This is a genomic window from Azotosporobacter soli (assembly GCF_030542965.1).
In the GTDB taxonomy this organism is placed as follows: domain Bacteria; phylum Bacillota; class Negativicutes; order SG130; family SG130; genus Azotosporobacter; species Azotosporobacter soli.
The window spans coordinates 1-57,671 of record NZ_JAUAOA010000002.1; the positions used below are offsets into that span (position 1 = coordinate 1).

The 57,671-nt window shown below is 51.8% G+C and carries 56 protein-coding genes and 1 riboswitch (1 of these 57 running past the window's edge); of the genes, 9 read left to right on the forward strand and 47 right to left on the reverse strand.

Annotated elements, in window-relative coordinates:
• From QTL79_RS02005 to QTL79_RS02020, 4 genes are all read right to left on the reverse strand, one after another.
• Positions 1-1,364: amino acid permease (locus QTL79_RS02005; RefSeq protein ID WP_346353263.1), on the reverse strand; the 1,364-nt coding region annotated here is incomplete at its 3' end.
• Positions 1,365-1,381: 17 nt separating this feature from the next.
• On the reverse strand, positions 1,382-2,590 hold the full coding sequence (ilvA, locus tag QTL79_RS02010; RefSeq protein ID WP_346353264.1) for a threonine ammonia-lyase: 1,209 nt from the start codon (positions 2,588-2,590) through the stop codon (positions 1,382-1,384).
• A 120-nt stretch (positions 2,591-2,710) separates the two neighbouring features.
• Positions 2,711-3,364 (reverse strand): helix-turn-helix transcriptional regulator, encoded by a 654-nt coding sequence (locus QTL79_RS02015; protein WP_346353265.1) that lies wholly within the window; start codon positions 3,362-3,364, stop codon positions 2,711-2,713.
• Positions 3,365-3,744: 380 nt separating this feature from the next.
• Complete coding sequence (locus tag QTL79_RS02020; RefSeq protein WP_346353266.1) at positions 3,745-4,890, reverse strand: efflux RND transporter periplasmic adaptor subunit; 1,146 nt, start codon at positions 4,888-4,890, stop codon at positions 3,745-3,747.
• A gap of 146 nt (positions 4,891-5,036) precedes the next feature.
• Here QTL79_RS02020 and QTL79_RS02025 point away from each other — a divergent pair, with 146 nt between their 5' ends.
• A complete protein-coding gene (locus QTL79_RS02025) occupies positions 5,037-5,879 on the forward strand; it encodes a hypothetical protein (protein ID WP_346353267.1) in 843 nt (280 codons plus the stop codon).
• A 60-nt stretch (positions 5,880-5,939) separates the two neighbouring features.
• Here QTL79_RS02025 and QTL79_RS02030 read toward each other — a convergent pair whose 3' ends face one another.
• Positions 5,940-7,205, reverse strand: coding sequence for a cation:dicarboxylate symporter family transporter (locus QTL79_RS02030; RefSeq protein ID WP_346353268.1), 1,266 nt, complete (start codon positions 7,203-7,205; stop codon positions 5,940-5,942).
• Between the two features lie 224 nt (positions 7,206-7,429).
• On the opposite strand from QTL79_RS02030, the gene QTL79_RS02035 reads away from it, so the two are divergent.
• Positions 7,430-8,722 (forward strand): sensor histidine kinase, encoded by a 1,293-nt coding sequence (locus QTL79_RS02035; RefSeq protein ID WP_346353269.1) that lies wholly within the window; start codon positions 7,430-7,432, stop codon positions 8,720-8,722.
• Positions 8,723-8,726: 4 nt separating this feature from the next.
• Positions 8,727-9,650 (forward strand): DNA-binding domain-containing protein, encoded by a 924-nt coding sequence (locus tag QTL79_RS02040; RefSeq protein WP_346353270.1) that lies wholly within the window; start codon positions 8,727-8,729, stop codon positions 9,648-9,650.
• 88 nt (positions 9,651-9,738) lie between these two features.
• Here QTL79_RS02040 and QTL79_RS02045 read toward each other — a convergent pair whose 3' ends face one another.
• The 11 genes from QTL79_RS02045 to QTL79_RS02095 form a co-directional block, all read right to left on the reverse strand.
• Positions 9,739-11,046 (reverse strand): TolC family protein, encoded by a 1,308-nt coding sequence (locus QTL79_RS02045; RefSeq protein ID WP_346353271.1) that lies wholly within the window; start codon positions 11,044-11,046, stop codon positions 9,739-9,741.
• 23 nt (positions 11,047-11,069) lie between these two features.
• Positions 11,070-14,165: an efflux RND transporter permease subunit gene (locus tag QTL79_RS02050; protein ID WP_346353272.1), complete on the reverse strand. Its 3,096-nt coding sequence runs from the start codon at positions 14,163-14,165 to the stop codon at positions 11,070-11,072.
• Positions 14,162-15,259 carry an efflux RND transporter periplasmic adaptor subunit gene (locus QTL79_RS02055; RefSeq protein WP_346353273.1) on the reverse strand — a complete coding sequence of 366 codons (1,098 nt, stop codon included), beginning with the start codon at positions 15,257-15,259 and terminating at the stop codon, positions 14,162-14,164. The genes QTL79_RS02050 and QTL79_RS02055 overlap by 4 nt, the downstream gene beginning before the upstream one ends.
• 98 nt (positions 15,260-15,357) lie before the next feature.
• Complete coding sequence (locus tag QTL79_RS02060; RefSeq protein ID WP_346353274.1) at positions 15,358-15,969, reverse strand: TetR/AcrR family transcriptional regulator; 612 nt, start codon at positions 15,967-15,969, stop codon at positions 15,358-15,360.
• An 86-nt stretch (positions 15,970-16,055) separates the two neighbouring features.
• Positions 16,056-17,030 (reverse strand): ATP-dependent 6-phosphofructokinase, encoded by a 975-nt coding sequence (locus QTL79_RS02065; protein ID WP_346353275.1) that lies wholly within the window; start codon positions 17,028-17,030, stop codon positions 16,056-16,058.
• A gap of 206 nt (positions 17,031-17,236) precedes the next feature.
• A complete protein-coding gene (deoD, locus tag QTL79_RS02070; RefSeq protein ID WP_346353276.1) occupies positions 17,237-17,944 on the reverse strand; it encodes a purine-nucleoside phosphorylase in 708 nt (235 codons plus the stop codon).
• A 16-nt stretch (positions 17,945-17,960) separates the two neighbouring features.
• The gene (gene deoB, locus QTL79_RS02075; protein ID WP_346353277.1) at positions 17,961-19,145 is read right to left on the reverse strand and encodes a phosphopentomutase; all 1,185 of its coding nucleotides are present in this window, start codon (positions 19,143-19,145) and stop codon (positions 17,961-17,963) included.
• A 248-nt stretch (positions 19,146-19,393) separates the two neighbouring features.
• Entirely contained in the window at positions 19,394-20,392 is a 999-nt protein-coding gene (locus tag QTL79_RS02080; RefSeq protein ID WP_346353624.1) for a GGGtGRT protein, read from the reverse strand.
• Between the two features lie 20 nt (positions 20,393-20,412).
• Positions 20,413-21,105: an iron-sulfur cluster assembly scaffold protein gene (locus QTL79_RS02085; RefSeq protein ID WP_346353278.1), complete on the reverse strand. Its 693-nt coding sequence runs from the start codon at positions 21,103-21,105 to the stop codon at positions 20,413-20,415.
• Positions 21,106-21,171: 66 nt separating this feature from the next.
• Positions 21,172-22,089, reverse strand: coding sequence for an EamA family transporter (locus tag QTL79_RS02090; RefSeq protein WP_346353279.1), 918 nt, complete (start codon positions 22,087-22,089; stop codon positions 21,172-21,174).
• Between the two features lie 141 nt (positions 22,090-22,230).
• The gene (locus QTL79_RS02095) at positions 22,231-24,330 is read right to left on the reverse strand and encodes a caspase family protein (RefSeq protein ID WP_346353280.1); all 2,100 of its coding nucleotides are present in this window, start codon (positions 24,328-24,330) and stop codon (positions 22,231-22,233) included.
• A 97-nt stretch (positions 24,331-24,427) separates the two neighbouring features.
• Positions 24,428-24,518, reverse strand: a riboswitch (cyclic di-GMP riboswitch).
• Between the two features lie 388 nt (positions 24,519-24,906).
• Here QTL79_RS02095 and QTL79_RS02100 point away from each other — a divergent pair.
• Positions 24,907-26,184 (forward strand): ABC transporter substrate-binding protein, encoded by a 1,278-nt coding sequence (locus QTL79_RS02100; RefSeq protein WP_346353281.1) that lies wholly within the window; start codon positions 24,907-24,909, stop codon positions 26,182-26,184.
• A gap of 26 nt (positions 26,185-26,210) precedes the next feature.
• A complete protein-coding gene (locus tag QTL79_RS02105) occupies positions 26,211-28,073 on the forward strand; it encodes a sensor domain-containing diguanylate cyclase (RefSeq protein ID WP_346353282.1) in 1,863 nt (620 codons plus the stop codon).
• Between the two features lie 53 nt (positions 28,074-28,126).
• Here QTL79_RS02105 and QTL79_RS02110 read toward each other — a convergent pair whose 3' ends face one another.
• Both QTL79_RS02110 and QTL79_RS02115 read right to left on the reverse strand, forming a co-directional pair.
• Positions 28,127-28,624: a hypothetical protein gene (locus tag QTL79_RS02110; protein WP_346353283.1), complete on the reverse strand. Its 498-nt coding sequence runs from the start codon at positions 28,622-28,624 to the stop codon at positions 28,127-28,129.
• Positions 28,625-28,726: 102 nt separating this feature from the next.
• On the reverse strand, positions 28,727-29,140 hold the full coding sequence (locus QTL79_RS02115; RefSeq protein ID WP_346353284.1) for a DsrE family protein: 414 nt from the start codon (positions 29,138-29,140) through the stop codon (positions 28,727-28,729).
• A gap of 178 nt (positions 29,141-29,318) precedes the next feature.
• Here QTL79_RS02115 and QTL79_RS02120 point away from each other — a divergent pair, with 178 nt between their 5' ends.
• Complete coding sequence (locus tag QTL79_RS02120) at positions 29,319-30,617, forward strand: sensor histidine kinase (protein WP_346353285.1); 1,299 nt, start codon at positions 29,319-29,321, stop codon at positions 30,615-30,617.
• 59 nt (positions 30,618-30,676) lie between these two features.
• Here QTL79_RS02120 and QTL79_RS02125 read toward each other — a convergent pair whose 3' ends face one another.
• From QTL79_RS02125 to QTL79_RS02160, 8 genes are all read right to left on the reverse strand, one after another.
• The gene (locus QTL79_RS02125; protein ID WP_346353286.1) at positions 30,677-31,852 is read right to left on the reverse strand and encodes an HDOD domain-containing protein; all 1,176 of its coding nucleotides are present in this window, start codon (positions 31,850-31,852) and stop codon (positions 30,677-30,679) included.
• A gap of 125 nt (positions 31,853-31,977) precedes the next feature.
• The gene (locus QTL79_RS02130) at positions 31,978-32,616 is read right to left on the reverse strand and encodes a cyclase family protein (RefSeq protein WP_346353287.1); all 639 of its coding nucleotides are present in this window, start codon (positions 32,614-32,616) and stop codon (positions 31,978-31,980) included.
• 128 nt (positions 32,617-32,744) lie between these two features.
• The gene (locus tag QTL79_RS02135) at positions 32,745-33,317 is read right to left on the reverse strand and encodes a lipid-binding SYLF domain-containing protein (protein WP_346353288.1); all 573 of its coding nucleotides are present in this window, start codon (positions 33,315-33,317) and stop codon (positions 32,745-32,747) included.
• Positions 33,318-33,410: 93 nt separating this feature from the next.
• On the reverse strand, positions 33,411-34,259 hold the full coding sequence (locus QTL79_RS02140) for a C40 family peptidase (protein ID WP_346353289.1): 849 nt from the start codon (positions 34,257-34,259) through the stop codon (positions 33,411-33,413).
• Positions 34,260-34,409: 150 nt separating this feature from the next.
• The gene (locus tag QTL79_RS02145; protein WP_346353290.1) at positions 34,410-35,045 is read right to left on the reverse strand and encodes a phosphatase PAP2 family protein; all 636 of its coding nucleotides are present in this window, start codon (positions 35,043-35,045) and stop codon (positions 34,410-34,412) included.
• Positions 35,046-35,152: 107 nt separating this feature from the next.
• A complete protein-coding gene (locus tag QTL79_RS02150; protein WP_346353291.1) occupies positions 35,153-36,805 on the reverse strand; it encodes a diguanylate cyclase in 1,653 nt (550 codons plus the stop codon).
• A 196-nt stretch (positions 36,806-37,001) separates the two neighbouring features.
• Positions 37,002-37,829, reverse strand: a complete 828-nt coding sequence (locus QTL79_RS02155) for a TIGR03915 family putative DNA repair protein (RefSeq protein WP_346353292.1) — start codon at positions 37,827-37,829, stop codon at positions 37,002-37,004.
• Positions 37,830-38,031: 202 nt separating this feature from the next.
• The gene (locus QTL79_RS02160) at positions 38,032-39,339 is read right to left on the reverse strand and encodes a putative DNA modification/repair radical SAM protein (RefSeq protein ID WP_346353293.1); all 1,308 of its coding nucleotides are present in this window, start codon (positions 39,337-39,339) and stop codon (positions 38,032-38,034) included.
• A gap of 244 nt (positions 39,340-39,583) precedes the next feature.
• On the opposite strand from QTL79_RS02160, the gene QTL79_RS02165 reads away from it, so the two are divergent.
• On the forward strand, positions 39,584-40,345 hold the full coding sequence (locus tag QTL79_RS02165) for a 4-hydroxy-tetrahydrodipicolinate reductase (RefSeq protein WP_346353294.1): 762 nt from the start codon (positions 39,584-39,586) through the stop codon (positions 40,343-40,345).
• A 65-nt stretch (positions 40,346-40,410) separates the two neighbouring features.
• Here the strand turns inward: QTL79_RS02165 and QTL79_RS02170 are convergent, their stop codons facing one another.
• The gene (locus QTL79_RS02170) at positions 40,411-41,589 is read right to left on the reverse strand and encodes a M48 family metallopeptidase (RefSeq protein WP_346353295.1); all 1,179 of its coding nucleotides are present in this window, start codon (positions 41,587-41,589) and stop codon (positions 40,411-40,413) included.
• 145 nt (positions 41,590-41,734) lie between these two features.
• The gene (dmpI, locus tag QTL79_RS02175; protein WP_346353296.1) at positions 41,735-41,995 is read right to left on the reverse strand and encodes a 4-oxalocrotonate tautomerase DmpI; all 261 of its coding nucleotides are present in this window, start codon (positions 41,993-41,995) and stop codon (positions 41,735-41,737) included.
• A 221-nt stretch (positions 41,996-42,216) separates the two neighbouring features.
• Between dmpI and QTL79_RS02180 the strand changes: the two genes are divergently transcribed.
• Positions 42,217-43,968: a histidine kinase N-terminal 7TM domain-containing protein gene (locus QTL79_RS02180; RefSeq protein WP_346353297.1), complete on the forward strand. Its 1,752-nt coding sequence runs from the start codon at positions 42,217-42,219 to the stop codon at positions 43,966-43,968.
• A 117-nt stretch (positions 43,969-44,085) separates the two neighbouring features.
• Here QTL79_RS02180 and udk read toward each other — a convergent pair whose 3' ends face one another.
• Entirely contained in the window at positions 44,086-44,745 is a 660-nt protein-coding gene (udk, locus tag QTL79_RS02185) for a uridine kinase (RefSeq protein ID WP_346353298.1), read from the reverse strand.
• A gap of 185 nt (positions 44,746-44,930) precedes the next feature.
• Here udk and QTL79_RS02190 point away from each other — a divergent pair, with 185 nt between their 5' ends.
• Positions 44,931-45,425 (forward strand): hypothetical protein, encoded by a 495-nt coding sequence (locus QTL79_RS02190; RefSeq protein ID WP_346353299.1) that lies wholly within the window; start codon positions 44,931-44,933, stop codon positions 45,423-45,425.
• Between the two features lie 95 nt (positions 45,426-45,520).
• Here the strand turns inward: QTL79_RS02190 and QTL79_RS02195 are convergent, their stop codons facing one another.
• From QTL79_RS02195 to QTL79_RS02280, 18 genes are all read right to left on the reverse strand, one after another.
• Positions 45,521-45,847, reverse strand: coding sequence for a hypothetical protein (locus QTL79_RS02195; protein WP_346353300.1), 327 nt, complete (start codon positions 45,845-45,847; stop codon positions 45,521-45,523).
• Positions 45,848-45,943: 96 nt separating this feature from the next.
• A complete protein-coding gene (locus QTL79_RS02200) occupies positions 45,944-46,444 on the reverse strand; it encodes a TlpA family protein disulfide reductase (protein ID WP_346353301.1) in 501 nt (166 codons plus the stop codon).
• Positions 46,445-46,457: 13 nt separating this feature from the next.
• A complete protein-coding gene (locus tag QTL79_RS02205) occupies positions 46,458-47,159 on the reverse strand; it encodes a cytochrome c biogenesis CcdA family protein (protein WP_346353302.1) in 702 nt (233 codons plus the stop codon).
• 8 nt (positions 47,160-47,167) lie between these two features.
• Positions 47,168-47,704, reverse strand: coding sequence for a TlpA family protein disulfide reductase (locus tag QTL79_RS02210; protein WP_346353303.1), 537 nt, complete (start codon positions 47,702-47,704; stop codon positions 47,168-47,170).
• On the reverse strand, positions 47,694-48,296 hold the full coding sequence (locus QTL79_RS02215) for a TetR/AcrR family transcriptional regulator (RefSeq protein ID WP_346353304.1): 603 nt from the start codon (positions 48,294-48,296) through the stop codon (positions 47,694-47,696). Before QTL79_RS02215 ends, QTL79_RS02210 begins: the two co-directional genes overlap by 11 nt.
• A gap of 93 nt (positions 48,297-48,389) precedes the next feature.
• On the reverse strand, positions 48,390-49,343 hold the full coding sequence (locus QTL79_RS02220) for a permease (RefSeq protein ID WP_346353305.1): 954 nt from the start codon (positions 49,341-49,343) through the stop codon (positions 48,390-48,392).
• Between the two features lie 33 nt (positions 49,344-49,376).
• Complete coding sequence (locus QTL79_RS02225) at positions 49,377-49,865, reverse strand: arsinothricin resistance N-acetyltransferase ArsN1 family A (protein WP_346353306.1); 489 nt, start codon at positions 49,863-49,865, stop codon at positions 49,377-49,379.
• Positions 49,866-49,892: 27 nt separating this feature from the next.
• Positions 49,893-50,357 carry a GNAT family N-acetyltransferase gene (locus QTL79_RS02230; protein WP_346353307.1) on the reverse strand — a complete coding sequence of 155 codons (465 nt, stop codon included), beginning with the start codon at positions 50,355-50,357 and terminating at the stop codon, positions 49,893-49,895.
• 2 nt (positions 50,358-50,359) lie between these two features.
• Positions 50,360-50,836, reverse strand: a complete 477-nt coding sequence (locus QTL79_RS02235) for a MarR family winged helix-turn-helix transcriptional regulator (RefSeq protein WP_346353308.1) — start codon at positions 50,834-50,836, stop codon at positions 50,360-50,362.
• Positions 50,837-51,008: 172 nt separating this feature from the next.
• Positions 51,009-51,377 carry an arsenite efflux transporter metallochaperone ArsD gene (gene arsD, locus QTL79_RS02240; RefSeq protein ID WP_346353309.1) on the reverse strand — a complete coding sequence of 123 codons (369 nt, stop codon included), beginning with the start codon at positions 51,375-51,377 and terminating at the stop codon, positions 51,009-51,011.
• A 63-nt stretch (positions 51,378-51,440) separates the two neighbouring features.
• Complete coding sequence (locus QTL79_RS02245; RefSeq protein ID WP_346353310.1) at positions 51,441-51,782, reverse strand: ArsR/SmtB family transcription factor; 342 nt, start codon at positions 51,780-51,782, stop codon at positions 51,441-51,443.
• A 142-nt stretch (positions 51,783-51,924) separates the two neighbouring features.
• Complete coding sequence (locus QTL79_RS02250) at positions 51,925-52,476, reverse strand: DUF2703 domain-containing protein (RefSeq protein ID WP_346353311.1); 552 nt, start codon at positions 52,474-52,476, stop codon at positions 51,925-51,927.
• A gap of 130 nt (positions 52,477-52,606) precedes the next feature.
• Positions 52,607-53,227, reverse strand: a complete 621-nt coding sequence (locus QTL79_RS02255) for a histidine phosphatase family protein (protein ID WP_346353312.1) — start codon at positions 53,225-53,227, stop codon at positions 52,607-52,609.
• Positions 53,214-54,557 (reverse strand): DVU_1553 family AMP-dependent CoA ligase, encoded by a 1,344-nt coding sequence (locus tag QTL79_RS02260; RefSeq protein ID WP_346353313.1) that lies wholly within the window; start codon positions 54,555-54,557, stop codon positions 53,214-53,216. Before QTL79_RS02260 ends, QTL79_RS02255 begins: the two co-directional genes overlap by 14 nt.
• Positions 54,554-55,942, reverse strand: a complete 1,389-nt coding sequence (gene trsS, locus QTL79_RS02265) for a radical SAM (seleno)protein TrsS (protein WP_346353314.1) — start codon at positions 55,940-55,942, stop codon at positions 54,554-54,556. Before trsS ends, QTL79_RS02260 begins: the two co-directional genes overlap by 4 nt.
• Before the next feature lie 9 nt (positions 55,943-55,951).
• Positions 55,952-56,263 carry a hypothetical protein gene (locus QTL79_RS02270; RefSeq protein WP_346353315.1) on the reverse strand — a complete coding sequence of 104 codons (312 nt, stop codon included), beginning with the start codon at positions 56,261-56,263 and terminating at the stop codon, positions 55,952-55,954.
• Positions 56,250-57,389 (reverse strand): aminotransferase class V-fold PLP-dependent enzyme, encoded by a 1,140-nt coding sequence (locus QTL79_RS02275; RefSeq protein WP_346353316.1) that lies wholly within the window; start codon positions 57,387-57,389, stop codon positions 56,250-56,252. Before QTL79_RS02275 ends, QTL79_RS02270 begins: the two co-directional genes overlap by 14 nt.
• A 19-nt stretch (positions 57,390-57,408) precedes the next feature.
• Positions 57,409-57,671: the end of a DVU_1551 family NTP transferase gene (locus QTL79_RS02280; protein ID WP_346353317.1), read on the reverse strand. 859 nt of this gene lie beyond the right edge of the window; 263 of the gene's 1,122 nt are visible here — the last part of the coding sequence; the start codon falls outside the window, past its right edge; its stop codon occupies positions 57,409-57,411.

Sequence of the window (57,671 nt, forward strand, 5' to 3'; positions counted from 1 at the left end):
TCATGCAGCGTCTGACGTTTGCCCATGCCAAAGATGTAATAGCTGGCAATGACGATCGCGCAGAACACTGCGCCGACGATCAGCGATACCTGCGTATCGGAGTTGAACCACATGCCGACCAGTACGCAGCAGAGGAACACAATCGTGAAATAGTTGCTGATCGGATAGAACGGCGATTTGAAAGGATGATTCGGCATTTCAGCCGCCCATTTCTTGCGGAAGCTCAGTTGCGCAATCGCCAAGACAAACCAGGGAATCATGCCAGGCAGGATGCTGGCGCTGTAGATATAGATGAACAGTTTGGAATCCGGTGCGATAAAGTTGAAGAATACGCCAAGCAGCAGACAGCCGATTGTGGTCATGATGCTGTTCGACGGTACGCCGCTTTCGGATACTTTGCCGAAGAATTTCGGCGCCTGGCCGTTTTGCGCCAGCGTGTAGAGCATGCGGCCCGCGCTGTAGATGCCGCTGTTACAGCCGGACATGGCCGCGGTTAAAACAACGAAGTTGATGATGCCGGCAGCGGCTACGATGCCGACTTTGGCAAAGGTCATAACGAACGGGCTGCCGATGGTGCCGATTTGATTCCAGGGATAGATGGACAGGATAACGAAGATCGCGCCGATGTAGAAAATCAGGATACGCCAGATGATGTTTTTCGTTGCTTTGCGCAGCGTGTTTTTCGGATCTTCGGCTTCGCCGGCCGTGATGCCGACGAGTTCAACGCCTTGGTACGCCGCGGTAACTAAACAGAGTGCGAAGAGGAAGCCTTCGAGACCGCCCGGGAAGAAACCGCCGTGATTAAAGAGGTTGCCGATGCCCATCGGCACGCCGCCGTTGCCGATACCGAAAGCGATGATGCCAACGCCGATGACCAGCATTGTGATGATGGCCGCTACTTTAATGAGTGCAAACCAGAATTCGAATTCGCCGTAGTATTTAACTGCTGCCATGTTGGCCGCAGCGACGATCGCAACGCCTGCGAGTGCAGGAATCCACTGTGCGACGTCCGGAAACCAATAATTACAATAAATGCCGATTGCGGTGACCTCGGCCATGCCGACGGTGACCCAGAGGAACCAGTAACACCAGGCGGTCAGATAACCGACCAACGGATGAATGTATTTATGCGCATAGGTGGCGAAGGAACCGGTGACCGGTTCGAGGAACAGCATTTCGCCCATGATCCGCATAACGAAGAACATAACCATGCCGGCTAACGCATAGGCGAGAAGAACCGACGGTCCTGCCCACTTGATGGTGCTTGCCGAACCCATGAATAGACCTACGCCGATTGTGCCGCCCAAAGCGATCAGTTCGATATGACGCGCTTTAAGACCCCTGGTAAGTTGTTTCTCTTCCATACTCTCTTACCTCTCTCTTATCGTATATTTACGCAGTATTGGTTTTGTTCCATCAGGTGCTTCAATCTTTGGATATGATCGTCATCTGCAGTCTCGAGTTCCAGTTCCACTCTGGCATAACCAAGCGAAACGCCGCGGTTTTCACGGTTGTGCGTAACGGCAACGACATTCGCGCCCGCACCGGCAATCAATTCGAGCAACTTGCAGAGCATGCCCGGTTTGTCCGAAACGATCGTGTCAAAAAACACTTTGCGTCCGGTCTTACCAAGGCCCTGGTTGATGATTCGACTCATCGTGTTGACGTCAATGTTGCCGCCGCTGATGATCGCCGCCATTTTCGTCTTTTGGAACTGCGGCAAACGATGCAGGATCGCAGCTACCGCTGCGGCGCCCGCGCCTTCAGAAACCGTCTTCACGCGTTCCAGAAGCAGGAGAATCGCTCCGGCAATCTCTTCCTCATCCACCACGACGATGTCATCGACATATTTCTGCACGATGTCAAACGTCATGCTGCCCGGAGTCTTGACCGCAATGCCGTCGGCAATCGTCGGCGGTCCGGAAATCGTCGTTACCTTGCCGCAAGCGCGCGATTCGAGCATCGACGGCATATTCTTGGTCTGCACGCCGATCACCTTGATCTTCGGATTGCTCTCTTTCAGCGCGATCGCCACGCCGGCAATCAAGCCGCCGCCGCCGATCGGCACCACGACAGTCTCCACCTCCGGCATATCCTCCAACAGCTCCAGACCGATCGTCCCCTGTCCGGCAATGACCAAAGGATCATTAAACGGATGGATGAAGGTCGACTTCTCCTCCGCTTCAATCTGGCGCGCCATTGCATAGGCTTCGTCATAGACATCGCCATGCAAAACGACTTTGCCGCCATAGCCGCGAGTCGCATTGACCTTGGATAATGGAGCATGCCGCGGCATCACGATCGTCGACTTGATGCCAAACACCGTCGACGCGAGCGCAACGCCCTGCGCATGATTGCCGGCCGAAGAGGCGATCACCCCATGGGCCTTTTCCGTTTCACTCAAATTAGCGATCTTATTGTATGCACCACGCAATTTGAACGATCCGGTTCGTTGCAGATTCTCCATTTTGATATGAACCAGATTACCGGTCATGTCGCTGACTGTATTCGTGTAAGCCAGGCTTGTCCGGCAAATAACCCCTGCCAAGGTTTCTCGGGCTTTCTCTATTTCTCCCAACGAGACATACATTTTGACTACTCCTTCCTATCCATACTATCCATAATTTTCGCACCACGATGTTCACTCTATATCGTAACCGGAGCAGCGATTTTTTTGCCGAAAGACCGTGCATCCGGGTGGTACCTGCTTTTACTTGTTTGACAGATAACGATAAATCGTACTTTCTGACGACTTCAAGCGAATCGCGACTTTGGGAATCGCGCCCTTGATCTTGAAGATGCCGTTCTTACTCAACTCTTGGACGATTGCGCTTTTTTCCTCGCTGCTCATCCGTTCCACCGGCACTTTATACCTGGAAGATACTTTTTTGAACGCTTCTTCCACCACCAAGTCGAGCGAAGGCGTCAGCGACTCGGTCACTTCTTCCTGCTCCGAAATAACCGGCACATTCTGCAACAGCGTCGTCAGCGAATCGCCGAGAATTTTGCTGGCCTGATTTTCAGGCGAATTGAGGATGTTGACGCAAAGCATGCCGATCAACGTTCCTTCCTCGTCCTTTATATAATAGGTAGAAGAAATCAATTTTTCGCCGCTGTCGGTACGGCTGCGATAATTAACCAAGGAATTCTGTCCCTGATAGCCTTTGTTTTCCAGCAGCTTGAATCCAAGATCCGTCAGCGGACAGCCTAGGTACCGGCCGCTGATGTAACCGTTGCGAATCGCAATAACCGAATTCTCCGCATCCACGATATCATGCAACAGCACTTCGCAATGCGAACCGATGATATCCGCAATGAAATCCACCAGCGGAATATACATTGCAAGCTTCTTTTTATAGCTCATTGACGCCACCCTCTTGTAAACTTCCCAAATTATCTTTGTTTTCTTACTTCTTCATCGCGCGATAAATTCCTCCTATGCTAAGATTTTTTTATCATACTATTCTTTTAATTAACTACTATTTTTTATTTTGTTCTCCCCAGAAAGTACTTTAGTCTTTTAAGCGTCGTTTCAATTGTTTTATTCTTCTCACTTTTAAGATGTTTTTTCTTCATATGATAATTTTTTATCATCATTTTGACGCTAAAATTTTTTTTAAAAAATCCGCATTATTTTCAGTTACGCATAACAGCAGCAAACAAAAAGAAGTGTAACATATTGTCGTTTTAACAATACGCTGCACTTCTTCCTTCTTATTTCGAACACTTCTGCATTAGCTTCAACTACTCAACTTGTTTTCCGTCCCACAAAGTCTGCACGCCCGACACCACGACGACGTCGCCCGGCTGCAGACCGTCGACGATTTGCACGTTCTCCGCATCGCGGCTACGCAGTTTGACGACGCGCGCTACGGCGGCATGATCGACAACGACCCAGACGGCGGGCAGTGCGTCACGCTGTATGACCGCGGTAAGCGGCACGATCACTTCCGGTTTCACCGAGCCGACGCCGCCCGCCGTTACGGCAGCCGTCATGCCGTACTTCACTTCCGGCGGCGGATTGATCAGTGTCAGGCGAACATTGGCCACATTCGCTCCGTCCTGGCTGACCGCTGATGTCGCATCACGCAGCCTGGCTTCGACACTCACACCAGGCAGCGCTTCAAAGCTGACCTTGATTGTCTCCATCTTGCGGAAGCCCTCGAGCTGCTCTTCCGGCACGACAATAGCAATTTCCTTCGCACCCGAACCTTCCCTGACCAAAGTCAGCACCCGCTGTCCGGCGCTGACCGAGTCGCCAAGCTTCGCATCCAAACCGATGACCATCCCGGCATAGTCTGTCTTGAGTACGCCCGGCGCGACCGGAGCGCTGCTGCGTGTAACGGTTCCACCGGCCTGCCGCGCTTGCTGCAGATTCGCCATGGCCGCATCATAAGCGGCCTGGTAACGTTCGAACATGACCCGGCTGATAGCGCCCTGCTTGTATAACTGGCCAAATGTATTCAGATTCGCTTCCGCCTTGGCGACTTCCGCCTGCGCCGCCTCGACGCCGACGCCGCTGCTCGTTCCCGCAGCTTCCTGCGTCACGGTGACCGCCAGTCGCATCAGAACGTCGCCGTTTTTCACCGCCGAACCGACATCCGCCAAAATTTCAGAGACGCGACCGCTGGCCGAGAAACTCATCGGGATCTCATAGCGTCCGCGCACCACGCCGCTGAAGGCATAGGCGGTCGCATCACCGGCCGGGCCGACCGTCTGCGTTTTCACAATCAAGCGATCCTGTACCCTGCCCTTTTCAAAAATCGCCTTGTATTGCCAGGCCGCAAACAGGCAGACCAGCACTAAGCAACTTGTCATAATATAATAAGCTTTACGCCCCAGCACGAATTCCTTCGTCGGAATGGGAATCTCTGTTTTATCTGGTTTCATTGCATTTTACTCCTATTTCTGAGCGTAACACGTTCTGCTTAAATAACTGTAACATAATATGCCCGCCCTGCCAACCTTTCTACAGGCAGGAAACAAGACCTGCCAACCCGAATTACCCTTTATAACCATACTAGGAGGGATGCAACATGGACCAACCCCATCATAAAGCCGGCAACGCCGCCTGGCATCGTCTGGCCAAAGCAGACCGGGACTGGATTGCCGCCCTCTTGCAGGAACGCTACCAGCACACGGTCGGCGAACGCCGTGAAAAACCGAAGAAGCCGGAATGTACGGCGATCTTGCGCAGCGTCTACGAAGAAGTGCTCGCCAAAGATCTGCCGCTCAGCTATACGGATCTGATGGAATATTTTCTCGCGCATCTGGATCGCTATCAGAAGCGTCTGCAAAAAGCGGCCGGGCGGCAGCAAGTCTCCGCCAAACTGGAAGCAATCGAGAGCAGCAAGGATGTGCTCAAGACGAAGAAACGCACGCCGGCCGATGAGCCAGCCCGGCTTTGCGGCGTCTGGTTCGAAGGCTTTCAACCGGAGGAAAACGGCTTTACGGCGATTTTGCACCACGCTAACGTTGAGCTGAGTCAAATTAGCTTTGTCGATGACGAAGTGACGTTCATCCCCGAACCGGATAAGCATATGTTGCGCAAGATCTTAAAGATCCTGACGGAAAGCGCCAACAGCTACTATCATAAGAAATTTCTCAACGCACCGGGCAAAAACGATCGTCTGCCGACCTTTCTGCGCCGTCTCGGCGAACTGCAGCTTCTGAAAAACCGTTATCTGGCTCAACGCGAAGCGCAAGGCGGACAGAACCCGCTGATGTTCCTGCCGGGCTGGAACCTGGGCAGCAGCGCAGCGCCGCCGTGGGAAGCGATCGTATTTCCTGCGACGGAAAAGGACTGCAATGCACTCTTGGCCGCACAGGGAAAAAAATCATTCGTCTTTCGTCAGCCGAATGATTTTTGGATTCAATAAGAAACATAAAACCCACGCGCTACCGTAACGGCTTGTAGCGCGTGGGTTTTTCTCATTGTCTTACGCAGCCTGACGCAAAATTTCCTCTTCTTTTTTCTCGTCATACTGTTTTTCCGATTTGGAAATGACGATCGCAGCCAGTGCATTGCCGATGACATTGACGACGGTTCTGGCCATATCTAAGAAGCGATCGACGCCGGCAATGAACGCCAAGCCTTCCGCCGGAATACCGACCGTACCCAGCGTCGCCAGGAGCACGACGAACGATACGCCGGGAACGCCGGCAATGCCTTTGGACGTAACCATCAAGACCACCATCAGATTGATCTGCTGCGCAACCGACAGCTCGATACCGTACATTTGTGCGAGGAAGATCGCAGCCACCGCCTGATAGAGCGTAGAGCCGGTCAGGTTAAACGAGTAACCGGTCGGGATCACGAAAGACGTGATCGCTTTCGGACAGCCCATCTGTTCCATTTTCGTCATGATGTTCGGCAGTACCGCTTCCGAGCTGGCTGTAGTATAAGCGAGAATCAATTCATCTTTCAACACGCGGATCAGGTTCATGATTTTCAGACCATAGACGCGCGCAATCAGCGCCAATACGCTAAAGACGAAGAAGAACATCGAACCATACACCGTGACGACCAGCTTGCCGAGCGGGATCAGCGACTGCAGGCCGAATTTGGCAACCGTGCTGCCGATCAGCGCGAATACGCCGAACGGTGCAAATTTCATGATCTGGTTGGTCACCCAGAACATTGCTTCGGCCATGCCTTCGAAGAAATGCAGAACCGGTTTGCCTTTTTCGCCGATGGCCGCAACGCCGAGGCCGAAGATGACCGAGAAGAAAATGATCGGCAGCATATCGCCTTTGGCCAGCACGTCAAATACGTTGCTTGGCACGATATTTACGAAGGTGTCGGCAAAACTGTGATGGCCGACCGATTCTGCCGTATTCACATAGTTTGAGATATTGCTTTTTGCCAACGAGCCCATATTGTCAATTCCAATGCCCGGTTTGACGATATTGCCGATCAGCAGCCCCATCACAATCGCAATCGTTGTGACGACTTCAAAAAACAGGATTGTTTTGCCGCCGATCTTGCCCAGTTTTTTTGTGTCACCGACGCCGGCAATGCCGACAATCAGCGAAGAAAGGACGATCGGTGCGACAATCATCTTGATCATGCGGATAAATATATCGCCGATGGGCTTGAGGTATCCCTCGATATTGGGATCGCCATAATAAAATGCGCCAACAGCGACGCCAAGGATAAGACCGATGAGGATTTGCGTTCCAAGACCAAATTTCATTTTTTTCATTTTCATCTACCCTTTCTTACTTCTCTGGTTGATGAGGATGAGTTGCATGGGCCTCTTCCAACCTCTGCTTTTACTCTATCACCCAGCCTACAGAATCCAACAAAATCCGAAAAACTATCGGAAAATTTTTAATAGCCTGCCTAGAAGCATTCTCATTTTTCTGCTATCCTGTAACGAGGGTCACTCACTTTCCTGTTATACTATATAGAAAAGGGTTTTCATTTATGAATAAGAATCTTTTGGCGTTGTGCCTCATGCTGCTCGTCGTTCCGCTCGCCGGCGAACTTAAGTTTTTCCCTTTCGGCGGCGATTTTCATTCGTTTCGCGTCAGTTTCGGTTCACCGGCTTTTTTGTTTTTCCTCCTCTGGCTGCGCCATATCTCCTTCGCGCGTTCGGGCTTTCTGACCGGTTGTTCCGTGTTGCTGTTTCGCATCGCATTGGACATCGGCAATGGCAATTACAACGCAACCGACAGCTTTTTTCTCCATCTGCCGGCCTTCTTTTACTACATCACCTACGCCCTGCTCTTTCAGCTTGGCCGCGCCAAAGAAGCCTACGACAGGCCGCTGCGCATCGGCGCGCTGGCCGTCAGCGCCGAAATCGGCGCAAGCCTGGCCGAACTCGTCTTATCGATCAGTCATGCCAATGCCGCAGCCATTTTCACTGCGCCGATCCTGACGGAAATTTTTATCGCCGCGATCATCCGCAGCTTTTTCGTTTTAAGTTTTTTCTTTATCATGGAACTTCGTCAGGCTGAATTCGTCACCGAGCAGCAGCGGGAACAAAATAAAAATATGCTGCTGATCATTTCCGGCTTGTACGAAGAAGTGATCCAATTGAACAAATCAATGCAAAACGCCGAAGAGATTACGCGCGCGTGCTATACACTGTATCGCGATTTGCAAAACAGCCAGACGCTTTTCAATCGCAATCAGTTTGCGCAAAACATGTTGGAAATCGCCGGGCAGGTGCATGAAATCAAAAAAGATAACCAACGTATTTACGCCAGTCTGAGCCGTCTCATTTCCGACGGCAAGCTGAATGATTATCTGCCGGTTTCGGAGCTGGCGGAAATCATCATCCAGTCGCATCAAAAATACGCCCGTTCGCTCAATAAGCTCATCACTTTTCATTTGCATGTCTTGGGCGATATTCCGCCTCTGCACGTCTATACCGTTCTCTCACTGGTCAATAATCTGGTTGCGAACGCGGTCGAAGCGATCCAGGATATCGGCGCGATTGAAGTTTCCTTCCGTCGCAGCGCAGACTTTCTCGAACTGGGCGTGCGTGATTCCGGCCCCGGCGTCCCGACAAAAAAACAAAATCTGATCTTCCGCCCCGGCTACACGACGAAGTTTGATCAGTCCGGCACGCCTTCGACCGGGATGGGCTTGCCCTACATCCGCGATTTGGCGCAGAGCCTCGAAGGCAGCATCAGCCTGAAAACGCCCGACGACTCGCCCGGAGCCGTCTTTACGATCCGCCTGCCCCTGCAACATCTGACAAAGGAGAACTGAAGCCATGCGTTTTTTTATTGTGGATGATGATGAAGCAATTCGCTCGATGCTCAGCGAAATCATCGAAGATAACGATTTAGGTGAAGTCGTCGGCGAAGCCGACAATGGCGCTTCCGTCGACGCTCCGCTGTTAGCGATGAAGCGCGTCGATATTCTGCTGATCGATCTCTTAATGCCGCTGCGCGACGGAATCGAAACGGTACAGGCGATTCAGCCCGCTTTCGCGGGCCGCATCGTCATGCTGTCGCAAGTCGAAAACAAGGAAATGATCGCCTCCGCCTATCAGCTCGGCATTCACTACTACATCACCAAGCCAATCAATCGTATCGAAGTTCTCAGTATTTTGAAAAACGTGCTCGAACATGTCCGGCTGCAAAAAACGATCCGCAGTATCGAGCAAAATCTCTTCGCGCTGACGACCGGTCAAACCGCCTCTCCTCATGCTGCGCCAAGCTGCAAGCGCAGCACGCTGCGCTCCGCCGGACAGTTTTTGCTCGCCGAACTCGGCATGATCGGCGAAAGCGGCGGCAAAGACCTGCTCGACATCCTGGAATTTCTTTTTCAGCATCAGGAAGCGCATCCGCTCGACTACGAATTCCCCGCCCTGAAAGATATGTTTTCCCATGTCGCAATGAAGCGCCTGCAACTCAGCGACGCCGAGCACAGCGAAGTCAAAAAGGAGTGCAAGGCGCTCGAGCAGCGCATACGCCGGGCTATTTTCCAGGGTCTGAACCATCTGACCTGCTTAGGCGTCACCGATTACAGCAATCCCAAATTCGAGGAATACGCGCCTAAGTTTTTCGATTTCAGCCAGGTTCGCAAAAGCATGCAGACGCTGCAGACCGAAGACAAGCTCTCGATCTCCGACACGCACATCAACAGCAAAAAATTCATCAAGGTTTTATTTTTAGAAGCGCAAAAGCGCTAATACTCGCTATTCTTTTAGCCATTACATATAATAAAAAAGGGCTGTGGATGACTTATCGCTAAGTTTTCCACGGCCCTTTTCATCATTCTTAATTTACTGTAACGCCCATTGCGTGTTCAACCTGCGCTTTTCCGGTATTGTAGTCATACAGTGCCTGCGTATAATTGGTTCTGGCTTTCGCTAACGCCAATTCGGAATCGATGACGTCGAGATTCGTTCCGACCCCCGCTTGATATCGTTCCTGCGCCAGTGAAAAATCGAGTTCGGCATGCTCGACCGCCACCTTGTTTGTCTCAATCCTTTTTTCCGCTTCTTTCAGCGTCAGATACGCACTGCTCGCTTCGAGCGATATCGAATCGCGGGTCTGCTGCGCCTGCTGTCCGGCGATTGTAAGTGCAGCATCAGCCTGTTTGATTTTCGACTCCGTCTGGCCGGAATCAAAGATATTGTATTTTGCCAGCAGCGTTATGCTTTTCGTATTGTAGTTCCAGCCCGGCGAAGCCGTATCCTGCCAGCTTGAGCTGGCGGTAAGAGCGACGCTCGGCAGCTTATCCCCTTTGGCGATCTTGATTTGATCCTGTGCGACGCCGAGTGAGAGTTGCGCCTCCGCCATTTCCGGCCGCTTCGTCAGGGCCGTGTCTACGCATTCCTCGATCGTCAGCGGGTACGGCTGGTATTCAAGGCTTTCTTTTGTCCTAATGCTTTCGTACAGAGGTAAACCCATGATCGTATTGAGATTGAAAACCGCAACATCATAATTGTTTTGCGCCTTGATCAAACTATCCTGCGCATTGGCCCATTGCACCTTCGTCTGCAGCACGTCCACTTTAGCAACCGTACCGGCATCAAACTGGTTCTGCACATTTTTCAGATGCGCCGCAAAATCATCGACCGACTGCCTGGCAATATCACGCAGATTAAGGCTTTGCAGCACATTAAAATAGGCGCGCGTCGTATCCAATTTCAACTGCTGCTTGGTTTGGCTTTCGCTCAGTACAGCAATTTGACTGCTCTTTTTCGCCTGCGCAATCGTATTCTCCACCTTGCCGCCGGTATAAAGAGACAGCGTAGCACTAATCTGATTGCTAAAGTGATTATAATACGGCACCTGCCATACCGCCGACTGATTCACCCAGGACGGCGGCGCATCCGTGCGCGTTTGCTGATAGGTATAATCGATACTGACGCCTTGGGCGGCCTGCGCCTGCTTGACTGTCCAAGCCGCCTTTTCTTTCTGCCCTTCGGCAATCTTTATGCTGGGATTGTTTTTCAGAGCCAACTCAATGCTCTCCGACAGCGTTAATTCGCGTCCGGTATTTTCCATCGCCCAGGCAGACGGCCCCGCCAAAAGCAGGAGCATCGCCAAGGCCGTCAGGCAGTATCGCACTCGTTTCATTCGTTCGTTCTTCCTTCCACTTTTCACTCTTTAACGCTCGCCGGCACATCTTCCTGGTGACAGCTCGGCGGATAGACCTTATACCAGGCCGCGTACATCGTCGGCAGCACCAAGAGCGTCAATACGGTAGCGCCAAACAAGCCCGCCGCAATCGCGACAGCCATCGGCCCCCAGAATACGCTGCTGATCAGCGGGATCATGCCCAAGATCGCGGCGGCTGCCGTCAGCATGATGGGCCGGAAACGGATTACGGTTGCCTTGATAATCGCATCCCACATGCACTCGCCTGCAACCATCAATTGTTCAATCTGATCCATTAAGATGATGGAGTTACGCATGATGATCCCGGCCAAGGCCAATATCCCCAGTTGCACAACAAAGCCCATTGCCTTGCCGGTGATCAATAGTCCCAAGCTGACGCCGATAATGCCAAGCGGCGCGGTCAAAAGCGTCAGGAGCATCTTGCCCATATTTTGCAGTTGCAGCATCAGCAAAACCAAAATAATAATGATCATCGCCGGTACCGGCCCCAGCATCAACTTGCTTGATTTTATGCTTTGTTCGAGCGGCCCGTCGAGTTCGATACTGTAGCCGGGCGGCAAGCTTTGGCGCAGTTGCGCCAAATCATCATAAATCTGCTGCGCTACATCATTGCCGGTAACGCCCGGTTCGATCTCGCCCTGAATGATAATCGTCGGTTTTAAATCACGTCGCCAAATTAAGCCTTCTTCGGCGTCATACGAAATCTTCGCAATTTGGTCAAGCGGCACGTAGCGTCCGTTGCCGATATGCACATTGCAGTTCTTTACCTGTGCTAAATTATTTCGATCGAGTGAGTCCATACGGAACACGATACCGACCGTCTTGTCATTTTCCCTGAACTCACCGATGCCCACGCCGGACAGTTGCGTCTGCAGCGATGTCGCGAGACTTTTCTTATCAACACCCAACATTCTTGCCTTGTCCTGATCGATTTCAAGCCGCATGACCTTGCTTTTTTCGTCCCAGTCATAACTGACGCCGCGCATCTTGCTGTTTTTTTGCATCGCATCGCGCACTTGCTTGGCAATTTCGCGCACCTGATCCGGATCATAGCCGCTTGCGCGAAGCATGACCGGATACGCGCTGGGCGGCCCGTTCGGCAATACCTTGCTGTGCATTCGTACGCCGGCAAACGTTTCATCTTCAGCAAACATTTTCTCCATTTTTGCCGTGAAAGCATCTCTGGCTTTCGCATCTTTAGCGACAATAACGAACTCAGAGTAATACGGTTCGTTAAAGACCGGTTCCGCACAGAGCACGAAACGCGGCGCGCCTTCGCCGGTATGATAACTGTAGCTGGCTAATAACGGATCACCGTCAATGGCGGCGGCAAACTTTGCCGCGACATCTTCCGTCGCTTTAAGCGACGAACCGACCGGCAGCGTCAATCCGACGATCAGTTCCGGCCGCGTCGAGCTCGGGAAGAATTCCATCTTCACCAGCCCCATCAGACCGACTGCAGCGATGAAAGCCGCCAGTGTCAGCAAAAGCACCTTCTTGCGCTGATTTAGACACCATGTCAGAATCGATGTGAAGCGGCGATAAAACGGCGTATCGTAGATCGCATGCTCATCCTGCATCTCTTCGCCCGGCTTGATGCGGATGAACAGATAGCCGAAGAGCGGCGTCGCGGTACAGGCAACCACCCACGACAGCAAAAGTGCAATCGTCACTACGCTAAAAATGCTGCCGACATACTCCGAAGCTGTACCTTTTGAAAATCCTACCGGAATAAATCCTGCGCAGGTAATGAGCGCACCGGCCAGACGCGGATAAGCGGTCGCAGTATACGCATAGCAGGCTGCATTAAAGCGGTCATATCCCTGCTCCATTTTCACGACCATCGTTTCGATCGTGATAATCGCATCGTCAACGAGTAATCCAAGCGCAATGATTAACGCACCAAGCGAAATCTTTTGCAAATCAATGCCCAAAAGATACATGCATGTAAAGACGCCCGCAATGACCAGCGGAATGCACAGCGCGACAATCATGCCTGAACGCGCGCCGAGACTGATAAAGCTAACAATCAACACGATCAAGACCGCTTCCATCAGCGACTTGACGAATTCGTTGATGGATGTTTCAACCACCTTCGGTTGATTGGCCACCTGTCCAATTTCCATTCCGAGCGGCAGTTCATGTTTCAGCCGATCCACCGTTTCCTGCAGATTTTTTCCCAGCGTCAGTACATTGCCGCCTTTTTCCATCGATAAAGCTAAACCAATCGCCGGTTTACCGTTAAAGAACATTTTCGGATCGGAAGGATCGCTGTAGCTGCGAGTAACCTTCGCAATATCGCCCAAACGGAACGTTCTGTCGTTAGCTCGAATCGGCATACTGCGAACATCGTCCAGCTGTTCAAACATGCCGCTGATTCGCAAATTCACATTGTCGCTTGAAGTTTGCAACATGCCTGCAGCAGCCACTGCATTTTGCCCTTGCAATGAAGATATGATCAAGCTTGGATCAATACCGAGTTGCGCTAATTTGGCATTTTCCACTTCAATATAAATTTTTTCTGTCTGCACGCCAACCAGCGTCACTTTCTTAACGCTCGGCACGCCAAGCAAAATACGACGAATTTTTTCCGCCGACTCACGCAGTTCTTCATAGGAATATCCGTCGCCGCTGAGCGCGTAAATATTACCGAACACATCATCAAAGCGATCATTGAAGATCGGTTCCTGCACGCCGTCCGGCAACGACGAGCGAACATCGCTGACCATATTGCGCACTTCAAGCCAGGTCGGTCGTACCGCGCTTTCCGGCACCGTGTCTTTTAAATTCACATAAATAACAGTTTGTCCGGCCATCGAATAACTTTTCAAGTAATCGAGTCCTGGCGTATCCTGCAGCTTTTTCTCCAGTTTATCGGTCACCTGTTCTTCCACTTGCCGAGCAGTTGCTCCCGGCCAAACGGCAACGACCAACATTTGCTTGATCGTAAAATCCGGATCTTCCATTCTCCCCAGGTTGCGATACGAAAATACGCCCATTACAAACATTAGGATAACGAAAAACCAAATCAGCTGTTTGCGCGCCAGCGCCCACTGCGTAAAATTAAATTGTTTCACAGGCCGCCACCGCCTGTCTTAACCTGCTGCCCCTCCCACAGTTTATGCACGCCAGCAGTTACGACCACATCGCCATTTTTCAGACCTTCAATAACTTGCACCTGGTCATTGCCAAAGGCGCGTATTTTTACCGTGCGCAATGCGACCTGATTGTTCTCCACCACCCAAACCTGCGGCGTGCCGTTGTTTTGATAAATGGCCGCCAGCGGCAGTTCGACGCTGCTCGACTCATTGCCGCCATCCAATACGACGGTCGCCGTCATGCCGTACTTCAGTTCTTCCGGCGGGTTGTTCAGCGTAATCCGCACCTTGAACGTCCGGGATACTTTATCGGCAATCGGAGAAATTTCCCTTACCTTGCCCGTTAACGTTACATCTTTCAACGCCCAGAACGTTACTTTGCACTCTTTGGCCTTGCGCAGCTCTTCCACACGATTTTCCGGAACATTGATTTCCACTTCCTTCTCACCGTCACGCACCAACGTCAGCACTTTTTGCCCCTGACTGACAACTTGGCCGATTTCCGCATCCAGGCTGGCAATCACACCCGAACTGTCGGCGCGTAAGACGCTATAATCTAACTGATTCGCGCCCTGATTATATTGAGCCGATGCCTGCCTCACACTCGCAGCAGCCGTATCGTAACTGGTCCGATAACGATCATACTCCGCTTTGCTCACCGCACCGTTTTTATAGAGCTGCTCATAACGCTGCAGATTGGCCGCGGCCAGTTCCTGCTGCGCCTGCGCGGAGAAGACCTGCGCATCATATTGGTTGACGCCTTGCTGCAGATCCTTGCCGTCTATCGTCATCAGCACATCACCGGCCTGCACTCGGCTGCCCAGTTCAACGTTGCGGCGCAGAATCTTGCCGCCGACTTGAAAGCCCAGCTGCGTTTCATAGCGTCCGCGCACCTCGCCGGAATAGGAATAATTCTCTGCGCTGTTTTGTTGCGTGACCTGTTTTGTCCGCACGACCGGCACATGTTCGGCTGCGACCGGCGCGGAAAAAAAGCTGCGTCCGAGAAAGACCCCTGCCACAGCCACGCCGACGATCGCCGCGGCAAGATAATAATGATTGCGTTTCAAATTCATGTTTCCACTCCTCAATAAAATTTATATTTATTTTAATTAAACATTTGTTTAATTAAATTGTTTTTAAACGGACACCTGATCGTGTCCGTTGTTGTTTACTACTTTACCACACTGCGCAAAAATAATTCGATCGCTTCACGCAAATACCTTTCGCTTTGATCCTGTCCCGATCCATCTTCCAAAAAGACATTTGCCAGATCACGATCATTAAAATAGTATTGCGTCAAACTGACCAACGCCAGCGAAGCAACTCGTGTGTCAAAGTCAGCACGCAGTTCGCCGTCTGCGACGCCCCTCTTCAGAATCTCCCACATGTGCTTGCGAAATTTTTGCGCATGCTCAGCCATCTGCTCGGCATAAAATAGATTCGGATTTACGTTTTCACTCAACATCAGGCGATTAAAGCACGGACATTCTTCATAAACCTGTCGCGAAAAATTTGCAAATTGGCGAATTGCTTCAATTGCCGTTAGTTTCATATCATCCATCAATTGCATCAATCGATAGATAACTTCAAACTGCCGATCCAAAACTTCGACATACAGTTTTTCCTTGCCGCCAAAGTGGTAAGAAATCGAAGCAATGTTTACGCCAGCCGCTTCCGCTATTTCCTTAACTGAAACGCCGCTGAATCCTTTTTGCGCAAAGAGCAATGTGGCAGCAGCCAGAATCTTTGAAACGGTATTTTGTTCGCCCTGCCCTTCTCTCATTCAACGCAACCACCCTTCAAGACATTTTAAACGTTCATTTGAATTTATTATATCGTTCCGCAACAAACTTGTCCAGCGGTTATTTTTTAGTGCTTACCTAATATTTCTATCATCTTATAGAGACGCGAAAAACGCCCCTTCTCGCCTACCGTCCGCTCCGCATAGGGAACCAGGCAAGCCCGCTCCTGCTTCCAGCCGATCATGCCGCTGCCGCTTCGCTTGGCAATGCACTCTACCGCATGAAAGCCCAGTTCGCTGCTGATCAGATTGTCGAGCGCGGTCGGATGGCCGCCGCGTTGGATATAGCCGAGCGCCGTCGTCTGGCATTTGAAACCGGTAGATTTTGTAATCTGCGCCGCCACATCATGCGCGTCGCCTGCCCCTTCGGCCACGATGACGATCGTATACAGCTTGCCGCGCTGAAAGCCGCGACGCAGCGTGTCGCAAACTTCGGGCATTTCCATTTTGCGTTCCGGCACCAGCACCAGTTCCGCGCCGCAGGCGATGCCGAGAGTCAACGCGATATTGCCGGAATTCCGTCCCATGACTTCGACGACCGCTACTCGCTCGTGCGACTCGGTCGTATCGCGAATTTTGTTGATTGCATCGAACGCGTTGTTGACCGCCGTATCAAAGCCGATCGTGTAATCAGTGCCGGCCATGTCATTGTCAATCGTTGCCGGAATCACATAGGTGCGCAGCCAGCCGCCGCATTCCTCCTCCAGTGCGATCGCGCCCGCCATCGAACCGTCGCCGCCGATGACCACCAAATCTTCGATGCCCAGTGATTTTAGCTGCTCTGCCGCCAGTTTGCGCCCTTCCGGTTTGCGAAACTCTTCCGAGCGCGCCGTTTTCAGCATCGTTCCGCCGCGATGGATAATACCCGCAACCGCCTTGCTGTCAAGCAGCAAAAATGCGCCCTGCATCAGACCGTCATAGCCTCGTTCAACGCCAAGCACCTCATAGCCATAATGCGCGCCAACCCTTGCCACCGCGCGGATCGCCGCATTCATCCCCGGCGCATCGCCGCCGCTGGTCAACACCGCAATTCGTTTCTGCATAGCAAAATCTCTCCTTCATAAATAATTGACTGATGGATGACATATAACACGAAGACACGAAGAAAAATGAAAAGGCACAAAGATATTTTAAGCAGCGACTCATTCATGATTTCTTCCCCTCTTTGTTTTCTCTTCCCTTCTTCGTGTTAAAAACATTCCTATAAATCAAACGCCGCAGCAGACTTTATTCTGCCGCGGACGTTTTCTTACAGAGTAATGGCCGTCTCCAGCGCCACTTCGAGCATATCGTTGAATGTCGTCTGGCGCTCGGCGGCCGTGGTTTCCTCGCCAGTGATCAAGTGATCGCTGACGGTCATAATCGTCAGCGCTTTGACGCCGAAGCGGGCGGCAATCGTATAGAGCGCCGCGGTTTCCATTTCAACCGCCAGCACGTTGTGCTCCATCAGCTTTTGTACGGTTTTCTTGTCTTCGCGATAAAAAATATCCGACGTGAAGACATTGCCGACATGCAACTGCAAGCCTTTTTTTACGACATTTTCATAGGCCGTCTTTAAAAGAGCGAAATCAGCAATCGGCGCATAATCATAGCCGTCAAATGCATGCTCGTTCATGCTCGAATCGGTACAGGCCGCCTGCGCGAGCACAACATCGCGCACGCGGATTGCTTTCTGCATCGCGCCGCAGGTGCCGACGCGAATTAAATTTTTCACGCCATAGTCGCGAATCAATTCATTCGTATAGATGCTGATCGAAGGGATGCCCATCCCCGTTCCTTGCACGGAAATGCGCCTGCCCTTGTAACTGCCGGTAAAGCCGAGCATGCCGCGCACTTCATTGTAGCAACTCACATCGGTCAGATAGGTTTCTGCGATATGTTTCGCACGCAACGGATCGCCCGGCAGCAAAATCGTCTCCGCAATCTCGCCTTGTTTTGCGCCAATATGTATGCTCATCTTTTAATTCCTCCCGTTATTTTAATTCCGCCAGAAAACTCGTCCCGTGCTTCGGCTGCGTAACCGAAAAGTTTTCTGCAATCGTCGCGCCGACATCGGCAAAATGCGTACGCGGCGCAAGACGGCTGCCGCCTTTTTTAAAGCGCGGCGAATAGGCTAGAAGCGGTACGTATTCCCTTGTGTGGTCAGAGCCGCGATAGCAGGGATCATTGCCATGATCAGCAGTCAAAATTAATAAGTCGTCCTCCGTCAGGCGCGCAAACACCTCCGGCAATCGCGCATCGAATTCTTCAATCGCGCGGCCATAGCCTTTGGCATCGCGCCGGTGTCCATACATCGCATCGAAGTCGACCAGATTCAGAAAACTAAGGCCGGTAAAATCTTGCGCCAGCGTTTCGATCATCTTGTCCATGCCGTCCATGTTCGATACGGTGCGCACCGCATGCGTCACGCCTTCTCCGTCGAAGATATCATTGATCTTACCAAGCGCGATGACCGAGAAGCCGGCCGTTTTCAATTCATCCAGCACCGTGCGGCCGAACGGCTTCAATGCATAATCATGGCGGTTCGAAGTTCGCTTGAAGCTGCCGGGCTGGCCAATGAACGGACGCGCGATGATCCGGCCTAGCATATAGGGGTCATGTCTTGTAATCTCGCGGCAGAAGTCGCAGATCTCATACAGTTCCTTCAGCGGCACGACGTCTTCGTGCGCCGCAATCTGCAGCACCGAATCGGCCGAGGTGTAGACGATCAACGCGCCGGTCTTCATATGCTCCTCACCAAGTTCATCGATGATCTCCGTACCGCTGGCCGGTTTGTTGGCAATCACCTTGCGACCGGTCTTCTGCTCGATCCTCTCGATCAATTCCGCCGGAAAGCCGTCGGGAAAGACGCGAAACGGCGCATCGATGTGAAGACCCATCAGTTCCCAATGTCCGGTCATCGTATCCTTGCCGATCGAACCTTCCTGCAGCGCCGCATAATACGCCTCTGGCTTTTCCGCAGCGGCAATCTTATGCAGCGGGCGAATGTTGCCGACGCCCAGTTTTTCCAGCTGCGGAATGGCCAAGCCGTCGCAGGCCTCTGCAATATGGCCGAACGTATCGGAGCCTACATCGTCAAAAGCGGCCGCATCCGGCGCTTCTCCGATACCAAGCGAATCCATTACGATAATGTGTATCCGTTTAAATGTTTTTCCCATCTTCTCTTCCTCCTCGGTTGAAACCGGTTTCAATTCAAACCACTAAAAATGCGGCCTCTGTATAGCGCCGCTGATCAGGCAAATTTCTTGTTTTTTTGTCTTCTTTCCTTTAATAATATCATTTTTTCGCACTATTGAAAACAGGCTGCTCGTCAATTTTCGCAGAATATTTTCACTCTTTTACGACGTAATTAAACCACAGGCGGCAAAGTCGCCTGTGGTTTAATAGACGTTTTAAACACTGTTAGCTAACGCGCCGCTTCTTCGATCGCGACAGCTACCGCTACGCTCGCGCCAACCATCGGATTGTTGCCCATGCCGATCAGACCCATCATTTCCACATGCGCCGGTACCGAAGACGAGCCGGCAAACTGCGCGTCCGAATGCATACGCCCCATCGTATCGGTCATGCCGTAAGAGGCAGGTCCGGCCGCCATGTTGTCGGGATGCAGCGTCCGTCCTGTACCGCCGCCGGAAGCGACGGAAAAATATTTCTTGCCGTTTTCGATGCATTCTTTCTTATACGTACCCGCGACCGGATGTTGAAAACGCGTCGGATTGGTCGAGTTGCCGGTGATCGAAACATCGACGCCTTCGCGCGTCATGATCGCGACGCCTTCCATCACATCGTCCGCGCCGTAGCAGCGCACATCGCCGCGCTCGCTTGCCGAATAACGTTTCTCTTTGACAATATTCAGCTTACCGGTCGCATAGTCAAATTGCGTTTGCACATAGGTAAAACCATTGACGCGCGAAATGACCTGCGCGGCATCCTTGCCAAGGCCGTTCAAAATGACGCGCAGCGCCTCTTTGCGCACCTTGTTGGCCGATTTGACGATGCCGATCGCGCCTTCCGCCGCGGCGAAGGATTCATGCCCGGCTAAGAAAGCAAAGCATTTCGTTTCTTCTCGCAGCAGCATCGCGGCCAGGTTGCCGTGCCCGATACCGACCTTGCGGCTGTCGGCGACAGAACCCGGAATACAAAAGCCCTGCAAACCTTCGCCGATATAAACCGCTGCATCGGCCGCTTTCGTGCAGCCTTTTTTTATTGCAATCGCCGCACCAAGCGTATACGCCCAGCAGGCATTGTCAAAACAAATCGGTTGGATTCCTCTGACGATCGCTGCGACATCGATCCCTTTCGCGTCGCAGATCGCCTTTGCCGCTTCGAGCGATTCGATGCCCTGCGCCTTAAGCGCGGCATTCACCGTTTCAATACGCCGTTCGTATCCTTCAAACATCGCCATCATTACCAATCCCCTCTCTGTTATTCGTGGCGGGGGTCGATATGCTTGACCCCTTCGTCGAATCTGCCGTATTTTCCGGTCGCTTTTTTCAGCGCTTCATTGGCATCGGTTCCTTTTTTGATCATTTCCATCATTTTGCCGAGATGCACGAATTGATATCCAATGATTTCATTGTCTTCGTCGAGCGCCAGCGAAGTAATATAGCCTTCTGCCAATTCCAGATAACGCGGCCCTTTGGCCAAAGTGCCGTACATCGTACCGATCTGGCTGCGTAATCCCTTGCCAAGGTCTTCGAGTCCTGCGCCGATCGGCAGACCGCCTTCGGAAAACGCAGTCTGGCTGCGGCCATAGACGATTTGCAGGAACAGTTCGCGCATCGCGGTGTTGATCGCGTCGCACACGAGGTCGGTATTGAGCGCTTCTAAGATCGTCTTGCCGGGCAGAATTTCCGATGCCATCGCAGCGGAATGCGTCATACCGCTGCAGCCGATCGTCTCGACCAGAGCCTCTTCGATGATCCCGTCCTTCACGTTCAGCGTCAGCTTACAGGCGCCCTGCTGCGGTGCACACCAACCAACGCCGTGCGTCAGGCCGCAAATATCCTTCACTTCTTTGGCCTTGACCCATTTTCCCTCTTGCGGAATCGGCGCCGCACCGTGGTTGACGCCTTTGGCGACACAAGTCATCTCTTCGACTTCGGATGAATATTTCATGTTAACGCTCCTCTCGCTTTTGTCTATAAAAATTATACTGTTTGTTGGCAATTCCTGTCAAACGCATTACTTGCGTGAACGAAAGACGCCGACAACACCGAGTACGACCATCAGCGCACCAAGCAGCGTCCAAACTGTGATCGCTTCATCCAACAGCCACCAACCTAAGAACAGGGCCAATACCGGATTGACGTAGGCGTAGGTCATCGCAATGTTGATCGGCAGCAATTGCAGCGTATAGATGAACGAAGTGAAAGCAAAGATTGAGCCGAACAAGACCAAATATCCCCAGGAAAGCCAACCGGCCATACTCGGCGCGGGCCACGCTTCGCCAAGCAGCAACGCAAGCGCAAGAAAGCCGAAACTGGCAAACAAATGTTGATAACCGGACGAGACCGGCGCGGATATCGCGACCGGATGGCGCGTCTGGACTACCGATCCGGCGGCCCAGCTGATCGAAGCCAGAAAGAGCGCACCGCCGGAAAGCAGTTCCCGACTATCCCAAGCCAAGAGCGCCGGCCCCATTAATACGGCGAGTCCGGCAAAGCCGAAGAGCAACGAGCCAATCAACAGCAGTGACGGTCGTTTACGGTCCAGCAGCGCATTGATCAGCGCCGTCCAGATCGGTGCGGACGCAACCATCAGCGCCGTAAAGCCGGAGTTGGCATATTGTTCGGCCCACATCACCAAACCGTTGGCGCCGACCCAGAGCAATACGCCCGATAATGCCAATGTCTTCATTTCACGCAGGCTGATCTTCACTTGTTTTTTTCTTAAATACGCAAAGGCAAGCAAAAGCAGCGCACACACGATCATTCGGCTGGCGCCCAGATAAAACGGCGGAAAGCCGCCGCCCTCACCGACCGCGATGCGAATGAACAAGTACGTGCTGCTCCAGATTGTATATACGACGAATAAATGAAACAAGCCGGTCATCGGCAGTTTTTGCCCAGCCAGCCGTCCCGGTTCTTTGCCTTCTTCCATGCTGCCTCCTTTGCTGCGAAATCATTTCCGAATGCAGTATTTATTTCCCTTCGGTATTATTTGGCGTTATCCTGCAATTTTTCCGCAATAAAAACGAGAGCACCTGACATTGTCAGGACACTCCCGCTTTTCGCTTGCTGTTTAGCCAATCACATAGCTGCCGTTTGAACCGTCATACATTTGCATGTGGTCTTTGCTGCTATAGCTGGTGTAGGTAGGGCTAGTAATATAATTAAGCACTTCCGACGTCGTAATCTTATTGTCGTGGTTCAGATCGGCCTTGCGCCCGTTCAATGCATCATCCATCAAGTAATGGGTAAAGAGTCCGTTTGTACCGATATCCCAACTCACTTCACTCGAAGAGGAAGCGCTAATCACCGTATACTGGCTTCCGCCGCCCCGACTCTTGAAATAGTCGACAAAACTTCCCGAGAAGCAGGAATCGAGAACAAATGTCACATGGCCGCCGGCACCTACTTTATTGCCTAAGCCGACAATGCTGTCATACATCATTTGCGGCGTGACTGCAGCCATATCATATGCGACCATATTGCCGCTGCCGCTGTAACCGTGCCCGGAATAATAGAGGAAAACGTTATCGTTAGCATCCACTTTGCCGGCAAGGCTGTTGATTGAGTTCAAAATATTATTCTTCGTCGCCTGCGCATCGGTCACTGTGGTTAAATTCGTTCCAGTCCACAGCGAATCCGTCGTCAGAAATTGCTTCACATCGGCAACATCATACTTTACTCCGGCCAAATCATTGCTTGTCCCTGCATAATCGCCGATTCCGATTACCACGCCGTAATTGGTTCGCCCGGAAGTAGAACTCGGCGGTAGCGGCGTTAAATAGTCGCTGATCCGTTTGCTGGAATTGTCCGCAAAACGTAAACTGTCAAGCTTAGAGGCATCCCAGTTTTGAATCGTGATATCGCCATGTCCTTGCACTGTAATTGTGACATTCGTGCCGACATGACTCACGCTCAAATTTTGCGCTGTAATGCCGGCGCCGAACAGCAGGTTGTCGTTATTGTTGCTTGCATCATAGCTTATCGTATCGCTGCCCCAGCTGTTTGCAAACTGATAGGTGTCGCTGCCGTCGCCGCCGTTCAGCAGATCATTGCCTGCGCCGCCATTGAGCAGGTCGTTTCCGGCTCCGCCCGACAAGCTGTCGTTACCGCCGCCGCCGAGCAGCGTATCATTGCCGTTGCCGCCGCTGATCGTTTCATTGGCCGCGCTGCCGCTGATTATGTCGTTGCCGTTGCCGCCTATGAATGTGCCAATATTGCTGATACTTCCGTTCGCAGCATTCCAGTTCACCGCCTGATTCTGTCCCGCAGCCGTTAAGGTATTCACACCGCCGCCGCCGTTGATCGAGGTCGCATTGCCGCTCCAGATAAACGTATCATTATAAGCCGAACCGACGAATTGCTCGATATCCTGGTATGCGGCAAGATTCCAGTTAACCGCGCCGGCACTGTCCGCCGCAGTCAGCGTATCGATTCCCGCACCGCCGGACAGCACGCTGTCGGACGCATCCCAAATTAAGACATCGTTGCCGTCGCCGCCGTACATTGCATCACTACCGCTGCCGCCGTTTAACGTATCGTTACCCGCTCCACCATATAGCACATCGTTTCCGTTGCCGCCATATAAAACGTCATTGCCTGCGCCGCCATTTATCGTATCATTGCCATTTCCGCCCGTCAGCACATCATTGCCTGCCGTTCCGATCAGATTAAGAGGTGCTGCCGGATCTGTCCAACCTACTTTGCCATTGATAAAATCGGCGGTAAAGTTGCCGTCGGCGAAAACAAAATCCTGAATCTGATAGCGCTGGCCGAGAAACCAGTTTTGCACCCTGACTTCCGAGTTCCCTGCCGTATATTTAATTAATAAGTCGTTACCGCTCTTGATAAAGCTAAATCCTTTTAAACTGTACCGGGAAAACGACAGTTTATCATTACGGACCGCACTTGCACTGTCGTAGTTATCGATCGTAACGCTGACATTGCTTAGAATCGGCGCATACGTATCGTATCCGGCGCCGCCGCTTAGCGTAGCGGTGGCAGCGCCGGCGCTGCCCTGAAACTGAATCCAATCATTGCCCGCCCCCGAATTAATTACCGCATTATGTGCGGTCACGCTGATAACATCATTTTTCGCCGTCCCGGTCACCTGCAGCAGATATTTGCTCAATAAGCCGTTTAGTGCTGCCAACGCCGTCGTTAAAGAAGCCATTCTTCAACACCCCTTACATTTTTTCACGCAGTCGGCTAACAAAAACAGACTGACAATAAAAGCAGCCTGTTATGGAACATCCCGACTCCCAGAAAGGAATGACAACCTGGCAATCATAGCCGTCGTCAGACGACCTTAGACCCAATGCTTTGCGTCCCCAGTTTTCACTGAGTTTGCCCAGTATGCAATTTTCGTTTTGCTTGCATCTTCCAATTCCATTATTACAAGACTGTATAGTCGATTCAATAGGGCTGACGACCTATTTTTTGACAGCATTTTCTAAAAGCACGGCCATCTCAACAAGGACATTTTATTCCGTCAAAATAACCGCTTTCTTATTCTCAACCGCCGAACCGCAGCGATATGCTGCAGCTTCTCACGAATCGTACGCATCATCTCGACCACGCCCGGCGAAATCTTACGACAACAGTTTCGTAGTCGCCGACGCCAAAACATTTTTGAGCGTGCCTGCCGCTTTATGCAACAGGGGAAAGCAGGATTTCTTCTAATAAATAGCAAATAATAGATAGTTACAACTAGTCTTCATAAACCAGACTGGGAAAGAAGGTGTTTTCTTTGCGCCGATCGTTGTCCGCCTTACTTCTACTTGTCTGCTTCGTCACCATTTCCGGTTGTTCCCCGTTTGCTAAAGACGCCGTTCCCCCGGCCGAACCTAAGAAAAAAATCAGTCTGCTGCATTATTTTTCCGGCAGCCTTAGCGGCGGCTTGCAGGAAATGGTGAACGCGTTTAATAAAGAATCGTCGCAATATCAAATGACCGCCACACCGCTTGACCACGAGGCATTCAAGACCAGCATCCAAGATACGCTCGCCTCGCCCAGTTCATCCGATCTTTATTCATATTGGGCGGGTTCCCGGGTACGATCGGTCACTGCAAAATTGACGCCGCTTGACGACGTTTGGGAACGTGCGCAACTTTCCTCGTCTGTTTCGCCTGTCGTCGCCGATGCTTGCACCTACGACGGCAAAAAATATATGCTGCCGCTCACGCAACACTATGTCGCATTTTTTTACAACAAGAAAGTCTTCGCCCGCGCCGGCGTGAAACCGCCTAAGACCTGGGATGAATTCCACGCTGTCTGCGCGAAACTGCAAGCAGACAATATCACGCCGCTTGCACTTGGCGCGAAAGATAAATGGCCGGCGCAATTTTGGTTTGATTATCTTTTGCTGCGCACGGCGGGCTATGACTATCGGCAAAAATTGCTGGACGGTTCGCTTTCCTACAACGATGCACCGGTGCGACGGGTCTTTGATCTCTGGGCCGACTTGGTCAAGAAAGGTTATTTTACCCCTAATCCGCTGCAAACCGCCTGGGACAGCGGCGCCAATGAATCCGTTTATAAGGGGACGGCCGCGATGACGCTGATGGGCACCTGGATCATTGGCTATTACGGCGACGCCGAGCATAATTGGCAGCCCGGCGAAGACTATGACTATTTCGCCTTCCCGACGATCGACGAAAACATCCCGGCGTACACGCTCGGTCCGATTGACGGCCTCGTGCTTTCAAAGAATGCCCTCCAACCGCAAGGCGCGAAGGAGGCGCTTGTACATCTGACCGCACTGGACTCGCTCAAAACGATGAGTCGTGGTTCCGGCGCCTTCGTGCCCCGCAGCGATGTGCCCGCCGCTTTTTATTCTCCGATGCAGCAGCGCATGGCCGCCGAACTGGGCGCCACGCCGCGCTGGGCGTTCAATTATGATTTATCGACGCCGCCCGCCATCGCAAACGCCGGTTTGGTGCTTTTTAGCGAGTTCCTTGAATTTCCCGATCAGCGCAATGAACTGATCACCCGCACGGCGACAAAGATTTCCCGGCTTTGGCGTTAACCGATCAGCTGACAGGAGGCCTGCTCATGAAGCTCAACATTACCTTCCGGCAAAAATTAGCCTTATCCTTTGCCTTGCTCTTGTCCTTGCTTTTGCTTCATGGCGCAATTTCCTGGTTTGTACTGCAGGAATCGGAAAACCGTTTCGCCGAGCTGCGCGATGTCGATCAGGCAATCGAACTGACGCTGCGTGCGCATATGAACGAAAAAGATTATCTTCTGACTCAGGATCGCCGTCTCGCGGCGACCGTTTTGGAAGAGCTGACGTCCGCGCAGGAACGGCTCGATCAAATCGCCGCTCGAACAGAGATGCTCGACAAGCAGACGCTCACGGCGATGAATCGTTCGCTGGCGCTTTATCAGATGACGTTTTCCCAGTATGGAATTTACGCCGATCAGATTCGCGCTTTGCACAGCGAACTGCAGCAAATCGGCAGCGACTTAGGCAATACAATTGAAGAACTGCATCAAAGCGACAGCGTGCCGCTGGCCGAGATCAACCGCCTGCACCATTTTTTGCTTTTGCTGCGCGACCAAGCCGTGCCGCTCAATCCTGAGCCGTCGAGCGTGCAGGAGATGCTGTCCATCGCCGGCGCATTGCGCTACGGCCCCTACGGCAGCGATGTCCAGCTGACCGCGCACCGCATCATCAGCGATCTTGAAACGTACCGCACGGTAACGGCTAAAATCGAAGAATTAAAAACCCGGCAGCGCGCGAATGAAACGGATATGAAAGCCGCCGCCGAAACCGTCCAGTCCCTCGGCCAGTCGATCAAAGATCAGCAAAATGAGCAGCTGCGCCTTCGTCAGTCCGGCATTACGCGCATCCTGCTCGGCGTTTTCTTCCTTTCCCTCACCATCGCGGCCTGGGGCACGCGTTCCTTATCGGCACGCCTGATGAAGCCGCTGCAGGATCTGGTACAGATCACCGCCGCGCTCGGCCAGGGTAATTTTAAACAGCGCATTGATATTCAGGTCGATGACGAGTTCAAGACGCTCCTGCTCAGCGTCAACCATATGGCGGAGAACATCGAAAACCTCAATGCGCACATGGAGGAACTGGTCGCCGAACGCACACAAGCGCTGGAAGAGGAAAAGATCCGTTTCGAGCAACTCTTTAAGCACAGTCCCGAAGGCATCCTGATCTTCGATAAAGACCTGCACGTCATCGACGCCAATAATGCTTTCACGCTAATGTTCGGCTACACGCTGCCGGAAATCAGCGGACACAATCTTTCCGACTTCTTCCTCATGGAAGACTACGTGCCCGGCAATCAGACAAGCCGCATTGAGGCGCTGCGTCGCTGCAAAGACGGTCGTTTGCTGCCGGTCTCGATCGTCAAATATTCCTTCCCCGAAGCCAGAGGCCAGATGCTCTATTACGCGATTTACACGGACGTGTCCGAACGCAGAGCCGCCGAAGAACGCCTAGAGTATCTCAGCCTGCATGACGGCCTTACCCAGTTGAAGAACCGGACTTTTTTCGAAGCGGAAATGAAGCGCCTGCAAGCGGAGCAAACCCGCTGTAGCCTGCTGGTCTGCGACGTGGACGGGCTGAAAGAAATCAATGACCGCTTCGGACACAGCGAAGGCGATCGACTGCTGCAGGATGCCGCAACCGTGCTGACGCGCGCCGCCGGTCATCACACCGTAGCCCGTATCGGCGGCGACGAATTCGTCGTCTTTTTGCCCGATACCTCCGCCGCCCTGTTGCCGACGCTGCTGCAAAACATCAGCGACGCACTGGCCGAATGCAACCTGCATCGCGATCAAGCGCTGCGCATTTCCGTAGGCTTTGCACACCGGCCTGACGGCAGCATCGCAATGGAAGATTTATTCAGACAGGCGGATCAATTGATGTATGCGCAGAAAAAAAGCCGCCGCACGTAAAACAAAAAATTCCAGGCACGAAAGGACGCTCCTTTCATGCCTGGAATTTTTATTTACTCGGCGGGAAACTGGTACGCTTTTAACGTGCCCTCAATTGATTGCGTGGTAAGATTACCGCTAAACGCATTCACACCGGGGATAGTGCGCGTCCGGCTGCCGATACTGGCGGTCAGTTTGCCGTCCTGGATCGTCAGCGTCAGCGGGGTTCGTGCGCTGATTGCGCTTACCTTTTCGCTAAAGAGCGCCACCTTCTTGTTTTGCAGACGAAGCTCGACCATGCCGCCGCCAAAGCTAAGCATCAGCCAATCGTCGCCATTATCGGTCTGCAGATAAAAAATCATGCCTGCACCGGCACCCCAAAGGTTTTTCACATTGGAGAATTCCACCTTGCCTGGTGCGGGTTGATCAAAGAACGAAAAATCGATCGGCGTGACATTCTTATCCGCCACGACGTCGACCGTTTGCACCAATTGCGGCGCTGGAGCGGCTTGGACAACTTGTCCGACTGCCATCAGGCACAAGACCAGAATCAGTAAAAGGATTTTTTTCATCAGACATCCTCCTATGCATTGATTTGGATTTTATACCATTATAGTGCCCTCTTTATACAGCGCCAATATTATTTAACTTTTTAAATTTATGCAAGCGTCGCATCACGGTTTTACGTAAGCATAGCCTTCCGTCTGGCGCACGACAAGCCGGGTGATCGCGACCGGAACAATATTCACAAAATCCGGCACGCCGTCTTCATGTACCGCATTGGCCTTCAGTGAATTTCTGCAGGCGACAATCTTCACATCCTGCTGTGCCAGATCTCGAATCGCCTCCAAGAACAAGCGGCGCATGACTTGGTTACCCTCCTGATCGGTAGCGTCAAAAATATTTACCGCCGTGGCATTGACCACGATTTCAAGTTCAAGTTGTTCGGCGCCGACGTCTTCCAGCAAGTTCTTCGCATTCGCGACTACGGTCCGCCATTTTCCGGGATCATTGATATGCAGCAGCGCTTTCAGTTTTTCCATCTTGCCCAACCCTTCTTTGGCCATTGCGGATTCTGTAACAGCCATTTCATTTTCACCGTTATCCTTTTTATTTTTCGACTTAAAGGCCAATAATTCCTGCCGTTTCCCGCAGCGCTCTTTTGCCCCGCAAAATAATTTCCTTTCGCTGAAAGGAAGTCTGCTCTTTGCAGAGAAGTTTTCCATATGATGTAAAACAATACGATAGTTAAAGGAGCGATGCGTGATGGAACGTGCGGCTGAAAAAAAAGCGACTGTCTTTGTCGTCGACGACGACCGCTTTTCACGCACTTTATCGAATGACCTGCTCTCGAAAGAAGGCTACCTGATTGCCGAAGCCAAAGACGGTCAGGAAGCGGTCGAACAATTTGCCGCTCACGCACCGGACGTGATCCTGCTGGACGTCGAAATGCCGCGCATGAACGGCTTTGAGGCCTGCCGCGCCATTAAAGCGCTGGATTCCGGCAGGGATATTCCGGTCATCTTTCTCACCTCGCGCGCCGACGAGGATTTCATCGCCGAAGCGTTCGCCAACGGTGCAGAAGATTATCTGCTCAAACCAGTCAATCCCGCGCTGCTTCGCCACCGCGTCTCGCGCGTCTTGACCAACCAGCGCAACAAAGAGAAGGTTTTACGCCAAAATCAGTCCCTTGCACAAGCACTGCTGAAATTAAAAGAGACGCAGACGCATCTGATCCAACAGGAGAAGATGGCCGGCATCGGGCAGTTGGCGGCCGGCGTCGCGCATGAGATCAACAACCCGCTCGGCTTTGTCAGCAGTAATTTTGAAACTCTCGACGACTATGTCGGACGACTCGAGGCCGTCATGGCCAAATACCGTCTGCTGCGCCAGGAACTCTCCTCCGCCGCGACAAACGAAACGCTGCTCGCCCTGGCCAGCGAGATCGAGGAACTGGAACGCAAGAAAAAAATCGATTTCATCCTGGAAGACCTGCGTTCGCTCTTTAGCGAGTCGCGCGACGGGCTGGAGCGGGTGGCCAAGATCATCAAAGCGCTACGCGCCTTCTCGCGCATCGACGTCAAAAACGAACTCGAAGACTACGATCTGAACGAAGGCTTGGAAACGACGCTGGTCGTCGCCCGCAACGAGATCAAATACATTGCGGAAGTGGAGACGCACTTTGGCCAGCTCCCCAGCATCAAAGCTTTGGGCAACCAAGTCAATCAGGTTCTTTTGAACCTGATCGTCAACGCCGCACAGGCAATCAAAGGCGCCGAGATCAACAACGGCAAGATCCGTCTGGAGACGTTCGCCGACGCCAGCTACGTCGGCTGCGCGATCACGAATAACGGCCCGCCGATTCCGGAAGAAATCCGGCACCGCCTCTTCGAACCCTTCTTCACGACGAAGCCGGTCGGACAGGGTACCGGCCTTGGGCTCAGCATCTCCTACGATATCATCGTAAGCCAGCACGGCGGGCAGCTGACCTTCACCAGCTCCAAAGAGAACGGCACCACCTTCATCCTGAAGATACCGCGCACAACAAAGATAAAAGAAGAATGAAAGCGCCGCGCGGCGCTTTCATTCTTCTTTTATTGATGACATGGCCCTTTTTTGCCGCATCAGCGCGGCAGATGGCTCACTAAGTCTTCAAACTCTTTTTTTCCGATGCCGAGCGCTTCGAAGACGCCGTCTTGCAAAACAGCCTTTGCCGTAGGACGCACAATCTTCCAGGCATAATAGTTGGCCGCATGCAAGAGGAGCAGCGTGTTCCTGTTCTCCGACGGCGCATGCAACGGATCATGATGGAACATCGCCGCTTCGACGAAGGCATAGGGCAGATTCCACCAATTCAGGAGATAACCGCCGATTTCCTGATGCGAGAGGGAGAATGCTTCCGTTTCAACCGTGTCGATACTGCGCCCGCTTTCCTGCGCCGTCAAGAAGACCTCGACGTAACGCGCTCCATACTCTTTCAGCAGCACCACCTTGCCGATATTGTGAACCAAGCCGATGCTCGCGCGGTCTTCCGGCAAACGCTTGTGCAGCAACTGTTCCGCCGCCGTCTGCAAAATCATATTGGTCATATTCGCGTGGCTCCACAAGATTTCCATCACTTTCTTCGCCGATTTATCCAGCTGTCCGTCATTGAAGACGGTGCAGGCGAGAATGATGTTCTTGATCGCCGCCAAACCGAGATAGGCGACCGCCTGTTTAAGCGAACCGGTATGGACGCCGCAAAAAGCGGAATTGGCTATTTTCAGCACTTTCACCGCGATGACCTGATCCTCTTCGATCAGTTGTGTGATCTCACGGATATCCGCATCCTCTTCAATCAGCTTGTTTATCTTCTCATATAATTCCGGCAGTGTCGGCAAACGTTCAAATTCATTCATCTTATCGAGCAGTTGCCGCTTGTTCAGCAGTTTTTGAATCTTGAACAGCTGTTCCACTTCCGCAAGCAACGCAAGATTGTCCCAGGGCTTAAGCAGATACATGCGCGACGCGCCGTCGAGCAACGAACGGAAGATTTCCCGTTCCTGCGAATAGCCGCTTAGAATGATGCGCATCGTAGACGGATACTTTTCTTTTACGATACTCAACAGTTCATAGCCGCTCATCTGCGGCATCCGCATATCGCTGATCACCAAGTCGACCGGATGCTCTTTTAATATCGCCAACGCTTCTTCACCGCTCGCTGCCTGGTGAAGCGTATAGCCGCTCTCGCGAAATAAACGAAATAGCGCACGCAGGATCGGCAGTTCATCGTCAACGAACAAAATACTGCCTTTTTCCACACTGATCGCCTCCCCTCTTTGCTCCGCAGTCAAATTACATTATATGGAATCTTCTCTGTCGAACGCGGTTTTCCTTCCCAAAGAGAAAAAAGAGAAAGACCAGCCGGTCTTTCTCTTTTCTTCGTTTATTCTTCAATACCCGCCGTCGCCCGAACCGGTGAGCCATCCGCGCCTTCGATCCGAAGCGGTAGCGCAAAAAACTGACATTCCTCTGCCGGAATCGCATCGAGGCGCGTGAGATTTTCCACAACCAACAGACCCGCACCCAACAAGATATGATGGATCGGATACGTCTTACTATCGATCGCGTCAATGGAAATCGCATCGATGCCGACGCCTTTCAGCGAAAACCGCGTCAGCCACTGCGCGGCCTCGACCGTCAAGCAAGGAAAATCGCCGTAATACGCTTCGCTGCCCCAATGGCGGCTCCAGCCGGTTTTGAGCAGCAGATACTCCGCCTGCGCAATCGCTTCTGCCTTTTTTTCAATATCCTGTAACGCAATCTGCGCCCTACAGCCTGTCACATCGACCACTACCGCACGTCCGTGGAAATGGTCGATTGCCATTTCGGCAAGCGTCGCTCCCTCTTCCAACATATGCGCAGGCGCATCGATATGCGTGCCGATATGATAATTCATGCTGATCGTCGAAACGCGATACCCTTCGCGCGCCACGCTGGTCACCTGGCGGATTTCAGGCGGCGGCGAACCGGGGAAGAGGGGCATTTCACTCTTTATCAAGTGAGTAAGATCGATTAACTGCATGACATTCACTTCTTTCTCTTTGACTTTGCTTTTATTATATCATAGTCAAATTTTCTTGCATTGCCAAAAACAAGACGGGGTTTTCACAACGGCGACATGTCGCGCTTTTGTAAAAACCCCGTTACTGTTTAGTTATTCAAGTTGCTGTCCTTGTAGTAGCGCGTTCCTTTTAACGCCAGCTCGAGCGCCAATCCCTTGGTCGTAAGTTGATACATCCACACGCCGGACGAGACCGAAACCGCGCCTTGCAGCGAATCGCCGCCGACGCCGTCCTTAGCAGCAGCCGTCGCCTGTCCGCCAAATTCCCAGCCGCTGTCGACAAACTTATTCCAGGCGCCCTGGTCTTCAAAGACGAAGATCAGCGCGAATTCCTTGATGCCAAGCCCAAGCCCTGCCTGCACTTCGGTCATCTTCATGAACACCTCGCGGCCGCTTTGGTTGTTCACCGCCATGCCGCGCCCATGCCCGCTGCCGAAGAACAGCAACTTAAAACCGGTATTGTTAAAGACCGCATACCCGGCGGCATTTTCCACCGCCTGCCGCGCACTCGGCTGCACCTCATAGAGCTTATCGAGCGTCGCCGCTGTTTTTTGCCGCAGTTCTGCGCGTTCTTTATCCGGAGTGGCCGCAGCCGCGCTGGATACGCCAAGCGACAAGACCAACAACAGACACAAAGCCGCTTTCCAAATTAAAGACCTCATTAGAGTTCCCTCCTTTTGCCCGTCAGACGACAGGCCTCATTAAGAAACCTTCGCCGTGAAGCGCCTCAGCCCTGCCGTCAAATTTATTAAATTTTACTGAAAGCGACGCCCGCCAACGAAAAATTTCTTATTCCAATTGTCAAATGACGCAACCATTACTGCTCCTTTGGCTCCGGGGCCCGCGCCGCTGGTATTTTCCGCGTCAATATATTTACCGTTTCCTAAGTAAATGCCGACATGCTCCGGCTCACCGCCATGCCAGGCAAAAAAGACCAGGTCGCCCGGCTGCAAATCCTTAAACGCAATGGCTTCCTGTCGATGAAATTGCACATCCGCGGTTCGTTCAATCGATACGCCCAGTTGCCCCAGCACATAATAACTAAGACCGGAACAGTCAAAACCTTCATCCGGCGATGCACCACCCCAACGATAGGGTTTCCCCTTCATCTGCATAGCCAGCGCAGCAATCCGCTCGCCCATGCCGCGCGCGACCGGTTTTACCGAAGCCTTAAAAACCAGTTCAGCGCCTTCTGCAGCAACGGCAATCTTAGCAAACGTCACTACCCGTGCATCCGTGCCCTGCGGTGGTTCCTCATCCTGATAATAGCGAAACTTTTCCTTGATCACCGGCAGTGCAATGGTATCCGAACGGTCGCCGCCGTTCCACGAAGCGCTGTAAAGATAAGCATACGGCAAATTGACTGATTCCTTGAAGGAAAATTCCTTATGCTCACCGGCTGCTACATTATACCAACCGGCGCACACCCACTTGTCGACATTTTCATCATAATACAAAATCGAAAATGACCGATTGTGTTCGTTTTGATTTGTGACCGACATTTTAAAAGCCTCTGCCTGCGCGGGCAAAAACGCACACAGCATTGTCAACAATGCCGTGACCAAGATAGTAGCAGCAGTACGCGAAAAAAATATTTTCATCATGAGCCTCTCTTTCGCAAAAAAATTACCACTTCTACTATACACCAGCCTCACGTCGCTAATTATAAATAAAACTTAAACTTTTTAAAATAAGAGGACTGTCGCAAAATAGCGCTACCATGCTATTTTGCGACAGTCCTCTTATTTTTTCAGCTATTCGTTCGATGACTGCACCGTAGTCTTTTCAAATACCATGACGGCTGCGCTTACGATCGCGCCGCTAACGAAAAATCCGGCGAGTACGTCGCTTGGATAATGCATGTTCAGATAAATACGGCTCAGGCCAATCAGCAGCGTCGCGCATATACCCAGCGCCAGCGCCGCATTGCGTCCGGTGCGCGATTCGCAGTTGCGCCACGCCAGGTACGCCGCCGTCATGCAAAACGTAAAACCGAGCATCGAATGGCCGCTGGGAAAACTGTAGCTGCTAAGCGTCGCAATTGGCCGCGGTCTGGCGAACCAGTGTTTCAAAAACAGATTGCTCACGCCGGCGAGCAGGTTGACGCCGGCAAAAAGCAGCAAGCCCGGCGCCGCGCGTTTAAAACGTTCACGCGCTAAAAGCGCAAGTGCGGCCAGCGCCGTGCTGATTTCGAGCAGCAGTTTAGGTGCGGCGAGCGTAGAAATCCACTGCGCCAGACGTTCCAGAGCTGCGCTCTTATCGCCTTGCAGCCAGCCTGCGACGCTTTGATCGAATGGCGCGACCTGTCCGCTTTTCATCCATGCGGCGAGCGCTATAAATCCGGCGAGGCAAAACAGCACGCTTTGCCAATAGCCTTTTTTCTTCTTCATTTTCCGACCTCCCGGCCCTGCGCGTACTTGTCGCAACGGCCGTTCTTGATTGTAGCACAAGCTTTTGCTTCCGACAAGGCGTGAAACGCTTAGGAGCTTCTTCCTTTTTACGGCAGATAGGGAAAGAACTTCACATCTTCTTTTAACAAGTGTTCCAGCACCAGATCGTCAACCAAAAAGGAGAAGAAGGCCGAGGGGCGGATCTCCTCGCTGACATAACCGTCTTTAAGGCGCACCGCTTTCGCGAGCAGTTTATGGTGAAGTTTGCCATGCTCTTCCGCCTGCGGATAATTCACTTTTGCAAGAATCTTTTCTTCCGCCGAAAAATGATGACGCACATGTTCCAACAAGCGTTCCAGCGGCGGCAACAAGCTTTCCTTTGAAACATCCGGCCCGTTCGCATTCAATAGCACATTGGCCAACTCAAACATCTGTCGGTGCTGCGCATCAATCTCTTCCCATCCGGACTCCCAGCAACTGCGCCACTCCAGACTGATCGTAGCCAACGGCGCCAATTCCGGCTCGCTGCAGGAAGCGACGCAGTTGCGGCCGTTATTCTTCGCCCGATACAAGGCTGCATCCGTCCGCTGGTACCAATTTTTGAACGATTCGCCTTTCATTCGCTGCGCCACGCCGAAACTGGCCGTCACCTGCCCCGCATGAGGATGGATGCATTGGCCGAGCGCGCTGCGAATTTTCTCCGCCGCCTTAACCGCGCCCGCCAGCGGAGTCTGGGGCATGACCAGCGCAAATTCCTCGCCCCCGATGCGCGCCAAAAAATCGCTGGAACGGATGAAATAGCGCGCGGTTGCCGCCGCTTGCATCAATACATCGTCGCCAACCAGATGCCCCCAGGTGTCGTTTACTTTCTTAAAATGATCCAAATCGAAAAGGACCATGCTCAGCGCCTCATCATAACGATCGGCGCGCTCAAACTCTTCCTGCAAGCGTTCTTCTAAAAAATAACGGTTATGAAGCCCCGTCAGCTTATCGGTAACGGCCTGCTTCGTCAGTCGTTCATTGCTTTCCTGCAATTTCAAATTCAGGCACATGGTTTCGCTCACATCTCTGGCCGAAGCATAAATATATTGGCCAATTGCCTGCAGATGCCATTCGATATATTTGTATTCACCGCTTTTCGTACGGCAACGATTGATAAAACGTACACTTTTCTGTTGCGTTTTCATTTCCAGCAGCATATTTTCAGTCATTTCCCTGTCATCGGCATGAAGCAGGGAAAAAAGAGAACGTCCTTCCAATTTCTCGGATCGGTAGCCCAACACATCTTCAAATTCCTTGTTTTCTTTGACAAAGCAACCCGCCGTGTCGATTACGCACAGCATATCCAAATTCGCCTTAAGAAAGCCCTCCATTTCCTGCTCCTGAAGCACTTCCCTCGTGATATCCGTGCAAATGGAGGCAATGCAATCCTTATCTAAGACAAACAGGCTAATACGCAGCCACTTTTTCAACGCTCTGACATACATATTAAATGTGACGCTTTCTCCGCTTGTCGCAACCTCATTCAACATCACAAGATAGCGTTCCGTCTTTTCATCCTGAATCGGATAAAATTCGCTAAAGCGCATCCCTTCAATTTCGCTCCGCGAAGCCGCAAACAGTTCGGCAAATTTCGGATTCACCGCCAGCAAAGCGCAATCGCAAACGCTGCCGTTCTCGTCCCAAAGCAACTCTTGATAGGCAATCGCGTTCGGCGATTTCTCAAATAGCATGCGAAAAAATTCTTCTTTCATCTGCATGACGGTTTCCTCCTTTTCTTTTTTATACGCTCATGATATCTTATCGGTTAATTCCATATGGAAGCAGTGGTTTCCTGCCGCCCTCCTCTTTGCTAATCCCATTGTTAACAGAAAAAAGCCTGCTCCCTCATTTATCCTTTTACAGAGCAGACTTCCTTCGCTGATCATTTTGTCAAACTCATCTGGCGCAGCTTGGTTACGCTTGGCTTGGCGGCAATAAACGCTGCGCATTCATTTTTTTCCTCTCTCCTATTTCCCTTTGCGGCGCGCTATTCTCGGCGGCAAACTCCGTCATATATTTCCAATACCGTTTTGGCATCTGCGTCATGCGACAGCGCGGGTTGTGGCGCGCCTTGATTTCGATGCTGTCGTAGAAAAGCCGCCACAATTTGCGGTAAGCCAGTTCCGTCTCATCCGCTTGCGGCATTTCCCATTCGTCAACCGCGATGATCATCGGGCGGTAAGGCTGGTAGATGAGCGCCATGCCATGGCTCCTATCATGAATCAGAAAACGTTCTTCGGGAAAACGCTGACAAAAATGTTCGGCCAGGAGCGGCAGCACGATATTCTTCGCCTCGATTTGCGCCGTTAGTACATTGTCCGTGATCGAAAAGCGGATAAAGCCTTTCAACAGATGGCTCTCACGTTCCAAATGCCGCACCGCCTTCATCAGACGGCTCACCGTCTCATCGGTCAGCATCTGCAGCACCGCCGGGCCATGTTGATAACCGAGGCGCATGAAACGCAGCAGCTGAACTTCCTTTTGCGGCAGACAGGTCAGAAAAGCCTGGCGGATGAAGAAAAGCGCGTCCCGCCCCATCTTTTGCGGAATCGACGCCAGCACCCGCTGCGCTTTGTCAGACTCCGTCACAATCGTCCTATCGCGAAACAGCAGCCCCGCCGGCGCTGCATCAAGCAGGATATCCGCCGGAATTTCCTTCTTGTCATAGCTCTCAAACACACAGCACAGCAGCCCCTCAAAACTGCCATCATAGCGATACGTCACCTCTGATCGGACCTGCATGCTTTCTCTCCTCCTGAAAAATTTCCATTACACTTCGAATACTATGGCCTCGAATTTTATTGAAACACAAAGGTGCAAAATCAAATCAAACGAGAGGTTTTTACACGAAGATTTGAAGAAAGGAAGATTTTTTTCCTTCTTCCTTTCTTCCCAACGGGCCGATACAATCGGCCCGCTTCGCTTCTTCGTGTTATCGGTTCCTTTATCCCTCAAGTAACGTTATCGCCTGTGCAGCTGGCAGCTCGAACAGCGACAGCTGTTCTGCACCTGCGGCCAGACCGCCTTGCGCGCGATACAGCGCCAGCGTCTTTTGCGACAATAGCGAGCGCAGCACCGTTTGCTGACTGCATTTGATCAGACTCGCACTCCTGCCGCCGCAGAGAATGAAGTGCTGCGCCCGTTTCAGCACGACGCCGAGCTTTTTCAAATCCGCCTCCTGCAGCGTCGCCATGCGCCGCGCCGCGATGATCCGCTTGGCGCTCATCACGCCGATGCCGGGTACCCGAAGCAACGCTTCATACTCGGCGCGGTTGACGTCGACCGGAAAAAATTCACGGTGATTCAGCGCCCAGTTGCATTTCGGATCGACAAACGGATTGAAGCTTTGATGCTCTCCATCAAGCAGTTCGTTGGCCGCGAAACCGTAAAAGCGCAGCAGCCAATCCGCCTGATACAATCGATGTTCGCGCCAAAGCGGCGGCTGCGTATCAAGCGATGGCAGCAATGCATTTTCGGCGACCGGCAGATAAGCGGAAAAGAAGACCCGCTTGAGCTTATACTTTTGATAAAGACTTTCTGTCAGATTCAGAATCTGAAAATCCGTGTCCGGCGTCGCGCCAATGATCATTTGCGTGCTTTGTCCGGCCGGCACGAATTTGGGCGCGTGGCGATACTTGACGATGTCTCGCGTCGCCTCCTGGATGCGCTGCTTGATGTAGCCCATCGGCGCTAAAATCGACTGTTTCGACTTGTCCGGCGCCAAGAGCTGCAGGCTGCGCTGCGACGGCAGCTCGATATTGATGCTCATCCGGTCGGCCAGCATGCCGAGCCGCTCCGTCAACCGATGATCCGCTCCTGGTATCGCCTTGGCATGGATATAACCATGAAAGCGGTATTCCTCGCGCAGGATTCTGAGCGTCTCAATCATTTGCTCGCAGGTATAATCGGGATTTTTCAGCACGCCGGAACTTAAGAACAAGCCTTCGATATAATTGCGTCGGTAAAAGTTCATCGTGAGCTCCGCCAGTTCACGCGGCGTGAACGCAGTGCGCTGCGTTTCGTTGGAAGAGCGGTTGACGCAGTATTGACAGTCATAGATGCAGGCATTGCTCAGCAAGACCTTCAGCAGCGAAATGCAGCGCCCGTCAGCCGAGAAGCTGTGGCAAATTCCGCTCGCCGCCGCACTGCCAATGCCGCCCGCTCCCGCCCGCTTGTCAACTCCGCTCGATGTGCAGGCGACGTCATACTTCGCCGCATCCGTCAAAATCTTTAACTTGTCAAACACGTCCACACGATCAGCTCCTTTGCCAGCATTATAATACAGAACATATGTTCTGTTCAAGTTTTTTTCTTTTTTCTATTGCTCTGATCTTTAATATTTTTCCTACCGCGCCGCCGCTGATTTGACGCTTGCCGCGAAATGATATATACTGCAATAAATAGAAGATTTTTCCTCCAGCAAGGAGCCTGCTATCGCAGGCTCCTTTTTTGTCCCTGCAAACTAACCTGCATAGGTTGAAAGAGAAGGATATACTATGATACGCATCGGCATTTTGGGCTTTGGCAAGACAGGTAAGATCGTCGCCAACGAGTTTTTAAGCGATCCTCAGTTCCATTTGTCGTGGGTGATTCGCAACACGCACAACGCTTCGCACAAATATGCCAGCCGTTTATTGGGGCACGAATCGGACGCCGGTGAGATTTTTTCCAGCGCCGATATCGACGCCGCTTTTTTTATCGATCACCCGATCGATGCGCTCGTCGATTTTTCCGGCTCCGGCGGCCTTACCTTTTATCAGCGCGCCGCCGAAGCAGGCGTCCCGATCATTTCAGCCATTTCAAACTACACGCCGCACGAACAGGCGTTGCTCCACTCTTTTAGCGCGTTAACGCCGCTTCTCTATTCGCCCAACATCACGCTCGGCATCAATGTGTTGTTGGTCGCGGCGCAAATTCTGCAAAAGATTGCACCGCACGCAGACATTGAAATCGTCGAAGAACATTTCAAAGGCAAGAGCGAAGTATCCGGCACGGCGAAAAAGCTGGCACAGGTCCTGCAACTGGATGCAACGCAGCATGTAAATTCGATCCGGGTTGGCGGCGTAATCGGACGGCACGAAATTATTTTCGGCATGCCGAACCAAACGATTCGCCTCTCGCATGAGAGCATCAATCGCGCCGCGTTCGGTCAGGGCGCGATTTTCGCTGCTAAATTTCTTATCGGCCAGCCGCCCGGCCTGTACACGATGGAAACGATTATCGCCGGAATGTTTCGGCAAAACATTCCAGTCTATTAACGACAAAGCACCCTGGATACTCAAACGAGTCCCAGGGTGCTTTGCCAGTTGAAGCGAAAAACGCTTTATTTTATTTCATTGAGAATTTTAGCCAAATCGTCGGCGTTGCCGTCGCCCGCAGTCGCCTGCACAATGGAGGTCTCGCCGATCTTGACGACGCCGCTGTCATTGTACGCCTGTTCCGTCGCCGTCTTATTGTGATAGACGCTGGCCAGATGCCCGGCGATGAGGTAGCTGCGTTCCAGCGCGCTCATGCTGCCTGCGGCAGCCGGTTTCATAAACAGTTTGTTGTTGACTTTGACTTCGCCGCTCGCGGCGTTAACGCTCACTTTATTGTTGCTGTATTCGCTCAGCTTCTTCGCATAATTATCGCGCCGTTCTTTTTCGCCCGGATGCGTGGACGGATTCAAAAGATCATCCAGCACGCCTTTGCCTTTGCTGGTGCCCTTGTTGTCGATCACCTTCTGCCACACCGCAGCGGGAGCGCCCGGATTATAACCGGCATCCGTGATATAAGAGAATGCGATATTGTCCGCTTCCCATTCGTTCGGCTTCGTGATGCCGACCGCCTTGACGTTCTTGGCGATGACATCGACCGCCAGGCGACTGCCGCCGTTCATTTGCGAACCGGCGACCTTCTTTACGAAATCGACCGTCATCTTTTGCTGCGCGCCCTTGTACGGATGCTGCTTCTGTCCATGCACCATCTCATGCGCGACAACGACCGCGATCTGCTCTTCGTCATTGTCAAAGAAAGAGAACACGCCGGCATTTACTGAGACATTATGCCCCAGCGTACAATACGCATTAAATTCCGCCTGCGGATTGATAAAATAATTGTACGGCTTGTTTTTAATCGACGGTTCCGTTTGGGCAATCGTACCGCTCAGACGTTCCATGATGCGGCTTAATTCTTCATTCAGATAGGCATCATCGACCACGCCGTCCGATTTTTTTATTTCTTCAAACAGTTCATTTCTGCCGTCGTTCTCATAATAATCCAGTGAGTCCTTGACCTTCTTCTGTTCCACCGCCGTGTTAAGAACCGCGTCGCCAAAACTTCCCAAACTAAACGCTTCACTTTTGCTTGGTTGCACTAAGCCGCTCGCCAGCGACAGGCAAAGCGCCAACGCACTGACGCCGACTACTGTCTTACGAAAAATTTTTTCCCGTTCCATCTGAAAGAACACCCCATTCCATTTTTTAACGCCGCGCAAATACAGCAGCCAAGCAATGCTTTTCATCACTTGGCTGCGTTCACAGACACTTTATTATACCCTATTAACATAACACTATTAATAGGACGATTCTCTCATTTTTCACAAACAATTCCACGACGGCGCAAAAAAAGTCCCAACCAGACTCACATCCGTTTGGGACAGCCGCTTTTTAAAACTCATTCTCGTCGCGCCGCGTTTCCGGCAAATTTTCCGTCGCCGTAGTCGGCACCGCTTGCAAGCGCTCTTTTTTCACCCGGTCCAACGGCTTGCCGCCGACGCCGATATTCTCATCAGCCATTTCTTTGAGCACCACAATAAACGCATCCGGCGGAATTTTTGTGATCGTCGCAGCCGTCTTCGTCAATTCCTCGATCAATTCGGCTTTTTTCCCGGCTTTCAAAGGCCCGATCGTTAACTCGATGATAGGCACCACACATCCTCCTTTTCCGTGCAGTGCGGCAAAACGGTAAGGCATCGCCGCCTGATTCTTATACTATTCTGCAATTCGTTTCCGTTCCCTTCCTGCAGCGGAATCGTTGTTCTTTCGCTTTTCAATTTTAAAGAGAGCGCGCACCGTTTCCCGACAGGAAATAAAAAAACTTTCCAGAACGTATCTGATAATACGCGAAGCTGACTGGAGGATCTTTTTTCATGCCTATATCCTATCCGCACTTGCCAAGCATCGGAATTCATTTATTCGTCATCATAGCGCTGACCGCCTTGGTCGCCTATCTCTGGCACTATCGCCGCGTGCCCGGCGTAGCGACATTCATGCTCACCACAGTACTTCGCGTCCTCTGGCTGACCGGCGCAGTGATCATTTCGGAAAGTTCCAGTCCGTTCTGGCAGTCTTTCTGGAACAAGGTATCCTGGACCGCCGGCATCGCCCTCGTCCCTGCCTGGCTGGTGCTGGTTCTGCAAATTTCCGGCCAAGACGCCTGGCTCACCCGACGCCGGTTTGCGTCGCTTGTTGCGCTGCCGATTCTCTTTTCGCTGCTGGTCTTCAGCAACGAATGGCATGGCTGGCTGGACACGGGTACGCCTCTGCATTGGATGATACTTGGCTACAGCTATTTGCTGGTTCTATTCTGTTACTATTTCAATTTGCGCTGGATCAGGCAGTCCTCCGGTTTGCGTCGTTGGCAGGCGATCGCCGTCGCGCTTGCCCCGCTCTTCAGCGTTGCCGGTCAGGTTCTCAGCGTCAGTGCAAACTTAACCAACCAGTCGTCTGATTTTAAGTTACTCCTGCCAATTGGTTTTCTGTTGGCAAGCTTGATCTGGTTCTGGGCGCTCTTGTATCTGCGCGTCTTTACGCTTGTACCGGTTGCAAAAGACGCCGTAATCACTGCAATGAGCGACGGCTTCGTCGTGGTCGATTACCAGGGTTACATCTATGAATTGAATCCGGCTGCGGCAGCAACATTGTCGATAGCGTCAGGCGAAGCCGTCGGGCGTCCTGCAACCGAAATCTTCTCAGTTTGGCCGGCACTAAATGAGATCGCATTACAGCGTAACGTGACGGAGCAGGAAACGCTCTATGAGCGCGCCGACGGCGATCGCTACTACACACTGCAGAGCGCGCCGCTGAGCGATCCGGGCGGCCGTTTTCTCGGCACGGTGATTATCTGGCACGATACCACCGAACGCCACCTCGCGCACGCGCAGCTTAAGCTGATGGAAGAATCACGCCGCCGTCTGCTGGCCAATATTTCGCATGATTTGCGTACGCCGGTCAGTTCCGTTCTGGGGCATTCTGAACTGTTGTTAGAAGAGATCATCGATTCGCCCGAACAGCAACGAACCTACCTGAAACGCATCCATGCCAAGATGCTCGGCTTCAACCGCCTGATCCAGGATCTCTTTGAGCTGGCCCGGATCGAATCGCAATCCGATCGCTTTCGCATGGCACGCCTGCCGCTCGCGCCGCTGATTGAAAAAGTGTATGAAAAATACCTCTCCGATGTGCAAAACGCCGCAATCCGCTTCCACTGCGACATTTCCATTGCAGCCGACATTTTCGTATCGGTCGATGAAGATCGCCTCGATCAGGTCTTTGCGAACCTGATCGCCAATGCGACGCGCTACGTCAGCAAACAAGGCTCCATCGTCATTCGTTGCTCACTTACGGCTCTCAATCCGGAAGGCGAAGCATTCCCCGACGGCAAATCGATGGCACTGCTGTCGGTAAGCGATGACGGGCCGGGAATTCCGTCCGAACACATCGCCAATATTTTTGAACGTTTCTACCGGGGCAACGAATCGCAGAGCGCCGCTTCGGAACATAGCGGTCTCGGCTTGGCCATCTCCAAGGAAATCGTCATCGCACATGGCGGCAAAATCTGGGTCGATGAAGCCGCACAACAAGGCTGTACCATTTGTTTCTCTTTGCCCATCCTCGATTGAAAAACGAACACGCCCCAACAGCAGTTGAGGCGTGTTTTCATTTCCCACTCACAGACCATCGTCGCATGACGCTCGCGCAAAAAAAACGCGGCGATTACCTTGGTCTGCATGCTTTTGCTATGCGCGCGCCAGATTCGCCTCGCGCCGCAGTTTTTTCTTGCTGTTTACGATTTCATTCACCTTTACGGCCATGATATCGATGGCCACTTTATTGTAGCCGCCTTCGGGTATGATAATGTCAGCATAGCGTTTTGTCGGCTCGACAAATTGCAGATGCATCGGTCTTACCACATTCAAATATTGCTCGATGACCGAGTCGATCGTTCTGCCGCGCTCTTTTATATCGCGCTGCAGCCGTCTCACAATGCGGACGTCTGCGTCGGTGTCGACGAACAGCTTGATATCAAGCATGTTTCTGATTTCCGGTTCGACCAGTATCAAGATTCCCTCTAAAATGATGATGTCTTTTGACGACACGCTGACCGTTTCAGGTTTGCGATTATGTATTTCAAAATCGTAAATCGGCTTTTCGATCGACTTGCCGCTGATCAAAGCCTGTAAGTGACTTAGCAATAGATCCGTATCAAACGCATCCGGATGGTCGTAATTCGTCTTGATTCTTTCTTCAAACGACAGCGCGCTTTGATCCTTGTAATAACTGTCCTGTTCAATCTTGACGATGCTCTCTTTCGGCAGCGCATTATAAATTTCATTGGCCACCGTGCTCTTTCCGGATCCGGTTCCCCCCGCAATGCCAATTACAATCGGTTTATTCATCTGTGGTTGCTCCTCCGCGTCAACTTTCATCATTTTCTTTTAAGTATTATACCTTACGCAGCAAAAAATTTCCGCTACATTTCAAAAAACAGTGCTCTCTTTTTAAACGAAACAGGTTCCATTCGACAAAACACTCAATCTCCTGTACCATTAAAAGACCGAAAAACAATTTTAAAGGAGCCATCATGAAAAAAAGCATGCTGTTCATCTTTTTCCTCGTCGCATCCCTTGCCGCGTACGCCTATCACAGTACTTTAGCCTACGATCAGCGCAGCGCCGCAAACTTATCGGCCTACTGCAACATTGATTTTCGCAGCGTCCTCGAACCGCAAACAAATCAGATTACCGGCGCCACCTTATCGATCGTCGATTTCCGTTACGCCGCCCCGCCGCTGGAAAGCTTTTTCCGCATCACGGTCGACGGTCAATCCTATACGCTTACTGCCGTGTCGATTTCCGCGAGGCCGCCAAGCTATTCTCCCGACGGCTTAGCAAGCGGAAAATCGCTGCAGCACACCAATACTTTATTCGTCGCTTTCCCGCGCCCCGTTCTTGCGGCCATTGCGCAGGCTCAAACCGTAAGCGTTTCCTTTAAATACGCCGACAGCGCTTCGCCAATCGAACTGCCGCTAAGCGCCGTAGATTTGCAGTACTGGAAGAAACAACTGCCCGCTTTTTAAGCTTGGCCATACTCTCTCAGCACTTCGTATCACCGTTCATTTAAAAGAGCACTGCAGGGCCATCGCCTTGCAGTGCTCTTATTTGCTTGTCGAAATTATTTCTTTGTTTTTCCGCCGTTTAGGTTCTTCTGCAGCATCATCGCAGCCGCCTGCACTTCATTTTTCGTCTTACCGCCGATGACGATGCGATATTCCGGTTTCCACCACGATCCGCCGACTTTACCGAAGAGAATGTTGATCTTCGGATGCGCTTTCGTTGTTTTCTTAATGCCGCGCAAAATATAGCCCTTCAACAGAACAAATATCGTCAAGGACAATTCGCTGCGCATCGGATTTTGCACCCGGTATAGTTTATTGTCACCTTTAACCACAGGTTTGTCATTCAATTGCATTTGCATTTCTTGTTTATATTGATGTTGCACGTGTCTCTCTCCTAATTCGCATTTTATTTTGATTTTATCAGGTATTCTGCAAAAAACATATACCAAACGAAAAAAAAGTTGCCGTGCGCGTAATTTCTATAGTCCGCTCAGTACGTTTTCCAACTCAGCCATCGTCACCGTTCCCGTTTTGCGATAACGGATTACGCCCTGCGCGTCGACGACGAGCGTCGTAGGCACGGAACGTATCCTAAAATCACGGGCAATGTTGCCTTCCGCATCGAGCAATACCGGAAAATCATAGCCGTTATTGCTTAAAAATGCGCCGACGGCATCGCCGGATTCCTGAATATTAATCGCCTTGAATTCAACATTCGCCGAATACTGTTTGGCAAATTGATTCAGTTCAGGCAACTCTTCCCGGCAGGGCGGACACCAGGTAGCCCAGAAATTCAAGACATACGGTTTGCCTGGCATGCCGACTTGGACGCTCTGCCCGTTCAAATCACTGGCGTTAAATAGCGGTATACTCTTGCCGACCGTTACGCCCGTTTCCTCGGCGGCAGCTTTATCGATAAACGCAAAGCCAAGCAAAAACGTGAAAAGAAGCAAACCCGTCATCCAGCGTGATTTACACATACACATTTCTCCTTTATGCAAATAAGGACCAGATGATTCCGATCCCTTTCCCCAGCCAGTCCAGCCAAATCAACAAACCCAGCAGAATCAGCAGATAACCGGCTGCGCGTTGTATCTGCGGCAAATATTGATAGACAGCGCGCAGTCGAAACAAATAACGCCGCAAGACAACGACCAAGAGAAAAAACGGGATGGAAAAGCCCAGCGCATAAACGAAAAGCAGCGCCGCGCCAATGCCGACCGTAGCCGAACCGCTCGCATAAACGAGAATCGCCGCAAGAATCGGCCCTGTGCAGGGCGTCCAGCCGACCGTAAACGAAACGCCCAAAAGGAATGCGCCGAACGGTCCCTGAAACGCCCGGGACAGCAGCGGCCGGTACTCCCGCTCCAGCAGGCCAATGCGAATAACGCCCGACAACGTCAGCCCCATTACGATGATGACTAACGCGCCTATCTTTTGAATTTCCAACTGATACTCAAAAAACCATTCGCCGAGCAGCGATGCGGTAGCTCCCATCAAAATAAATACGACCGTAAAGCCGGCCAAAAAGCACAGTGCATTGACGTATATCTTCCAGGAACGTTCATCCTCTCCGTCAACCGAACCGGCCAGCACCGCAGAAAAAGTCGGCAGCATCGGCAATACGCACGGTGAAACAAAGGAGAGCAGCCCTGCCAAAAAAACGCCGATCAGACTGATATTTCCCAACTCCATTTTTCCACCTACCATCCTTTGATAACTGATTCCAATTCAGCCAGCGTAACCTCGCCGCTTTTACGATAGCGGATGATGCCTTTGCCATCAATCACGAGGGTAGTCGGAATCGCCGTAATCTTATAACGTTGGGCAACCGTACCATCCTTATCCAAAAGCACTGGCAACGCATAGCCGCCCTGACGCAGAAAGTCGTCCACTTTCTTTTCGGATTCCTGCAAATTAATCGCCTGAAATTCAACCTTGCCCTGATATTTATGCGCAAACGCAACCAGTTCCGGAAATTCTTCACGGCAGGGCGGACACCAACTGGCCCAAAAATTCAAGACATAGACCTTGCCGACTTCACCGATCGGCGTCTTTTTGCCTTCCAGACTATCCAGCGTAAACGAAGGAGCGACTTTGCCGACGGTCACGCCCGTTTCGCTCGTCGTTTGTTGCTTTTCAGGCATCTTTTCCGCGGTCTTATTCGTGCCGAACAAACTGTATCCGCCAATGAGCAATGCAATAATGAGTACAATGCCCCAAACATATTTACGCAACATCCTCTCTCCCTTCATCCGCAATATTGACCATTTTTTTTATCACGTCGGCAATATCAGCCAGCGTTTGAACGTCCTGCCTGTTTTTCATCAGCATAATACCGCCTTCGAGCATCGCCACAATGGACTGCGCTAATTTTCCGCTCTCCATCGGAAGCGGCAGTTCTTCCTCTTCTCTGATTTCATCCAGAATTATTTTCAAGTGACTGATCCATACTTCAAACATCCGATTTAATTTTTGCCGAAACAGTTCATCATGTTCACTGAGCTCGAGCGCCAAATTGCCGAAAAAACAGCCGCATTTACCGCCGTCCGCCTTTTGATTGCAAAGCGCGCCTTCCAGCATCTTTCTGATTTTGTCCTTAGCCGTCATTTCCGCAGTAAAAATGCCGCACACTACACGCTGGTTCCATTTTTCAAAACAATAGTCGACAATCGCCAGCCCCAACTCCTGTTTGGAAGAGAAATAATGATAAAACTGCCCTTTGCCGATTTGCGCCGCCTGCAAAATACCCTGCAGCGAAGTGCTTGCATATCCTTTTGAATGCAGACTTTCCACTGCACTTTCAATAATCTCCTGTCGTCGCTCCGCCACGCCATCATCTCCGCTATTTTCTATACCAACCAGTCGGTACAGAAACAGTATATGGCATCTTCTTTTGCGAGTCAAATGACGCTTCCAATTTTACTAATACGCAAGCATATTAAACAGATAGCCCGTCACGATAATGGATACGGTCAGAATTCCTGCGAACAGCATGATCAATTGCGTCTTCATGACTTTGCGCAAGATGATCATTTCGGGAAAACTGATCGCCGAGACCGCCATCATAAACGCCAGCACCGTACCGACCGGAAGCCCTTTTTCCATCAACGCATAGATGATCGGCACCATCCCTGACGCACTGTTGTATAGCGGAATCCCGATGCCGACGACAAGCGGCACTGCCAACACATTCTCTCTTCCGGCATAGGCGACTAAAAAATCTTCCGGCACATAGCCATGAATAAAACCGCCGATACTGAGCGCGACCAGGATATACGGCGTGATCTGACGCAATAAGCTAAGCGTAAACTGCAACGCTTCTTTGCACCTTTGATAAAACGTCAGCGTAAGCCTTTCCACCTGCTTCTTGCAACTCGTTAGCTGGACATCTTCTTCCAACAAACGTTCCATTCCCAGTTTGCCGATAAGGATGCCGCACAGGACGGCGATGATAAAGCCGCTTGTCACATACATCAGGGCGACTTTCCAGCCAAATAGGCTCCACAGCATGATCACTGCGACGTCATTGACCATGGGCGATGCGACCAGGAACGAAAACGTTACCCCAAGCGGAACGCCCGCCTCTATCAAACCGATAAAGAGAGGCACCGCCGAGCAGGAGCAAAACGGCGTGGCTACGCCAATCAGTCCGGCTGTAATATGGCCTGTCAACGTTCGCTGTCTGCCCAGCAGTTCTTTTACCTTGAGCGGTGAAATGTACGAGCGGAGAACTGAAATGATAAAGATCGCACAACTAAGCCAAACCAGTATTTTCGGCGTATCGTAAATAAAAAACTGCAGCGCAGCCGCCAAATGATCCTCTTTTGCCATGCCCAGCCAACCGTACACAACCAGGTTTGCAAATTCTTCAAACACAATGATCGCCTCTTTTCCTTACACGTTTCATTTTCACAAAAGTTTTTCCATCAGCAATACATCCTGCCACTCGCCGTCCAGCTTCCCCTGGCGCTGGTATACGCCCACCTCCCTGAACTGCATCGCTCGATACAGACTCTGGCCGGCTTCGTTGCGCTTCAGCGCGCTCAGCACGACCTTGTGGAATTCCAGTTCGCAGGCTAAACGCAGTATCGCTTCCAATAACAGTTTCCCCAGCCCGACGCCTCGACGCTCGCGCTGAATGTAAATCGACAGATCCGCCACACCGGCATAACAGTCGCGCGCACTGAACGGATTCAACGAAGCCCAGCCCACGACAGCGCCCTCTTGTTCCGCTACCAAGACGCGATAGCGCGCGCCGCGCGCGGCAAGCCATTCCTTCATATCCGCTTCGCTGCGCAGCCTTGTTTCCATTGTGGCTTGCCGATCTTCGATTCCCTGGTTATAAATTTCCGCAATTTTTGCCACATCGCCGCTTTCGGCGTCTCTCACCTTTATCATGCCTCATACCTCCTTACTTGACGTTTTTTATTCCTTTTCTTCCTCAAGCAAGCTGCGATATAGACAATCGCTGCAGGCCGAGCATGCATTTTCCATCCCGGCGTCTTGCAATAGCATCGGCGGCAAAGACGCTCGATCCGTCAGGCTAAATCCCTTGCGCAGAAAATAATCTTTCGCAGTACCGGTAAGCAGATAGATTTCCTCTATCTTTGCCTGCCTCGCATTAAAAAGAGCCTCTTCTAGCAGCGCTTTTGCAATGCCGTTATTTCGGTACGCTTTCGCCACCGCCAGCGAACGCAATAGCCCTCGTTTTCCATTTCGCCCTAAGCCAATCACCCCAACCGCTTCCCCTTTCTTCACGGCAAGCCAGAACTGTTGTGAACCACCTTGCAGACCGCAACTCGGCAAGTCATTCGCGTTCAATAATTGAACAATCCGTTCCGTATCAGCAGTCGTTGCCGGACGGATTTGAAAATCGCTTTCCGTTTTCATTTTTATCTCACCTCGCGTTTATTCTTTGTCTCCCGATTGCGAATCGTCGAAACGGCATTGCCGAGAAGTTCAATGCTTTCTACGATCTGCATTCTTTTTTCCTGCGGCAGAGCAGCCAGCACTTCCATAAAATGATCGCCCATTTTTGTTTCTACGCTTTGAAACACGGCCCGTCCCGCTTCCGTAAGGATCAATGAACTATAGCGACGATCCGCGCTATTTTCCTGCCGGTCGATCAGTCCTTCCTGCACCAGTTTGTCCACTAGGCGACTGACCGTACTCTTATCGAGATTTAAGACAAGCGCCAGTTGCATCAGCGACATTTCGCCACTGCGGCCAATTTCGATAATCGCATGACACTGTCCCAAACTCAGTTCGCAGCAACCTGCCTCACTTTTTTCTAAAACCCCCAGTCCTCTTACCAATTGCCGTGTTCCCTCACGCAAGCGTCGGGCTCCCATTTGCTCTTCATTTTCCATCGCTGCAATTTGCCTCCTTTTTTTCTTGTCTATAGAATACCTCGATTAGTTGTATATTGCAACTATTAGTTTTTGCATCTATATTTCTTTTTTTCTTCCTGCAAAAAAAAATAAGATGGCCTGCGTCTGTTTGACGCATCCATCTTATTCCGTGCGATTGCCGTTCCTGTCCTTAGCAGCAGCCGCTCGGGCAGCAGCAACCGCCGCTTTCTTTTTTAGCCGGAGCAATCTCTTCGATTGCCACGCCGGCCCATTGAGCAAATTCCGCATCACTAGGATATGTTTTCGTCTTCACGACCTGTCCGTCCACAACGGTGATCGGCAGTACATCGACTTCCTCTTTCATCAAATATTCATTAACCATTTTATTATCGACAAACGCCTGCGGTTCACTGGACAGACCATAGCGAACCACCTGAACGCCTTTAGTGGTCAGTGCATTTATCACCGTCGTCACCCGCAACAGTTCCGTATCAATGCTCGGACCGCACAAACCTGTAGCGCAACACATCGCCGGATCATAAATTTCAATCTTGCTCATTTCATTCTCTCCTTATCTTCACTTTCTTTACATGGCAACAGCCCATTAAACCACACATTTCGTCTACGGTAACGGCTGGCATACGCCATTTGTCTCGCGATATTGACGGAGTTTTGCAATTTCCGCTTGATAGCGAGGATTATTCGCCAAGTCTACCTCGACTAATGTTTTAAGAAAAGGCTGCGCCGCCAACAGCTCCTGGTTAATTTCGTAATATACCCATTGCGCGCGCTTATCGCTGATAATAATTTCTGCTTCACGCAGTTTTGCAAGATGCCGCGATACATTCGACTGGCTGTTTTGCAACACGGCTTCAATTTCGCAAACGCACAAACTTTCCACACGCAAAAGATTAACGATGCTTAACCGCGTTTCATCGCTCAAGGCTTTCATTATTTTTGTCAAATTCAATCCACCAACACCTGCCTCTGACGCAATTCATTTTGGGGGCGTATTCTTATATTTGATTTCAATCATATACAGATTTGAAGCATTTGTCAAATTTCTTTCGCATGCTTACCTTTATTGGCGAAATACTAAGACGCCTTCAAGTGTTCTCTTTATCTTTCTTTGCCGCAAAAAACTTTTTTAAATTCAAAGGCAGATCTTGAAATAACGTTTCCCCTTCAATGTGTTTATCGCCGTAGACCGCACGTAAAATCCCATCGACAAGCATCTGCTTCGGCGGTACTGCGTATTCTTCACCGCGCCAAACCCAAACCCGGCAATCGATCTCCTCGCCGCAAATCGAGCCGCACGCTGCGCATTGACTTTCCCGAACATCCATTTGAAGATCCTGTCCGTTAAGTCGGATGGTTGGCGAACTTAGCAGGCAAAGATCGCGAGCCTGCTCTTCCGTCGACACCAGCGTTTTTTTTATTTCAAGAGCAAAGCCGCTCATTCGCAAGACCGGCGCTACTGCCGCAATGGCGGCTGTCAAGATTTCTTCCGTCTTCATGCAACGTTCACAAGTAGTAAGATCGATGTAGAAAAACTCCAACAACAACTGCCTGTTTTTTTCTGCACTTCGCGTATCCTCGTCGCAACAGGATTTCATTTGATTAAGAGAACTGCATCCGCAACCGTTCTTCTTATCCATATCTATCCTCCTACACTTCTAATTGCACAAAGGATATTGACGTCATCGACACTTTGAATGAAATTACTTCGCCGCTAAGAGATCAATTCCTCTCTTCGCTAAAATCATTTGCTGGTCATGCATTAAACCTTCAACCAACACCTTTACCATTCAGCAACATCACGCGATAATTCCCATTCTCGCCCGCCAGAATATTGACGCAGGCATAGTCCTGACCGAGACGGAACATATTTTCGAGCGGCATGCCGAGGAGCTGCGTGAGCAGCAGGCGGTTGACGCCCGCATGGCCGACAATCAGGATATCCCCCTGCGTCATCGCCGTTATTTCTTTGAAGGCCGCACTGACCCGCGCGCCGCACTCCGCGAAACTTTCCGCGCCCGGAATCCGGTAGTCCGCGATCCGGCTTCCCCGTTTCGCGTATTCGTCCGGATACGTTTGCGCAACTTCTTTGAACGTTTTCCCTTCCCATTCGCCCATGCCGATCTCTTTTAAATCGGGACGGATGAAGATATTCCCGGTCAGTTTGCGGCAAATAATTTTCGCTGTGGCAATCGAACGGATCAGATCGCTGCAAAACATAGCGGAAATGGTTTTGCCGCGAAAAGCAGCCTCCAACAAGCAGGCTTCGTGCACCCCATCCGCCGAAAGAGGCAGATCAAGCTGTCCGATATAGCGCCGCTCGCAATCCGGTTTTTCAATGCTGCCGTGGCGCAGCAGATAGATACGCCGTTCTTCTTTATTCAAACGCACCACACGCACGCTCCTTTGCAACAGCAATCGACCTTTTGCCAAAGGCAATCGACCACTGACGGATAATTTCCACCGCAAGAGACAGGTTCCCCTCCTGCTCCGTCGAACGAATCGGATCGAGTTGCCGGAGCGAACGCAGCACTATACGCTCATCAAACGAAACAGCGTCCGGTCTAATGGTCACAACCAGTTTCAACAGCATCATGCCCTTATCCGTCAGCTGTGCGCTGAAATCGACCACTTCCGGCAAGGCAAACAACGCTTCATCCAGATCGGCCATTGTAATTTCATGCGTATTCGTCAAAGAAGCGATTCCATCGATTCTGCTTCTGACCCGCTCCAAACGGCGCAACTTACTGCCGCACGGGCAGGGTTCAATAATAAAGCGCGACAAGTCGCCGGTTCGGTAACGTATTAGCGGCATCCCCTGCCTTGTCAGCGTCGTAAAGACCAGCTCACCATATTCGCCATCCGGTACGGGTCGCAGCGAAAAAGGATCGATGATTTCAAAATACAGATCGGCTTCGCGCAGATGGTAGCCGCTTTGTGCCGCACATTCGATGCCGCCGCCCAAGCCCATTTCCGTCATGCCGTAATGGGCGTAGACCTCACAATGCCAAATCCGCTTCAACTCCTGCGCAACGATCTGCGGCACATGATCGGTACTCAGGAGAATCTGCTGCGGTCGCCAGCCGTTGCCGCCCTGCTGTTCCCAGCAGCGGGCCATCGCCAGCACCTGCACCGGAACGCCGACCAGACACGTCGCCTCTTCCCGGCGCATGACTTCGACGGCCTGCAGCGGCTGCGCAACGAGACCATAAAGGACGGACAGAACGCCGCTGCGTTCCAGAGCCTTTGCCAGCAAGTCGCCAACGCTGCCCGGCCGTTCGCCCGGCAGCAGGATCAATACTTTATCGCCCGCCTTGGTCAAGGTCGACATGCCGCAACGAAAAAAATCAATCGTCAGTTCCTGATCGGCGCGGCTGAAATAGAGCCGCTTCGGATCGCCGGTCGTCCCTGACGTATGCAGGGTAACGACCCGATTAATCTCACTTTGCGAGACGCAGAGCATTTGCGCCGCATAGCGCCTGACGTCATCCGCCGTTGTAAACGGATAGGCCGCCATGTCGTCCAATCGATAGATCGCTTTCAAACCGGCCTGCGCCAAATGCTGCCGGTAAAACGGACTGTAGCGCAGGACGCGGTCAAGCGTCACGTTCAGCATTTCCAGCTGATAAGCTGCGATGGCTTCGCGCGACAATCCGTCTGCCAAGCCGATTTTTTCCTCAATCCAATGTTCCAACGGTGTAAGAATTGCTTTTTCCATCATCCGTTCCTCCTGTGCAAAGCGCGGCCATGCCGGTCGGTAAGGTTGTATGCGCAAAAAGGAACCAAGCGCCCGTCGGGGGCGACGACGTGAATAAAACATTGCTGCAACCGCTCCAGATCGAGCGTCCAGGCATCCTGAAAAGCCATGCCGGATACGGCCAGTTTATACGTGTTCAGTCGCGCCAGGAATTCATCAAGGCTGTCCAGATTTCCGGCAGCGAGTCTCGTCTGTTCTTTTTCGCAAGCCGCTTTGGCAGGCTGCGCAGCGGACCACTGGCGGGCGACAAATTGCCGCGAACGTTTCGCCGTTTCAAGCGGAGCTTTCGCGCTGCAGCAAGCGCCGCCTTCCTGGAGCAGAGGCTTTAATTCCCCGTCCGGCAGCAACATGAAATCTCCATGAAACGAGCAATGCGCATGTTCGCCGCCGGGCGGTCTGAAATGCGCGGCTTGCATCCGTCCCGCCGTCTGTTTTTCAATTTCACGCAGCAGCTGCGGGATCGTTATCCGATCCTTCTCTTGCGGTTCTTTCGGATAACGTCCGAAATAACTGATCGGTTGAAAATGTACGCCGCGCACGACCGGCATATTTTCGACCGCGAAATGCAAGATCGCGCCAATCTGCGCGTCATTGACACCGGGCTTCAGCGTCACGACCAATACGACGCCGAGTTCATGGCGAGCGCAGGCTTCGATCACTTGTTTTTTTCTTTCCAGCAGTGCCTGGCCGCGCAGCTTCGCATACACCTGATCATCCAATCCGTCAAACTGCAAGAAGACGCAGTTCAGCCCGGCCGCTTTCAATCTTGCGACATACGAAGCGTCGCTTGCCAGGCGAAGGCCGTTCGTATTGACTTGAAAGAAGGTAAAGCCCAGCTCTTTGCCCAACGAAATAATTTCCGGCAGATCATCGCGCAGCGTTGGCTCACCGCCTGATAACTGGATGTTATAAGGCCCGCCGCTCTGCATGAGCATGCGGTACCAACCTTCAATCACGTCAAGCTTCGGATCCTCGTTGCTATCGGCTGAAGCCGAGGCAAAGCAGACCGGACAGCGCAGATTGCAGCATTTTGTCACTTCCAGGAGTACGCAGCAGGTTTGCTGGCGATGTTTCGGACACAAACCGCAGTCAAAGGGGCAACCCGCCTCCGTTCCTGGCGCAGAAGCGCTCGGCGACGTCGGCGGTTGCAAATTGATCCATTCCTGATAATCCGGCTGTCCATGCCAGATGCAGACTTCCGCTTCGCCGTGTTCCGGACAACATTTTTTCAAAATTACGCGTTCGCCTCTTCGCACGCGCTGCGCCGGAATTCGTTGCAGACATTCCGGGCATACGCTTTGCGTCGCGGACAGCCATGTCTCTTGCGTTTTTAATTCGTTGTCATTCATGCGCAGCGTTCACTCCATCTCTTTGCTTTGCCGCTCCAGCAGTTCTTCCAATATGGTTTCAAATTGCGCCTTGCTCGTTTTCGGATCGTCGTCAGTATATTGCACTTTCATAACAGTATCGTTCAAGACTCCTTTCACCGTTGCGCCGTCCGCAAGAACGACTTTGAAAAAAGGCCGGGGGAAATTCCGGTGGAAGGTCAAGGTACCGACGGCGCCAAGGGCGAGGATGAAGGCTTCGATCAATCTTACTCTTAGGCGATACTCATAGATATGATTGCCGGCGAAACAGTTTTCCACTTTCCTGCACTCAATCTGTCTCACGCAGCATCGCTCCTATTGCGCTAAGGCAATCTTCAATTTCCTGCTCCGTCGTGAAGCGCGACAGACTGAGACGCACAGTGCCTGACGGCGCTGTCGCCAAAAAAGCATGAGTGCGCGGCGCGCAGTGAAGCCCTGTGCGACTGACAATGCCAAAACTTTTTTGCAGTATCTCGCCCACCTCTTCCACAGCCCAGTTCTCCAACGTGAAGGAAACAACCGGCGTCCTCGGCGCCTCAACGTCAATCACATTCGCCCCCAGCTCTTTTAATCCGCTACACAACCGTTCCGTCAAAGAATGTAGTCCCTTTTCTTCCAGCGGATGTTCGCTGCGCCAAGCCAACGCAGCCGCCAAACCGGCAAAGGCGCAATCATTCGGCGTTCCGGCTTCGAAATGCGTCGGCATCATGGACGGCATTTCATCCAGTTCGCTTTGAATTCCGGTTCCTCCGACCCAGACCGGTTCCAGTTCCGCCGTCATATGAGGCGCTATATATAGCCCGCCCGTTCCGGTCGGCCCTAGTAGATACTTGTGTCCAGTAAAGGCCACTAAATCGATTTTCCACTGTTCGGGAAAAACGGGGATGATGCCCATACTCTGCGACGCATCGAGCAGCGTGACGGCTCCAGCCTCTTTGGCCAGCTTCGCGAGCAGCGCCGCATCGTTGACCGCACCGGTCACATTCGAAGCATGCATAAAAACGGCGAGCTGCGGCCGGTATTTTTTTATGGCAGCCGCCCATTCTTCCACGACGATCCGTCCTGAATGATCGACGGGAACGATCCGAATTTGCAGCCCTTTCGTTTTGGCCAGATAATGCAGCGGGCGCAGCACCGAATTGTGTTCCGCAGCCGACGTGACTACGTTCGCGCCGCTCTGCCAACGCAAACCATGCAGTGCGACATTTAAGGCATGGGTCGCGTTTGGCGCAAAGACGATTTGCCGCTCATCGGTCACTTGAAGCAATTCGGCCAGCAAGGTGCGGCACGTTCCAGCTGCATCCGCTCGGTCAAAAGCAGCGCGCCCGCTATGGCAAGGGACTTGTTGGATGCAGGCGGCCACCGCTTCACTGACCTGTAGAGGCTTCGGCCAGGAAGTCGCCGCATTGTTCAGGTATGCAAATTTCATTACGCTCCCCCTCCCTTCCTTATACTTGCAATTCATCAAAACTCTGCAGGCCTAAACGCTGCAGCGTTTTTGCGCCGATTGCTTCCGCCGTCTCTATTTTGCGGCGGATGGAAGCCAGCACTTCCTGGTTTCCGGAAAAACGATCCAAGGCCGGTCGGAAACGCTCCAAAAAATTCACCCGTCGATCGTCCTGCACCAATTTGTCCGCGAGAAAAACAATCGCCGTCTCGTCAATTATGCCGTCCGCACTAAATTCCATATCCATATGCGAGGCGATGATGC

Excerpts from the sequence above, each read along its gene's own strand:
- ilvA (WP_346353264.1), bottom strand. The coding sequence starts at position 2,590 with ATGTATGTCTCGTTGGGAGAAATAGAGAAAGCCCGAGAAACCTTGGCA.
- QTL79_RS02015 (WP_346353265.1), bottom strand. The coding sequence starts at position 3,364 with ATGAGCTATAAAAAGAAGCTTGCAATGTATATTCCGCTGGTGGATTTC.
- QTL79_RS02020 (WP_346353266.1), bottom strand. The coding sequence starts at position 4,890 with ATGAAACCAGATAAAACAGAGATTCCCATTCCGACGAAGGAATTCGTG.
- QTL79_RS02025 (WP_346353267.1), top strand. The coding sequence starts at position 5,037 with ATGGACCAACCCCATCATAAAGCCGGCAACGCCGCCTGGCATCGTCTG.
- QTL79_RS02030 (WP_346353268.1), bottom strand. The coding sequence starts at position 7,205 with ATGAAAAAAATGAAATTTGGTCTTGGAACGCAAATCCTCATCGGTCTT.
- QTL79_RS02035 (WP_346353269.1), top strand. The coding sequence starts at position 7,430 with ATGAATAAGAATCTTTTGGCGTTGTGCCTCATGCTGCTCGTCGTTCCG.
- QTL79_RS02040 (WP_346353270.1), top strand. The coding sequence starts at position 8,727 with ATGCGTTTTTTTATTGTGGATGATGATGAAGCAATTCGCTCGATGCTC.
- QTL79_RS02045 (WP_346353271.1), bottom strand. The coding sequence starts at position 11,046 with ATGAAACGAGTGCGATACTGCCTGACGGCCTTGGCGATGCTCCTGCTT.
- QTL79_RS02055 (WP_346353273.1), bottom strand. The coding sequence starts at position 15,259 with ATGAATTTGAAACGCAATCATTATTATCTTGCCGCGGCGATCGTCGGC.
- QTL79_RS02060 (WP_346353274.1), bottom strand. The coding sequence starts at position 15,969 with ATGAGAGAAGGGCAGGGCGAACAAAATACCGTTTCAAAGATTCTGGCT.
- QTL79_RS02065 (WP_346353275.1), bottom strand. The coding sequence starts at position 17,030 with ATGCAGAAACGAATTGCGGTGTTGACCAGCGGCGGCGATGCGCCGGGG.
- deoD (WP_346353276.1), bottom strand. The coding sequence starts at position 17,944 with ATGAGCATACATATTGGCGCAAAACAAGGCGAGATTGCGGAGACGATT.
- deoB (WP_346353277.1), bottom strand. The coding sequence starts at position 19,145 with ATGGGAAAAACATTTAAACGGATACACATTATCGTAATGGATTCGCTT.
- QTL79_RS02080 (WP_346353624.1), bottom strand. The coding sequence starts at position 20,392 with ATGGCGATGTTTGAAGGATACGAACGGCGTATTGAAACGGTGAATGCC.
- QTL79_RS02085 (WP_346353278.1), bottom strand. The coding sequence starts at position 21,105 with ATGAAATATTCATCCGAAGTCGAAGAGATGACTTGTGTCGCCAAAGGC.
- QTL79_RS02090 (WP_346353279.1), bottom strand. The coding sequence starts at position 22,089 with ATGGAAGAAGGCAAAGAACCGGGACGGCTGGCTGGGCAAAAACTGCCG.
- QTL79_RS02095 (WP_346353280.1), bottom strand. The coding sequence starts at position 24,330 with ATGGCTTCTTTAACGACGGCGTTGGCAGCACTAAACGGCTTATTGAGC.
- QTL79_RS02105 (WP_346353282.1), top strand. The coding sequence starts at position 26,211 with ATGAAGCTCAACATTACCTTCCGGCAAAAATTAGCCTTATCCTTTGCC.
- QTL79_RS02110 (WP_346353283.1), bottom strand. The coding sequence starts at position 28,624 with ATGAAAAAAATCCTTTTACTGATTCTGGTCTTGTGCCTGATGGCAGTC.
- QTL79_RS02115 (WP_346353284.1), bottom strand. The coding sequence starts at position 29,140 with ATGGCTGTTACAGAATCCGCAATGGCCAAAGAAGGGTTGGGCAAGATG.
- QTL79_RS02120 (WP_346353285.1), top strand. The coding sequence starts at position 29,319 with ATGGAACGTGCGGCTGAAAAAAAAGCGACTGTCTTTGTCGTCGACGAC.
- QTL79_RS02130 (WP_346353287.1), bottom strand. The coding sequence starts at position 32,616 with ATGCAGTTAATCGATCTTACTCACTTGATAAAGAGTGAAATGCCCCTC.
- QTL79_RS02135 (WP_346353288.1), bottom strand. The coding sequence starts at position 33,317 with ATGAGGTCTTTAATTTGGAAAGCGGCTTTGTGTCTGTTGTTGGTCTTG.
- QTL79_RS02140 (WP_346353289.1), bottom strand. The coding sequence starts at position 34,259 with ATGATGAAAATATTTTTTTCGCGTACTGCTGCTACTATCTTGGTCACG.
- QTL79_RS02145 (WP_346353290.1), bottom strand. The coding sequence starts at position 35,045 with ATGAAGAAGAAAAAAGGCTATTGGCAAAGCGTGCTGTTTTGCCTCGCC.
- QTL79_RS02150 (WP_346353291.1), bottom strand. The coding sequence starts at position 36,805 with ATGCAGATGAAAGAAGAATTTTTTCGCATGCTATTTGAGAAATCGCCG.
- QTL79_RS02155 (WP_346353292.1), bottom strand. The coding sequence starts at position 37,829 with ATGCAGGTCCGATCAGAGGTGACGTATCGCTATGATGGCAGTTTTGAG.
- QTL79_RS02165 (WP_346353294.1), top strand. The coding sequence starts at position 39,584 with ATGATACGCATCGGCATTTTGGGCTTTGGCAAGACAGGTAAGATCGTC.
- QTL79_RS02170 (WP_346353295.1), bottom strand. The coding sequence starts at position 41,589 with ATGAAAAGCATTGCTTGGCTGCTGTATTTGCGCGGCGTTAAAAAATGG.
- QTL79_RS02180 (WP_346353297.1), top strand. The coding sequence starts at position 42,217 with ATGCCTATATCCTATCCGCACTTGCCAAGCATCGGAATTCATTTATTC.
- udk (WP_346353298.1), bottom strand. The coding sequence starts at position 44,745 with ATGAATAAACCGATTGTAATTGGCATTGCGGGGGGAACCGGATCCGGA.
- QTL79_RS02190 (WP_346353299.1), top strand. The coding sequence starts at position 44,931 with ATGAAAAAAAGCATGCTGTTCATCTTTTTCCTCGTCGCATCCCTTGCC.
- QTL79_RS02200 (WP_346353301.1), bottom strand. The coding sequence starts at position 46,444 with ATGTGTAAATCACGCTGGATGACGGGTTTGCTTCTTTTCACGTTTTTG.
- QTL79_RS02205 (WP_346353302.1), bottom strand. The coding sequence starts at position 47,159 with ATGGAGTTGGGAAATATCAGTCTGATCGGCGTTTTTTTGGCAGGGCTG.
- QTL79_RS02210 (WP_346353303.1), bottom strand. The coding sequence starts at position 47,704 with ATGTTGCGTAAATATGTTTGGGGCATTGTACTCATTATTGCATTGCTC.
- QTL79_RS02225 (WP_346353306.1), bottom strand. The coding sequence starts at position 49,865 with ATGATAAAGGTGAGAGACGCCGAAAGCGGCGATGTGGCAAAAATTGCG.
- QTL79_RS02230 (WP_346353307.1), bottom strand. The coding sequence starts at position 50,357 with ATGAAAACGGAAAGCGATTTTCAAATCCGTCCGGCAACGACTGCTGAT.
- QTL79_RS02235 (WP_346353308.1), bottom strand. The coding sequence starts at position 50,836 with ATGGAAAATGAAGAGCAAATGGGAGCCCGACGCTTGCGTGAGGGAACA.
- arsD (WP_346353309.1), bottom strand. The coding sequence starts at position 51,377 with ATGAGCAAGATTGAAATTTATGATCCGGCGATGTGTTGCGCTACAGGT.
- QTL79_RS02250 (WP_346353311.1), bottom strand. The coding sequence starts at position 52,476 with ATGGATAAGAAGAACGGTTGCGGATGCAGTTCTCTTAATCAAATGAAA.
- QTL79_RS02260 (WP_346353313.1), bottom strand. The coding sequence starts at position 54,557 with ATGATGGAAAAAGCAATTCTTACACCGTTGGAACATTGGATTGAGGAA.
- trsS (WP_346353314.1), bottom strand. The coding sequence starts at position 55,942 with ATGAATGACAACGAATTAAAAACGCAAGAGACATGGCTGTCCGCGACG.
- QTL79_RS02275 (WP_346353316.1), bottom strand. The coding sequence starts at position 57,389 with ATGAAATTTGCATACCTGAACAATGCGGCGACTTCCTGGCCGAAGCCT.